This window comes from Streptomyces sp. C36, from assembly GCF_040932295.1.
GTDB classification, from domain to species: Bacteria; Actinomycetota; Actinomycetes; order Streptomycetales; family Streptomycetaceae; genus Streptomyces; species Streptomyces triculaminicus.
Map to the genome: position 1 here is coordinate 395,108 of NZ_JBFQGI010000002.1, position 55,442 is coordinate 450,549.

The 55,442-nt window shown below is 73.7% G+C and carries 53 protein-coding genes and 3 tRNA genes (1 of these 56 cut by a window edge); 32 read left to right on the plus strand and 24 right to left on the minus strand.

Features of this window, described 5'->3' with window-relative positions:
• From dusB to AB4K12_RS07335, 3 genes are all read left to right on the plus strand, one after another.
• Positions 1-336, plus strand: the final stretch of a protein-coding gene (gene dusB, locus AB4K12_RS07325; protein WP_368433428.1) for a tRNA dihydrouridine synthase DusB. 795 nt of this gene lie to the left of the window's left edge; 336 of the gene's 1,131 nt are visible here — the last part of the coding sequence; its start codon lies beyond the left edge, outside the window; its stop codon occupies positions 334-336.
• A gap of 384 nt (positions 337-720) precedes the next feature.
• On the plus strand, positions 721-3,438 hold the full coding sequence (gene ppdK / locus AB4K12_RS07330) for a pyruvate, phosphate dikinase (protein ID WP_086571153.1): 2,718 nt from the start codon (positions 721-723) through the stop codon (positions 3,436-3,438).
• A gap of 444 nt (positions 3,439-3,882) precedes the next feature.
• Complete coding sequence (locus tag AB4K12_RS07335) at positions 3,883-4,914, plus strand: ArsR/SmtB family transcription factor (protein ID WP_368433429.1); 1,032 nt, start codon at positions 3,883-3,885, stop codon at positions 4,912-4,914.
• 12 nt (positions 4,915-4,926) lie between these two features.
• Here AB4K12_RS07335 and AB4K12_RS07340 read toward each other — a convergent pair whose 3' ends face one another.
• The gene (locus tag AB4K12_RS07340; RefSeq protein WP_368433430.1) at positions 4,927-6,792 is read right to left on the minus strand and encodes an APC family permease; all 1,866 of its coding nucleotides are present in this window, start codon (positions 6,790-6,792) and stop codon (positions 4,927-4,929) included.
• Positions 6,793-7,061: 269 nt separating this feature from the next.
• On the opposite strand from AB4K12_RS07340, the gene AB4K12_RS07345 reads away from it, so the two are divergent.
• Positions 7,062-7,643 (plus strand): hypothetical protein, encoded by a 582-nt coding sequence (locus AB4K12_RS07345; RefSeq protein ID WP_368433431.1) that lies wholly within the window; start codon positions 7,062-7,064, stop codon positions 7,641-7,643.
• A 25-nt stretch (positions 7,644-7,668) separates the two neighbouring features.
• Here AB4K12_RS07345 and AB4K12_RS07350 read toward each other — a convergent pair whose 3' ends face one another.
• Positions 7,669-8,583, minus strand: a complete 915-nt coding sequence (locus AB4K12_RS07350; RefSeq protein WP_368433432.1) for an oxidoreductase — start codon at positions 8,581-8,583, stop codon at positions 7,669-7,671.
• A 117-nt stretch (positions 8,584-8,700) separates the two neighbouring features.
• On the opposite strand from AB4K12_RS07350, the gene AB4K12_RS07355 reads away from it, so the two are divergent.
• From AB4K12_RS07355 to AB4K12_RS07365, 3 genes are all read left to right on the plus strand, one after another.
• Positions 8,701-9,369, plus strand: coding sequence for a maleylpyruvate isomerase N-terminal domain-containing protein (locus AB4K12_RS07355; RefSeq protein ID WP_368433433.1), 669 nt, complete (start codon positions 8,701-8,703; stop codon positions 9,367-9,369).
• Between the two features lie 96 nt (positions 9,370-9,465).
• Positions 9,466-10,248, plus strand: a complete 783-nt coding sequence (locus AB4K12_RS07360; RefSeq protein ID WP_368433835.1) for a sulfite exporter TauE/SafE family protein — start codon at positions 9,466-9,468, stop codon at positions 10,246-10,248.
• 164 nt (positions 10,249-10,412) lie between these two features.
• Positions 10,413-11,348, plus strand: a complete 936-nt coding sequence (locus AB4K12_RS07365; RefSeq protein WP_368433434.1) for a serine protease — start codon at positions 10,413-10,415, stop codon at positions 11,346-11,348.
• Positions 11,349-11,394: 46 nt separating this feature from the next.
• On the opposite strand, the gene AB4K12_RS07370 is transcribed toward AB4K12_RS07365, so the two are convergent.
• The gene (locus tag AB4K12_RS07370) at positions 11,395-12,093 is read right to left on the minus strand and encodes a vancomycin high temperature exclusion protein (protein WP_368433435.1); all 699 of its coding nucleotides are present in this window, start codon (positions 12,091-12,093) and stop codon (positions 11,395-11,397) included.
• Positions 12,094-12,197: 104 nt separating this feature from the next.
• On the opposite strand from AB4K12_RS07370, the gene AB4K12_RS07375 reads away from it, so the two are divergent.
• The 5 genes from AB4K12_RS07375 to AB4K12_RS07395 all read left to right on the plus strand — a co-directional run bounded on the left by AB4K12_RS07375 (position 12,198) and on the right by AB4K12_RS07395 (position 18,721).
• Positions 12,198-13,538, plus strand: a complete 1,341-nt coding sequence (locus AB4K12_RS07375; RefSeq protein WP_368433436.1) for a deoxyguanosinetriphosphate triphosphohydrolase — start codon at positions 12,198-12,200, stop codon at positions 13,536-13,538.
• 158 nt (positions 13,539-13,696) lie between these two features.
• Positions 13,697-14,962 carry an NAD(P)/FAD-dependent oxidoreductase gene (locus AB4K12_RS07380; RefSeq protein ID WP_368433437.1) on the plus strand — a complete coding sequence of 422 codons (1,266 nt, stop codon included), beginning with the start codon at positions 13,697-13,699 and terminating at the stop codon, positions 14,960-14,962.
• Positions 14,959-15,453 carry a GNAT family N-acetyltransferase gene (locus AB4K12_RS07385; protein ID WP_368433438.1) on the plus strand — a complete coding sequence of 165 codons (495 nt, stop codon included), beginning with the start codon at positions 14,959-14,961 and terminating at the stop codon, positions 15,451-15,453. The genes AB4K12_RS07380 and AB4K12_RS07385 overlap by 4 nt, the downstream gene beginning before the upstream one ends.
• A 9-nt stretch (positions 15,454-15,462) precedes the next feature.
• Positions 15,463-17,373: a DNA primase gene (gene dnaG, locus AB4K12_RS07390; protein ID WP_368433439.1), complete on the plus strand. Its 1,911-nt coding sequence runs from the start codon at positions 15,463-15,465 to the stop codon at positions 17,371-17,373.
• Positions 17,374-17,596: 223 nt separating this feature from the next.
• Positions 17,597-18,721 (plus strand): RNA polymerase sigma factor, encoded by a 1,125-nt coding sequence (locus AB4K12_RS07395; RefSeq protein ID WP_368433836.1) that lies wholly within the window; start codon positions 17,597-17,599, stop codon positions 18,719-18,721.
• A 52-nt stretch (positions 18,722-18,773) separates the two neighbouring features.
• Here the strand turns inward: AB4K12_RS07395 and AB4K12_RS07400 are convergent, their stop codons facing one another.
• A complete protein-coding gene (locus tag AB4K12_RS07400; RefSeq protein WP_368433440.1) occupies positions 18,774-20,210 on the minus strand; it encodes an FGGY family carbohydrate kinase in 1,437 nt (478 codons plus the stop codon).
• Between the two features lie 42 nt (positions 20,211-20,252).
• Positions 20,253-20,540: a YtxH domain-containing protein gene (locus tag AB4K12_RS07405; protein ID WP_368433441.1), complete on the minus strand. Its 288-nt coding sequence runs from the start codon at positions 20,538-20,540 to the stop codon at positions 20,253-20,255.
• Positions 20,541-20,763: 223 nt separating this feature from the next.
• On the opposite strand from AB4K12_RS07405, the gene AB4K12_RS07410 reads away from it, so the two are divergent.
• The 3 genes from AB4K12_RS07410 to AB4K12_RS07420 all read left to right on the plus strand — a co-directional run bounded on the left by AB4K12_RS07410 (position 20,764) and on the right by AB4K12_RS07420 (position 21,164).
• Positions 20,764-20,836: transfer RNA gene (locus tag AB4K12_RS07410), tRNA-Asn, on the plus strand.
• Positions 20,837-20,841: 5 nt separating this feature from the next.
• Positions 20,842-20,914 (plus strand) — tRNA-Asn (locus tag AB4K12_RS07415).
• 176 nt (positions 20,915-21,090) lie between these two features.
• Positions 21,091-21,164: transfer RNA gene (locus tag AB4K12_RS07420), tRNA-Ile, on the plus strand.
• Between the two features lie 97 nt (positions 21,165-21,261).
• Here AB4K12_RS07420 and AB4K12_RS07425 read toward each other — a convergent pair.
• Genes AB4K12_RS07425 through AB4K12_RS07440 form a run of 4 tightly spaced genes read right to left on the minus strand, consistent with a single transcriptional unit; the run spans position 21,262 to position 26,178 of the window.
• On the minus strand, positions 21,262-22,731 hold the full coding sequence (locus AB4K12_RS07425; protein ID WP_368433442.1) for an ABC transporter ATP-binding protein: 1,470 nt from the start codon (positions 22,729-22,731) through the stop codon (positions 21,262-21,264).
• Positions 22,728-23,615: an ABC transporter permease gene (locus AB4K12_RS07430; protein WP_368433443.1), complete on the minus strand. Its 888-nt coding sequence runs from the start codon at positions 23,613-23,615 to the stop codon at positions 22,728-22,730. The genes AB4K12_RS07425 and AB4K12_RS07430 overlap by 4 nt, the downstream gene beginning before the upstream one ends.
• The gene (locus AB4K12_RS07435) at positions 23,612-24,628 is read right to left on the minus strand and encodes an ABC transporter permease (RefSeq protein WP_368433444.1); all 1,017 of its coding nucleotides are present in this window, start codon (positions 24,626-24,628) and stop codon (positions 23,612-23,614) included. The genes AB4K12_RS07430 and AB4K12_RS07435 overlap by 4 nt, the downstream gene beginning before the upstream one ends.
• Positions 24,625-26,178 carry an ABC transporter substrate-binding protein gene (locus AB4K12_RS07440; protein ID WP_368433445.1) on the minus strand — a complete coding sequence of 518 codons (1,554 nt, stop codon included), beginning with the start codon at positions 26,176-26,178 and terminating at the stop codon, positions 24,625-24,627. The genes AB4K12_RS07435 and AB4K12_RS07440 overlap by 4 nt, the downstream gene beginning before the upstream one ends.
• 274 nt (positions 26,179-26,452) lie before the next feature.
• Between AB4K12_RS07440 and AB4K12_RS07445 the strand changes: the two genes are divergently transcribed.
• The 8 genes from AB4K12_RS07445 (at position 26,453) to AB4K12_RS07480 (ending at position 33,987) form a co-directional block, all read left to right on the plus strand.
• Positions 26,453-27,445 (plus strand): TauD/TfdA family dioxygenase, encoded by a 993-nt coding sequence (locus AB4K12_RS07445; protein ID WP_368433446.1) that lies wholly within the window; start codon positions 26,453-26,455, stop codon positions 27,443-27,445.
• A gap of 28 nt (positions 27,446-27,473) precedes the next feature.
• On the plus strand, positions 27,474-28,499 hold the full coding sequence (locus tag AB4K12_RS07450; protein WP_368433447.1) for an ornithine cyclodeaminase family protein: 1,026 nt from the start codon (positions 27,474-27,476) through the stop codon (positions 28,497-28,499).
• Positions 28,496-29,878: a Y4yA family PLP-dependent enzyme gene (locus tag AB4K12_RS07455; RefSeq protein WP_368433448.1), complete on the plus strand. Its 1,383-nt coding sequence runs from the start codon at positions 28,496-28,498 to the stop codon at positions 29,876-29,878. Before AB4K12_RS07450 ends, AB4K12_RS07455 begins: the two co-directional genes overlap by 4 nt.
• Before the next feature lie 42 nt (positions 29,879-29,920).
• Positions 29,921-30,946, plus strand: coding sequence for a cysteine synthase family protein (locus AB4K12_RS07460; protein ID WP_368433449.1), 1,026 nt, complete (start codon positions 29,921-29,923; stop codon positions 30,944-30,946).
• Positions 30,947-30,954: 8 nt separating this feature from the next.
• The gene (locus tag AB4K12_RS07465) at positions 30,955-32,391 is read left to right on the plus strand and encodes an MATE family efflux transporter (protein ID WP_368433450.1); all 1,437 of its coding nucleotides are present in this window, start codon (positions 30,955-30,957) and stop codon (positions 32,389-32,391) included.
• Between the two features lie 79 nt (positions 32,392-32,470).
• Positions 32,471-32,878 (plus strand): thioredoxin family protein, encoded by a 408-nt coding sequence (locus tag AB4K12_RS07470; protein ID WP_368433451.1) that lies wholly within the window; start codon positions 32,471-32,473, stop codon positions 32,876-32,878.
• Positions 32,871-33,482: a histidine phosphatase family protein gene (locus AB4K12_RS07475; RefSeq protein ID WP_368433452.1), complete on the plus strand. Its 612-nt coding sequence runs from the start codon at positions 32,871-32,873 to the stop codon at positions 33,480-33,482. Before AB4K12_RS07470 ends, AB4K12_RS07475 begins: the two co-directional genes overlap by 8 nt.
• Before the next feature lie 79 nt (positions 33,483-33,561).
• On the plus strand, positions 33,562-33,987 hold the full coding sequence (locus AB4K12_RS07480) for an OsmC family protein (RefSeq protein ID WP_368433453.1): 426 nt from the start codon (positions 33,562-33,564) through the stop codon (positions 33,985-33,987).
• A gap of 36 nt (positions 33,988-34,023) precedes the next feature.
• Here the strand turns inward: AB4K12_RS07480 and AB4K12_RS07485 are convergent, their stop codons facing one another.
• Both AB4K12_RS07485 and AB4K12_RS07490 read right to left on the minus strand, forming a co-directional pair.
• Positions 34,024-34,599 carry a class F sortase gene (locus AB4K12_RS07485; protein WP_368433454.1) on the minus strand — a complete coding sequence of 192 codons (576 nt, stop codon included), beginning with the start codon at positions 34,597-34,599 and terminating at the stop codon, positions 34,024-34,026.
• A gap of 105 nt (positions 34,600-34,704) precedes the next feature.
• Positions 34,705-35,301, minus strand: coding sequence for a hypothetical protein (locus AB4K12_RS07490; protein ID WP_368433455.1), 597 nt, complete (start codon positions 35,299-35,301; stop codon positions 34,705-34,707).
• A gap of 183 nt (positions 35,302-35,484) precedes the next feature.
• Between AB4K12_RS07490 and AB4K12_RS07495 the strand changes: the two genes are divergently transcribed.
• Positions 35,485-36,000: an isochorismatase family protein gene (locus AB4K12_RS07495; protein ID WP_368433456.1), complete on the plus strand. Its 516-nt coding sequence runs from the start codon at positions 35,485-35,487 to the stop codon at positions 35,998-36,000.
• Between the two features lie 15 nt (positions 36,001-36,015).
• Here AB4K12_RS07495 and AB4K12_RS07500 read toward each other — a convergent pair whose 3' ends face one another.
• The gene (locus tag AB4K12_RS07500) at positions 36,016-36,465 is read right to left on the minus strand and encodes a MarR family winged helix-turn-helix transcriptional regulator (RefSeq protein WP_368433457.1); all 450 of its coding nucleotides are present in this window, start codon (positions 36,463-36,465) and stop codon (positions 36,016-36,018) included.
• 89 nt (positions 36,466-36,554) lie between these two features.
• On the opposite strand from AB4K12_RS07500, the gene AB4K12_RS07505 reads away from it, so the two are divergent.
• Together AB4K12_RS07505 and AB4K12_RS07510 are read left to right on the plus strand one after the other, a co-directional pair.
• Positions 36,555-37,586 (plus strand): NADP-dependent oxidoreductase, encoded by a 1,032-nt coding sequence (locus AB4K12_RS07505; RefSeq protein ID WP_368433458.1) that lies wholly within the window; start codon positions 36,555-36,557, stop codon positions 37,584-37,586.
• 81 nt (positions 37,587-37,667) lie between these two features.
• Positions 37,668-38,465 carry an EI24 domain-containing protein gene (locus AB4K12_RS07510; RefSeq protein ID WP_368433459.1) on the plus strand — a complete coding sequence of 266 codons (798 nt, stop codon included), beginning with the start codon at positions 37,668-37,670 and terminating at the stop codon, positions 38,463-38,465.
• Positions 38,466-38,472: 7 nt separating this feature from the next.
• Here the strand turns inward: AB4K12_RS07510 and AB4K12_RS07515 are convergent, their stop codons facing one another.
• Positions 38,473-39,192, minus strand: coding sequence for a carbon-nitrogen hydrolase family protein (locus AB4K12_RS07515; protein WP_368433460.1), 720 nt, complete (start codon positions 39,190-39,192; stop codon positions 38,473-38,475).
• Between the two features lie 4 nt (positions 39,193-39,196).
• The gene (locus AB4K12_RS07520) at positions 39,197-40,510 is read right to left on the minus strand and encodes a pyroglutamyl peptidase (RefSeq protein ID WP_368433461.1); all 1,314 of its coding nucleotides are present in this window, start codon (positions 40,508-40,510) and stop codon (positions 39,197-39,199) included.
• An 89-nt stretch (positions 40,511-40,599) separates the two neighbouring features.
• Between AB4K12_RS07520 and AB4K12_RS07525 the strand changes: the two genes are divergently transcribed.
• A complete protein-coding gene (locus tag AB4K12_RS07525; RefSeq protein WP_368433462.1) occupies positions 40,600-41,403 on the plus strand; it encodes an MgtC/SapB family protein in 804 nt (267 codons plus the stop codon).
• Between the two features lie 242 nt (positions 41,404-41,645).
• Here AB4K12_RS07525 and AB4K12_RS07530 read toward each other — a convergent pair whose 3' ends face one another.
• Positions 41,646-42,533, minus strand: a complete 888-nt coding sequence (locus AB4K12_RS07530) for an SGNH/GDSL hydrolase family protein (RefSeq protein ID WP_368433463.1) — start codon at positions 42,531-42,533, stop codon at positions 41,646-41,648.
• Between the two features lie 315 nt (positions 42,534-42,848).
• On the opposite strand from AB4K12_RS07530, the gene AB4K12_RS07535 reads away from it, so the two are divergent.
• Positions 42,849-43,343, plus strand: a complete 495-nt coding sequence (locus tag AB4K12_RS07535) for a DUF3145 domain-containing protein (RefSeq protein ID WP_362251044.1) — start codon at positions 42,849-42,851, stop codon at positions 43,341-43,343.
• 63 nt (positions 43,344-43,406) lie between these two features.
• On the plus strand, positions 43,407-44,303 hold the full coding sequence (locus AB4K12_RS07540; protein ID WP_368433464.1) for an NAD(P)-dependent oxidoreductase: 897 nt from the start codon (positions 43,407-43,409) through the stop codon (positions 44,301-44,303).
• 89 nt (positions 44,304-44,392) lie between these two features.
• On the opposite strand, the gene fabF is transcribed toward AB4K12_RS07540, so the two are convergent.
• The 5 genes from fabF to AB4K12_RS07565 all read right to left on the minus strand — a co-directional run bounded on the left by fabF (position 44,393) and on the right by AB4K12_RS07565 (position 49,314).
• Positions 44,393-45,655 (minus strand): beta-ketoacyl-ACP synthase II, encoded by a 1,263-nt coding sequence (gene fabF / locus AB4K12_RS07545; RefSeq protein WP_368433465.1) that lies wholly within the window; start codon positions 45,653-45,655, stop codon positions 44,393-44,395.
• A 65-nt stretch (positions 45,656-45,720) separates the two neighbouring features.
• Complete coding sequence (locus AB4K12_RS07550) at positions 45,721-45,969, minus strand: acyl carrier protein (protein ID WP_368433466.1); 249 nt, start codon at positions 45,967-45,969, stop codon at positions 45,721-45,723.
• 99 nt (positions 45,970-46,068) lie between these two features.
• A complete protein-coding gene (locus tag AB4K12_RS07555) occupies positions 46,069-47,073 on the minus strand; it encodes a ketoacyl-ACP synthase III (RefSeq protein ID WP_086568849.1) in 1,005 nt (334 codons plus the stop codon).
• Between the two features lie 13 nt (positions 47,074-47,086).
• Positions 47,087-48,040 (minus strand): ACP S-malonyltransferase, encoded by a 954-nt coding sequence (locus AB4K12_RS07560; protein WP_368433467.1) that lies wholly within the window; start codon positions 48,038-48,040, stop codon positions 47,087-47,089.
• Between the two features lie 98 nt (positions 48,041-48,138).
• Positions 48,139-49,314, minus strand: a complete 1,176-nt coding sequence (locus AB4K12_RS07565; RefSeq protein WP_086568900.1) for a CdaR family transcriptional regulator — start codon at positions 49,312-49,314, stop codon at positions 48,139-48,141.
• 83 nt (positions 49,315-49,397) lie between these two features.
• Between AB4K12_RS07565 and AB4K12_RS07570 the strand changes: the two genes are divergently transcribed.
• Positions 49,398-50,069 (plus strand): pirin family protein, encoded by a 672-nt coding sequence (locus AB4K12_RS07570; protein WP_368433468.1) that lies wholly within the window; start codon positions 49,398-49,400, stop codon positions 50,067-50,069.
• On the opposite strand, the gene AB4K12_RS07575 is transcribed toward AB4K12_RS07570, so the two are convergent.
• Positions 50,070-50,888 carry a serine hydrolase domain-containing protein gene (locus tag AB4K12_RS07575; RefSeq protein WP_368433469.1) on the minus strand — a complete coding sequence of 273 codons (819 nt, stop codon included), beginning with the start codon at positions 50,886-50,888 and terminating at the stop codon, positions 50,070-50,072.
• A 118-nt stretch (positions 50,889-51,006) separates the two neighbouring features.
• Here AB4K12_RS07575 and AB4K12_RS07580 point away from each other — a divergent pair, with 118 nt between their 5' ends.
• Both AB4K12_RS07580 and AB4K12_RS07585 read left to right on the plus strand, forming a co-directional pair.
• Positions 51,007-51,456 carry a MerR family transcriptional regulator gene (locus AB4K12_RS07580; RefSeq protein WP_368433837.1) on the plus strand — a complete coding sequence of 150 codons (450 nt, stop codon included), beginning with the start codon at positions 51,007-51,009 and terminating at the stop codon, positions 51,454-51,456.
• A 5-nt stretch (positions 51,457-51,461) separates the two neighbouring features.
• Positions 51,462-52,478 carry an aldo/keto reductase gene (locus AB4K12_RS07585; protein ID WP_368433470.1) on the plus strand — a complete coding sequence of 339 codons (1,017 nt, stop codon included), beginning with the start codon at positions 51,462-51,464 and terminating at the stop codon, positions 52,476-52,478.
• A 25-nt stretch (positions 52,479-52,503) separates the two neighbouring features.
• Here AB4K12_RS07585 and AB4K12_RS07590 read toward each other — a convergent pair whose 3' ends face one another.
• From AB4K12_RS07590 to AB4K12_RS07600, 3 genes are all read right to left on the minus strand, one after another.
• Complete coding sequence (locus AB4K12_RS07590) at positions 52,504-53,175, minus strand: response regulator transcription factor (protein WP_086568858.1); 672 nt, start codon at positions 53,173-53,175, stop codon at positions 52,504-52,506.
• A complete protein-coding gene (locus tag AB4K12_RS07595; protein WP_368433471.1) occupies positions 53,172-54,452 on the minus strand; it encodes a sensor histidine kinase in 1,281 nt (426 codons plus the stop codon). Before AB4K12_RS07595 ends, AB4K12_RS07590 begins: the two co-directional genes overlap by 4 nt.
• Before the next feature lie 88 nt (positions 54,453-54,540).
• Complete coding sequence (locus AB4K12_RS07600) at positions 54,541-55,401, minus strand: DUF4429 domain-containing protein (RefSeq protein ID WP_368433472.1); 861 nt, start codon at positions 55,399-55,401, stop codon at positions 54,541-54,543.
• Positions 55,402-55,442 lie beyond the last annotated feature (41 nt).

Below are 55,442 nucleotides of genomic sequence, written 5' to 3' on the forward strand. Positions count from 1 at the left end.
GGCGTGATGCTGCGCCACGCCGAGCTGCTGGGGCAGTGGCTCGAGAACGAGCAGCGCGGCGTCATCGACTTCCGCAAGCACGTCGCCTGGTACACCAAGGGCTTCTCCGTCGGCTCGGAGCTCCGTAAGAAGCTGGCGATCGCCTCATCTCTGGACGAACTGGACGCTCTTTTGAGCGAGCTCGACCTGGATCAGGCCTGGCCGACGGGTGCCGACGGCCCCCGCGGCCGTACGTCCGGCCGCGACCGGGTGGTGCTTCCGGACGGATGGCTGAACGACCCGTACGACTGCGCCGTCGTGGGTGCGGACGCCGAACTCGATACTTCGGGCGGGTGAAACGCCGTCGAACACGGCGTGATTCTCGCCACCTCTGATAGGGGTCTCGCTCAGATGAGCGCCTGAATCGGGGGTGCACCTTTCCAAGGGGTGGCACTGCGTGCCACCCCTTTTGGTTTCAACCTTTGATGGCAGAGGGTGGAGTTTTTCGACGGGCCGTGATCGGGCGATTATTTTCGGTCATGTTGAGTTCAAGGCCTGAAGGAAGGGGGGTGAGACCTCATTTGAGCGCGCAACTTTCGATCTGCTGGCGGACGGGTGGTTGCGCCCCCAAGTTGGCGGAGTAGACCTCCTCAGATGCCTTCGATCTGGGTACGCTCCCCGCCGTCAGGGCAGTCCTCCCCCCTCAGCGTCCCGGGAGGCCCGAGTGAGGAGTCGATTCCCGTGCCGGTATCCGAAGATCGCCAGAAGTTCGTCTACGACTTCACCGAGGGCAACAAGGACCTCAAGGACCTGCTCGGCGGTAAGGGCGCCAACCTCGCCGAGATGACCAACCTCGGACTGCCCGTGCCTCCCGGCTTCACCATCACCACCGAGGCCTGCAAGGTCTACCTCGAGGGCGGCACGGAGCCGTCGTCGATGCGCGACGAGGTCACCGCCCACCTCGAGGCCCTCGAGCGGCACATGGGCAAGAAGCTCGGCCAGGCCGACGACCCGCTGCTCGTCTCGGTGCGCTCGGGCGCCAAGTTCTCCATGCCCGGCATGATGGACACCGTCCTGAACATCGGCCTGTCCGACGAGTCCGTGACCGGCCTCGCGGCCCAGGCCGGCGACGAGCGGTTCGCCTGGGACTCCTACCGCCGCCTCATCCAGATGTTCGGCAGGACCGTGCTGGGCGTCGACGGCGACCTCTTCGAGGAGGCGCTGGAGGAGGCCAAGCGGGCCAAGGGCGTCACCACCGACGTCGACCTCGACGCCGGCGACCTCAAGCACCTGGTGGAGGAGTTCAAGGCCATCGTCTCCAAGGAGACCGGCCGCGACTTCCCGCAGGCCCCCCGCGAGCAGATGGACCTCGCCATAAGGGCGGTCTTCGACTCCTGGAACGGCGACCGCGCCAAGCTCTACCGCCGCCAGGAGCGCATCCCCGGCGACCTCGGCACGGCCGTCAACATCTGCTCGATGGTCTTCGGCAACCTCGGCCCCGACTCCGGCACCGGCGTCGCCTTCACCCGCGACCCCGCCAGCGGCCACCAGGGCGTCTACGGCGACTACCTGCAGAACGCGCAGGGCGAGGACGTCGTCGCCGGCATCCGCAACACCATGCAGCTCGCCGAGCTCGAGCAGCTCGACAAGGCCTCGTACGACCAGCTGATGCAGATCATGGAGACGCTGGAGACGCACTACAAGGACCTGTGCGACATCGAGTTCACCATCGAGCGCGGCAAGCTGTGGATGCTGCAGACCCGCGTGGGCAAGCGCACCGCCGGCGCCGCGTTCCGCATCGCCACCCAGCTGGTGGACCAGGGCCTGATCGACGAGGCCGAGGCGCTGCAGCGCGTCACCGGCGCCCAGCTCGCCCAGCTGATGTTCCCGCGCTTCGACGAGAAGGCGCAGACGGAGCTGCTGGGCCGGGGCATCGCCGCCTCGCCGGGCGCCGCGGTCGGCAAGGCCGTCTTCGACTCGTACACCGCGGTGAAGTGGTCGCGCTCGGGCGAGAAGGTCATCCTGATCCGCCGCGAGACCAACCCCGACGACCTCGACGGCATGATCGCCTCCGAGGGCATCCTGACCTCGCGCGGCGGCAAGACCTCGCACGCGGCCGTCGTCGCGCGCGGCATGGGCAAGACCTGTGTCTGCGGCGCCGAGGAGCTGGAGGTCGACACCAAGCAGCGCCGGATGACCGCCCCCGGCGGCGTGGTCATCCAGGAGGGCGACGTCGTCTCCATCGACGGCTCCACCGGCAAGGTCTACCTGGGCGAGGTCCCGGTCGTGCCGTCCCCGGTCGTGGAGTACTTCGAGGGCCGCATGCACGCCGGCGCCGACGACGCGGACGAGCTGGTCCAGGCCGTGCACCGGATGATGGCCTACGCCGACCGCACCCGCCGTCTGCGCGTGCGGGCCAACGCCGACAACGCCGAGGACGCCGCGCGCGCCCGCCGCTTCGGCGCCCAGGGCATCGGCCTGTGCCGCACCGAGCACATGTTCCTCGGTGAGCGGCGCGAGATGGTCGAGCGCCTGATCCTGGCCGACACCGACGCCGAGCGCGAGGAGGCACTCGGTGCCCTTCTCCCGCTGCAGAAGGCCGACTTCGTCGAGCTGTTCGAGGCCATGGACGGGCTGCCGGTCACGGTCCGCCTCCTCGACCCGCCGCTGCACGAGTTCCTGCCCGACATCACCGAGCTGTCGGTCCGGGTCGCGCTGGCCGAGGCCCGCGAGGACGCCAACGAGAACGACCTGCGACTGCTGCAGGCCGTGCACAAGCTGCACGAGCAGAACCCGATGCTGGGCCTGCGCGGCGTGCGTCTGGGCCTGGTCATCCCCGGCCTGTTCGCCATGCAGGTGCGGGCGATCGCCGAGGCCGCGGCCGAGCGGATCGGCCGCCAGGGCGACCCGCGCGCGGAGATCATGATCCCGCTGGTGGGCACCGTCCAGGAGCTGGAGATCGTCCGCGAGGAGGCCGAGCGCGTCATCGCCGACGTCGAGGCCGCCAGCGGCACCGACCTCACGCTGCCGCTCGGCACGATGATCGAGCTGCCGCGCGCCGCCCTGACGGCGGACCAGATCGCCGAGGCCGCCGAGTTCTTCTCGTTCGGTACGAACGACCTGACCCAGACCGTGTGGGGCTTCTCCCGCGACGACGTCGAGGCCAGCTTCTTCACCGCGTACCTGGAGAAGGGCATCTTCGGGGTCAGCCCGTTCGAGACCATCGACCGGGACGGCGTGGGCTCGCTGGTCCGCGCGGCCGCCAAGGCCGGCCGGGCCACCCGCCCCGACCTCAAGCTCGGCGTGTGCGGCGAGCACGGCGGCGACCCGGAGTCGGTGCACTTCTTCCACGAGGTGGGCCTGGACTACGTCTCCTGCTCGCCCTTCCGCATCCCGGTCGCCCGCCTGGAGGCGGGCCGCGCGGCGGCTCTGAACGGCTCGTCGAGCGACAGCCGCTGAGCCGGGACCAAGCTCCGGAGCCGTATGGGATGACCTCGACCCTCAGACCCTGACGGCTCCGGCAGGAGAGGAGGGACGGCGTCCGCGCGGACGCCGTCCCTTCCTCGTTCCGGAACCCGAGATCGTTAACCTGCCCGTAACCTGATGGGCATGGCGAAGGGGCGGCGCCCGTGCGGGAGCGCCGCCCCTCTTTACTCCCCCACCGGGAGTTGTTGCCGCCCGCATCGGCTCGGGCGGCAACTCGCATACCCAGCGGCCGCTTTTTCGCTCGCCACCCCCCACGGGAACGAGCGGGGCGGCCCTGAGTGCGTGAATAGCATTTCGCTTCTGCGATGTTCGCCGCGAGTCCTTTCAACTGTGGCCAAAAGGGCGTGGTAACAGCTCGTATCGGTGTGCATACTCAGTGAGCGGGGGGTGGTCGCGGATGTCTCATGTGGGGGTTTGGTGCTGCGTGTCCATTTCACTGGACTCGATCTGGCCCGGTTGCGCCTGGCCGGAGACCCGGACGTGCTCTGGGAAACCGTATTGAGCCTGCACCGGCTTCGGGACAAACAAGGCGAGTCGATCTTCGGGGATTGGCGGTCGGAAACCCGGGCTCGGTTGAATGGTGAAACGCGGCTACTGGCGCCGCTGGTTCCGTCCCGTGGATATTTCCCGGACTTCCTGACACCGCCCGAAGGGTTAGACGGACTGGAGTCCGGCATAGCGGCGCTGCGGGCCACCCCGGCCGACCGGGTGCACGACGAACTGAGCCGACTGCCCACCGTCCGGACCCTGCCGGCTTGGATACGATCGCTGGCCGACGGCGACGCCCGGGCGTTCGGGAAGCTGATCAGCGCCCTCCACACCTATCACCAGGCCGCCATCGCCCCGTACTGGGACCACATCCAGGCACAGATCGAGGCGGACCGCGCCGTGCGCGGCCGGGCGCTGCTGGACGGCGGGGCGGACGCGCTGCTGTCCTCGCTGCCGCCCACCATGCGCTGGCGGGCCCCGGTGCTGGAGGTCGACTACCCCGTGGACCGCGACATGTACCTCGGCGGCCGCGGACTGCTGCTCCTGCCCTCGTTCTTCTGCCGGCGCACGCCCGTGACCCTGCAGAACACCGAGCTGACGCCCGTCCTGGTCTACCCCGCGCGGGCCATGTCCGAGACGGCGCCCGCCGTCCCGGCCGCCCCGCGCTCGCTGGGCAAGCTCGTCGGGCACACCCGCTCGGCGGTCCTGGGCTCCATCGGCGGCGGCTGCACCACCAGCGAACTCGCCCGCAGGGTCGGGGTGTCGGCCGCCTCGGCCAGCCAGCACGCGGGCGTGCTGCGCGAGGCCGGGCTGGTGCTGACCCTGCGCAACGGCAGCGCGGTGATGCACACCCTCACGCCGCTGGGCGCGGCGCTGCTGCGCGGCGGGCACCGCGGTCCGCAGTCGCGGGGCAGGGTCCCGTCGTCGATGCCGGAGCGCTCGACGCCCGCCACGATGTAGCGCCGGGCCCGCTCAGGCCCCGATCCGGAACCGGAGCCGACAGATCACCGCGTCGGTGTCCCGCCGCACGGCGTGGGCGACGACCGCGCCCCGCTGGTTCTGCAGCAGCCGCTGCCAGAGGCGGGCGGGCTCCACCTCGGGGATGAGCACGGTCACCCTGGTGTCGGGATGCCGGCCGGACAGCTCGCGGACCAGCTCCACGATCGGGCGGCCCAGGGAGCGCGTGGGCGCGGGCAGCTCGACCAGGTCGACGCCGGGGCGCCACAGCTCCCAGTCGCGGCGCAGCGACTCCGCCGCGCGCCGGCCCTCCGCGTCGGGGTGGGTGACGGTCACCGCCAGCACCTCGTCGCCGAGCGAGACGGCGGCCGTCAGTGCCTTGCTGGTCAGCCGGGACAGCGAGGAGACCGGGACGACCACCAGGGAGCGGCAGCGGCGCGGGGCCTCGGGCACCCGGCCCAGCTCCAGGCGCTCGCCGATCCGCCCGTACGCCCGGTGGACGGCCTCGAAGACCGCCACCAGCAGCGGCAGCGCGACCACGATCAGCCAGGCGCCCTCGGTGAACTTCGTCGCGGTGACCACGACGGCCGAGACGCCGGTGAGGACCGCCCCGAAGCCGTTGAGCAGGGCCTTGCCCCGCCGGCCGGCCGACCGGTCCTGCCGCCAGTGCCGGACCATGCCGACCTGGCAGAGGGTGAAGCCGACGAACACCCCGATGGCGAAGAGCGGTACGAGGGTGTTGACGTCGCCGCCGGAGAAGACGAGCAGCAGCGCGGAGACGGCGGCCAGGGCCAGCACGCCGTGCCGGTGGACCTGGCGGTCGGCCTTGAGGCCGAAGACGTGCGGCAGGTAGTTGTCGCGGGCCAGCAGGCCCATGAGGACCGGCAGACCGCCGAAGGAGGTGTTGGCGGCGAGCGCGAGCAGGACCACGGTCGCGAACTGCACGACGTAGAACGCCCCGTTGTGGCCGAGCGAGGCGTCGGCGAGCTGGGCGAGGACGGTGACACCCTCGACCGGCTGCAGGTGGAAGCGGCCGATGAGCACGGACAGGCCGATCAGCATGACGCCCAGCAGCGCTCCCAGCGCGACCTCCGTGCGCTGGGCCCGGCGGGTGGCCGGGGCGCGGAAGGCCGGCACGGCGTTGGCGACGGCCTCGACGCCGGTGAGGGCCGAGCAGCCGGCGGCGAAGGCCTTGAGCAGGAGCAGCGCGCCGACGGCGGTGGCGTCGCCGGACAGCGCGGACGCGTGGCCGGCGGCCGCCTCGGTGCTCGCGGGGGCGTCCCGCAGCAGGCCGGCCACGATCACCGTCAGGATCGAGCCGACGAAGACGACGGTGGGCAGCAGGAACGCCCGGGCGGAGTCCACGATGCCGCGCAGGTTCACGCCGGTGACCAGGGCCAGCACGCCCAGGCAGATCCACAGCCGGTGCTCGTGGAGGGAGGGGAAGGCGGAGGTGAGGGCGGCGACGCCGGCGGTGACGGAGACGGCCACGTTGAGCACGTAGTCCAGGACCAGGGAGGCCGCGGTGACCAGGCCGGTGCGCCGGCCCAGGTGCCGCTTGGCGACCGCGTACGAGCCGCCGCCGTCCGGGAAGGCCGCGATGACCTGCCGGTAGGAGGCGACGAGGACGGCCAGCAGGGCGGCGATCGCGAGCGTGACCGGCAGGGTGAAGCCGAGGCCGTGCGCCCCGGCCGCGGCCAGCACGAGGACGATCGCCTCGGGCCCGTACGCCACCGACGCCATCGCGTCGAGCGACAGGGCCGCCAGGCCCTGGGTGGCGGTGAGCCGGTGCCGGTCCTCGGCGGAGGGCCGCGCGGCGCCGGTATCGGGCGGCTCTTCCCCGGCGCTCGCCGCGTGCTCCGAATTGGCCAGCATGGACATCTTTTGTCGTACCTCCGTTGAGTCGGAGGCTCAGCGTGCGCCCGCGCCGGCGGGAGCGTGTCGTTCCTTGGCGGCGTCTTGGCGGTTTTCGGCTGATCTCATACGGGGTCTTAACGCTCTTGAACGCTTCCGGCGGAGGGCGCGTCAGTACGGCGCAAGGATTGGCCAAAACCACGTCAGCGGGCCGTCAACGCAACCGACTTCGGGCGGAGGACGGCCCTAGCGTCAGCGGTATGGGACGGCGACCGACATTACGGACGCGTGCGCGCGTGCGCGAGGGACGCGAGGGATACGGCCGGGGTCCGGGGGAGCGGGCGCCGGCCCGGGGCGTGCTCGCGTGGGACCGCACCTGGCGGCGCGAGGCACGCTCGGCCTGGCGGTGCGGGCTGGCCCTCGGTGGCGTGCTCCTCCTCGCCGACCTGGCCCGGGGCAGCCTCGACGCGGCCCGCGGCATCTGCTGGGCGGCGATCGGCGCCGCGCTCGTCGCCGTGCTCAGGCCCGTGCGGGTCACGGCCGGCGCCGACTGGCTGGCCGCCCGCGGCCTCCTGCGCGAGCACCGCGTCCGTACCGACCTGCTCACCCAGGTGCGGCGGGCGGACGGCATCGCCCCCCGCCTCGTCCTGCGCGACGTCGGCGGCAACCGCGTGGAGCTCGACCCCGGCGTCCTCGCCGCGAATCCCCTGCTCTGGCACCACCTCGAGACGGGTGCGCGCCGCGCCCGCGAGAGGGGGCTGCTGCGGGAGGGCGCGGTGGCGATGGCCGCGCTGGCCGAGCGCATCGACGGCGAAGGGGCGCGCGCGGTGCTGCGGGCGTCGGGCCTGGAGCCGGGCGAGAGGCCGGCCCGGGGCTAGGGCGTGCCGATGGGTCGGACACGCCCTAGTACGTCACGCCCGTCATCCGCTCCGACGCCGCCCACAGACCCGCGGCCGCCCGGTCGTCGCGCGTCCAGGAGGCGCGCGGCGAGGGGGCGGGGGAGCCGCGCCAGAAGGGGATGCGGGGCCCGAAGAAGTCGTCCTGCCGGACCCCCGGCGCCGTGGCGGCGTAGAGCGAGGGCAGGGCGCCGTCCTCCGCGCTCTGTGCGACGAGCCGGTTGAGCAGCTCCGCCGCCCGCTCGGACCACGGCCGCTCCGCCATGCGCGGCCCGGCCGTCTGCAGGTTGGTGGCCGCGTAGCCGGGGTGCGCGGCCAGGGAGACGACGTGCGAGCCCTCGGCGGTCAGGCGCCGGGCCAGCTCGTGGGTGAAGAGGAGGTTGGCGCTCTTGGAGCGGCCGTAGGCGGTCCAGCGCCGGTAGCGGTGGTCCATCTGCACATCCCGGGGGTCGACCGTGCCCAGGTAGTGCAGCCCGCTGGAGACCGTCACCACCCGTGCCCCGGGCCCGGCCTCGCGCAGCCTGGGCAGCAGCAGGCCGGTCAGCGCGAAGTGCCCCAGGTGGTTGGTGCCCAGCTGCATCTCGAAGCCGTCGATCGTCCTGCGGTGCGGCAGCGCCATCACCCCGGCGTTGTTGACCAGCAGGTCCAGCCGGTCCTCCTTCAGGCCGGCGGCGAAGGCCCGTACCGACGACAGGTCCGCGAGGTCCAGCTCGGCCAGTCGCACGTCCGCTCCGGGCACCTGGGCCCGCATCAGCTCCTCCGCGGCCTCGCCGCGCGTGGCGTCGCGGCAGGCGAGCACCACCCGCGCCCCGCGCCGGGCGAGCTCCCTGGCGGTGACGAACCCGATCCCGCTGTTCGCCCCGGTCACCACGGCGGTACGGCCGCTCTGATCGGGGATGTCGCTCGCGTTCCAGCCGTTCATGTCCGCTGTGCTCCTCGCCACGAGTGGGTCGCCGTCCCTCGCGCCCCAGGCTATGGGGCCCCAGGCCACGAGAATATGTTCGAGCGGCCTGCCGGGGGGCGTTGGTAGCGTCGCGGCATGTCGCGTACTGATGAAGTATCCGGATCGACGAGCGGCCCGCGGGTGCCGGTCACACCCGAGGACATCGAGGACGTGGTGCGGCAGGCCGTTGCCGTGCTGCGCCAGGCCCCGCCGGAGAAGTGGGCGGAGAAGGCCGGCTCGCTGGAGTGGGACTGCTGGGAGACGGTCGAGCACGTGGCGGACGACCTGTTCTGCTACGCCACCCAACTCGCGCCGCGCAGCGGACCCGTGGACGGGTACGTGCCGTTCCTGATGACCCGGCAGCGGGAGGGCGGCCCGAAGGAGACCCTGCACGCCGAGCGGGACGCGGGCGTGGAGGGGCTGGTGCAGGTGCTGGAGGCGAGCGCCGGGCTGCTGGTGGCCATGGTGCGGACGAGGCCGCCGGAGGCGCGGGCGCACCACTCCTACGGCGTCTCCGACCCCGAGGGCTTCGCAGCCATGGGAGTGATCGAGACGCTGGTGCACCTGCACGACATCGCTGGCGGCCTCGGCGTGGAGTGGCGGCCCGACGCCGGGCTCTGCGAGCGGGTGCTGCGCCGGCTCTTCCGCGACGTTCCCGTCGGCGACGACCCCTGGCGGACGCTGCTGTGGGCCACCGGCCGGCTGGAGCTGCCCGGGCTCGGGCGGCGCGAGTCCTGGCGCTGGAACGCCACGACCCTGGACTAGGCCGCCGGGCCCATGCCAATCACCCCGCCGTCAGGGGTGATTGGCCGGACCGTGCCGGACCGGGAGGTCCGCCGTGCGCGTACGATCGCGCCGGTGATCCCCGACATATCGCTGACCACGCTGGCCGTGCTGTGCCTCACCGCGGCGGCGGCCGGATGGATCGACGCCGTGGTGGGCGGCGGCGGTCTGCTGCAGCTGCCCGCCCTGCTGGTGGGGCTGCCGCACATGGCGCCCGCGCACGTCCTCGGGACCAACAAGGCCGTCGCCATCTGGGGGACGTCCGCGGCCGCCGTCGCCTACGCCCGCAAGGCGCCCGTGGACGTCCGCACCGCCGCGCGGATCGGGCTGGCGGCGCTGGGCGGCTCGCTGGCCGGGGCCTTCTTCGCCGCGGGCATCGACAGCGCCGTGCTGCGGCCCCTGATCATGGCCGTCCTGCTCGCGGTGCTCGCGTTCGTGCTGCTGCGGCCGACGTTCGGCACCACGGTCGTCGACCCGGCCCCGCCCACCGGGCGTCGCGTGCTCGCCGCGATCCTCGTCGCGGGCCTGGGCATCGGCTTCTACGACGGGCTGATCGGCCCCGGGACCGGTACCTTCCTCGTCCTCGCGCTGGCCGGGATCCTCCATATGAACCTGGTGACGGCCTCCGGCACGGCGAAGATCGTCAACGTCTGCACCAATGTGGGCGCCCTGGTCACGTTCACGGCGCAGGGCGCCGTGCTGTGGCAGGTGGCGGCCCCGATGGCCGTCTTCAACCTCGCCGGCGGCGCGCTGGGCGCCCGGATGGCCCTCAAGCGCGGGAGCGGCTTCGTGCGGGGCGTGCTGGTCGTGGTGGTCCTGGCGCTGGTGTGCAAGCTGGCCTACGACCAGTGGGGCGGGTGAGCCGGCAGGGTCCCGCGGTAAGCGGAAGCCCGCCGCGGCAGGCGTACTACCGGCGTACTACCGACTATGGGCACTACCGACCATGCGCAAAATGACCATGCGGAATACAGCCCGGTGCGTGGCGTTCACGCCGGATGCGGTTAGCCTGTCGCTACCTTCCTGACGTGGTGGGGGTGCTCGTGCGTTTCTCCCGGTGGAGCCGGGCCCGGTGGGTCCGGGCGCTGTTCGCGGGGCTTTATGTCGTCGCGCTCGCGGCGGCCGTGCCCGAAGGGGCCGGCGGTCACGGCCGCGACGACGGCTGGTCCAGCGAGGAGGCGCGGCGGTTCTGGGGGCCCGCGCGGATGTCCGCGGCCACCAAGGCCGCCGCGGACGGCGACAAGGACGGCGCCCAGCCGATCACCGGCAGCGCCCGCCACTTCGACGGGGTGCCGACGGTGGGGGTGCTCTTCTACGTCGGTGAGGACATGCGGGACCACCACTGCACCGCCAGCGTGGTGCACAGCCCCAAGGGCAATCTGATCATCTCCGCCGGCCACTGCGGCTTCGGCGACGACGCCGCCTTCGTGCCGGGCTACCGCCAGGGCGAGTCCAAGCAGCCGTACGGGGTGTGGGCGGTGGACCGTTCCTTCGTCGACCCGCGGCGCGAGGACACCGGCGACGGCTCCGACCTGGACTTCGCCTTCGCCACCGTCAAGGCCGACGGCCGGGGCCGCCAGCTCGAGCGCGTCACCGGCGCCAACCGCCTGGTCCGCACGCCCGGCTACGTCAACCGGGTCACCGTCATCGGCTACCCCAGCTCCGAGAGCGACCCCGCCGACCGGGCCATCCGCTGCACGGCCATGACCTCCCAGCTGCCCGGCCACCGGCAGATGACGATGCGCTGCGACGGCTTCTACTCCGGCACCTCGGGCAGTCCCTGGCTCGCCGACTTCGACGAGAAGACCAGGACCGGCGACCTCATCGGCGTCCTGGGCGGCCTCAACGGCGGCGGTCCCGACGGCGAGGAGAGCGACAGGGTCTCGTACAGCCCCATGAACGACGACGAGATCTTCAAGCTCTACGTCGACGCCATAAACGGACGCGAGCCCCGGCGCGACTGAGTCGCCCGGCCCCGCCCGCCGCCGCTGTTCCGCCGCCGCTCCGCCGCTACTTCCGCGCGTCCGCCAGGGCGCGCTCGACGCCCGGCTCGTGCGGGCCCAGGAACGCCGGGCTGGGCCGCACCAGCGCGTCCAGCGCCGCCTTGCCCGCGGCGAACACCTCGCGCGTACCGCCCGCGTACCACGTCGCGTCGTGCCGGGCGGCCACCCCGACGCCGTACGCGTCGATGCCCGCGGCCCCGCACAGGGCCACCGCGCGGCGTATGTGGAAGTCCTGGCTGATCAGGACCGCCTGCTTCACGCCGAAGATCCGCTCGGCGCGGGCGCAGGAGTCCCAGGTGTCGAAGCCGGCGAAGTCGCTGACGATCCGGTCGTCCGGCACACCGTGCCGGACGAGGTACGTGCGCATCGCGTCCGGCTCGTCGTAGTCCCTGCGGCTGTTGTCGCCGGTCACCAGTACCACGCGCACCTTGCCGTCGCGGTAGAGCTCCGCCGCCGCGTCCAGACGGTGCGCCAGATACGGGGAGGGCCTGCCCTCCCAGAGCCCCGCACCGAAGACCATCGCCACCGGCGCGGAGGGCACCTCGCCGATGTCCCGCACCCGGGGCGTCCCCGAGACGAACACCCATGTGGCGGGCAGCAGCCCCAGCACACACGCCGTCATGACGGCCCACACCAGGTGCCGTCTGCCGCTTCGTGTGGTGGGCAGCCGCAGGCGCGCCCTTCGCACCCGACCCACGATGTCCATTGGGACCTCCCCCGTTCGCGATGGATCAACGCAGGGTACGTCCGGCCGGTTCCCGCCCCCGAGGCGCGTCGCTGCTGTCACACCCTGCGGCTACCGTCGGGAGTATGAACGGCAGCACAGCGGGGACCGCGTCAGAGCAGAACGGCATCGCAGGCTACGAGGAGGCGGACCTGGAGCGCTGGGCGCCCGAGCCCGACAAGCGGCCCGGACGCACCGCCTTCCAGCGCGACCGGGCGCGGGTGCTGCACTCCGCCTCGCTGCGCCGCCTGGCCGGCAAGACCCAGGTCGTCACGCCCGGCGTGAGCTCCCAGGCCTGGGACGCCAGCCCCCGCACCCGCCTGACCCATTCGCTGGAGTGCGCGCAGGTCGGCCGCGAGCTGGGGGCGGCGCTCGGCTGTGACCCCGACCTCGTCGAGACCGCCTGTCTGGCCCACGACCTCGGCCACCCGCCCTTCGGGCACAACGGCGAGCAGGCCCTCGACGAAGTCGCCGGGCCCTGCGGCGGCTTCGAAGGCAACGCCCAGTCGCTGCGCCTGCTCACCCGGCTCGAACCCAAGCGCTTCGTGCCCGACCCGGCCACGGGGGAGCTGGTCAGCGTCGGCCTGAACCTCACCCGCGCCGCCCTGGACGCCGCGACCAAGTACCCGTGGACCCGCGGCGGCCACCCCACCGACCCGGCCTCCCGCAAGTTCGGCGTCTACGCCGACGACGCCCCCGTCTTCGCGTGGCTGCGCAGGGGCGCCCCCGGCCACCGCCAGAGCTTCGAGGCACAGGTCATGGACTGGGCCGACGACGTGGCCTACTCCGTGCACGACGTCGAGGACGGCCTGCACGCCGGCCACCTCGACCCGGGCGTCCTGCTCGCCGAGCCCGAGCGCCGCGAAGTCTTCGCCGTCGCCGCCGGCCGCTACGCCCCCGGCGCCGCCCACGACGAGCTCGCCGAGGCCCTCGACCGCCTCCTCGAGCAGGAGTGGTGGCCGCACGGCTACGACGGCACGGCGGTCGCCCAGGCCCGGCTCAAGGACGCCACCAGCCAGCTCATCGGCCGCTTCTGCCTCGCCGCCGAGGGGGCCACCCGGGCCGCCTGGGGGCCCGGACGGCTCACCCGCTACCGGGCCGAGCTGGTCGTTCCGCGCGCCACGCGCCTGGAGTGCGCCGTGCTCAAGGCCGTCGCCGACCGCTACGTCATGCAGCGCGAGGACCAGGAGAAGCTGCGCGCCGAACAGCGCGTGGTCATCGCCGAGCTCGGCGCCGCGCTGGCCGCCCGGGCCCCCGAGGGCCTCGACCCGCAGTTCCGCACGCTGTTCGCCGAGGCTGCCGACGACACGGGCCGGATGCGGGTGGTCGTCGACCAGATCGCCGCGCTGACCGACGGCTCCGCCCGCGGCCTGCACGCCCGGCTCGTAGGAGCCCGCAGCGAACTGCCCACCGTGCCGGGGGAGTAACCCCGTACGGCCCTTGCGGGCCGCACCCCGCCCGGGGTACTCCCTCTACCGGCGCCACGCGGGGTGCGGGACTCTCGGCAGTGGCTCTTCCCGTCCGGGGACGACAACCGCGGACGCGCCGGGCGACCGGCGCACCGCGCGCAGCGAGGAGGCAACAAGTGGTGGACGCGAACCAGACGTTCGTCATCGTCGGAGGGGGCCTGGCCGGAGCGAAGGCGGCCGAGACCCTCCGGTCCGAGGGCTTCACCGGCCGGGTGATCCTCATCTGCGACGAACGCGAGCACCCGTACGAGCGCCCGCCGCTCTCCAAGGGCTATCTGACGGGCCGCGACGCCCGCGACAGCGTCTTCGTGCACAAGCCCGACTGGTACGCCAAGGCCGACGTCGAGCTCCACCTCGGCCAGCCCGCCGTCCACCTCGACCGGGCGGGCAGGACCGTACGCCTGGGCGACGGCACCGTCGTCCACTACGACAAGCTTCTGCTGGCCACCGGCTCCGAGCCCCGCCGCCTGGACATCCCCGGCACCGGCCTGGCGGGCGTCCACCACCTGCGCCGCCTCGCGCACGCCGAGCGGCTGCGCGGCGTGCTGTCCTCCCTCGGCCGCGACAACGGCCACCTCGTCATCGCCGGCGCGGGCTGGATCGGCCTGGAGGTGGCCGCCGCCGCCCGCGGCTACGGCGCCGAGGTGACCGTCGTCGAACCCGAGCCGACCCCGCTGCACACCGTCCTGGGCCCCGAGCTGGGCCAGCTCTTCACCGACCTGCACAGCGAGCGCGGCGTCCGCTTCCACTTCGGCGCCCGCCTCACCGAGATCATCGGCCACGACGGCATGGTCCTGGCCGCCCGCACCGACGACGGCGAGGAGCACCCCGCCCACGACGTCCTCGCCGCGATCGGCGCCGCCCCGCGCACCGCCCTGGCCGAGGCGGCGGGCCTGGCGCTGGTCGACCGCGCCGACGGCGGCGGCATCGCCGTCGACGCCTCGCTGCGCACCTCCGACCCCGACATCTACGCCGCCGGCGACGTCGCGGCCGCCGAGCACCCCTGGCTCGGCACCCGGCTGCGCGTCGAGCACTGGGCCAACGCCCTCCACGAGGGCCCGGCCGCCGCCCGCGCGATGCTCGGCCGGGAGGTCTCCTACGACCGGGTGCCCTACTTCTTCTCCGACCAGTACGACCTGGGCATGGAGTACTCGGGCTACGCGCCGCCGGGCTCGTACGACCAGGTGGTGTGCCGGGGGGACGTGGGCAAGCGGGAGTTCGTCGCCTTCTGGCTGTCCGAGGGGCGCGTGCTCGCCGGGATGAACGTCAATGTGTGGGACGTCACCCCCGCCATCCAGCGGCTCATCCGCGTCGGCGCCCGCCCCGACCCGGACGCCCTGGCCGACCCGTCCGTCCCGCTGACCGAGCTGGCGGCGGGGTGAGCGCGATCCGCACCGCCCTGGTGCCCGTCGCGGAGGTCTTCGCGCTGCGCCACGCCGTCCTGCGCCCCGGCCTGCCCCCCGAGGCGGCGGCCTTCCCCGAGGACGCCGCCCCCGGCACGTTCCACGTCGCCGCCTACGACGAGCGGGGAGCGGTGCGCGGCTGCGTCACGTTCCTGCCCGAGCCGTTGCCCGGCACGGGCGAGCCGGCGTACCGCTTCCGCGGCATGGCCAGCGACCCGGCCGTGCGCGGCCTCGGCTACGGCGTCGCGGTCCTGCGCGCGGGCCTGGCCGAGGCCGCCTCCCGGGGTGCCGGCCTGGTGTGGTGCAACGGCCGCACCGGCGCCCGCGGCTTCTACGAACGGCACGGCTTCGAGGCGCGGGGCGAGGAGTTCACGGTGGAGGGCGTGGGCCCGCACCTCGTGTTCACGATCAAGCTCGCCCCGAGCGCGGGGGAGGGCGCGGGGGACGGGAGTGTCACCGGGTCACCGTAGAATTCACGCGTGGCAGGCAGGATCAACGATGACGACGTGAAGGCGGTCCGGGACGCGGTCCCGATCGACGCCGTCGTGTCCGAGTACCTCCAGCTGCGCAACGCCGGCGGAGGCAACCTCAAGGGCCTGTGCCCCTTCCACGACGAGAAGTCCCCGTCCTTCCAGGTCAGCCCCGCCAAGGGGCTCTTCTACTGCTTCGGCTGCCAGGAGGGCGGGGACACCGTCGACTTCATCATGAAGATCGACCATCTCTCCTTCGCCGAGACCATCGAGCGCCTCGCCTCCCAGGCCGGCATCACGCTGCGCTACGAGGAGGGCGGCTACACCCCCGGCCGCCAGCAGGGCGAACGCATCCGCCTGGTCGAGGCCCACAAGATCGCCGCGCGGTTCTACGCCGACCAGCTCTCGAGCCCCGAGGCCGAGATCGGCCGGAAGTTCCTCGCCGGCCGCGGCTTCGACCAGGCCGCCGCCGAGCACTTCGGCGTCGGCTACAGCCCCGCCGGCTGGGACCACCTCACCCGCTTCCTGCGCGGCAAGGGCTTCAGCGACAAGGAGCTGCTGCTCTCCGGGCTCGCCCAGGACAGCCGCAGCGGCAAGCCCATCGACCGCTTCCGCGGCCGCCTGATGTGGCCCATCCGCGACATCACCGGCGAGGTCATCGGCTTCGGCGCCCGCAAGCTGCGCGACGACGACAACGGCCCCAAGTACCTCAACACCCCCGAGACGGCGATCTACAAGAAGTCGCACGTCCTCTACGGCATCGACCTCGCCAAGAAGGACATCGCCAAGACCAACCGGGCCGTGGTCGTCGAGGGCTACACCGACGTCATGGCCTGCCACCTCGCGGGCGTCACCACCGCCATCGCCACCTGCGGCACCGCCTTCGCCGGCGACCACATCAAGATCCTGCGGCGGCTGCTGATGGACAACGCCGCCTCCGAGGTCGTCTTCACCTTCGACGGCGACGCCGCCGGCCAGAAGGCCGCCCTGCGCGCCTTCGAGGACGACCAGAAGTTCGCCGCCGAGACCTCCATCGCCATCACCCCCGGCGGCATGGACCCCTGCGACCTGCGCCTGGCCGAGGGCGACGCCGCCGTGGCCGCGCTCGTCGAGTCCCGCACCCCGCTGTTCGCCTTCGCCATCCGCCAGGTCGTCGCCCGGCACAACCTGGACACCGCCGAGGGTCGCGCCGCGGCCCTCGAGGCCGCCGCGCCCATCGTGGCGAACATCAAGAACAGCGCCATCCAGCACGAGTACGCCGTCCAGCTCGCCGGCATGCTCGGCATTCTCGACAGCCAGTTCGTCGTCCGCCGCGTCGGGCAGCTGGCCCGCTGGGCCCGCGAGCGCGGCCAGCGGCCGGACCAGGCGCGCTCCCCGCAGCGCACGGCCCCCGCCGCCGCCCAGGCCGCCCCGCAGGCCCGGCCCGGCCCCGCGCTCAACCTGCGCAGCCCCGCCCAGCTCACCGAGCGCGAGCTGCTCAAGCTCGCCCTGCAGCACCCCGCGCTGGTCGCCCCCGCCTTCGACGCCTACGGCGAGGACGAGTTCACCGCCGCCCCCTACGTGCTCGTACGCCGCGCCATCGAGCAGGCCGGCGGCGTCACCCAGGCCGTCACCCAGGCCGACGCCGGCTACCTCGCCAAGGTCCGCGACGCCGCCCCCGACGACACCGTCCGCTCGCTGGTCACCGAGCTCGCCGTCGAGGCGGTCCGCGCCAAGACCGTGGACGAGGCCTACGCCGGGGTGCAGCTGGTCCAGGTCCGGCTGCGCGCGGTGGAACGCCGCGTGCAGGACGTCCAGGCGAGCATGGTCCGCCTGGGCAGCCAGGCCGACCCCGACCACCTGGCGGCCGTGGCCAACGAGCTGTGGGTGCTGGAGCAGTACGGCCGTGCCCTGAAGGACCGCGGCGCGGCCGCGCTGTAACCGCCCGGTCACCGTCCGGGCTCAGAAAGTGCCCGCACGCCCCTCGTGGCGGGCCCGCGTCGTGCCCCACACTGGTGGGCGGTGCCCGCTTCCTCGGAGCGCGGCGGTCCGGCCGGCCGGACCCGGACCCCTCCGCGACCGTGCGCGGGATCCCCGGCACGGGAGGCGGCCGGCCGCGTAGCGCTTCGAATGCTCCGCCGCATGTTCTGCCGCCTCAGCAGCGATCACCCTGGAGGTCGCCCCCGTGCAGACCCGGACCCCGACCCTGCCTCAGGCCCAGGCCGATCCGGCACCGACCGTGCCGCAGCAGGCCGAGCCTCCCGCGTCCGAGACCCTGGCCCTCGCGGAGGAGCCGGCCCCGGATCCCGCTCCCGGACCCGACCGGGAGACCGCTCCCGGCCCCGCCCCGGAGCCGGCCGCGCGGGCCGACACCAGCGGGCCGTCCTCCGACCTCTTCCGCCAGTACCTCCGCGAGATCGGCCGCATCCCGCTGCTGTCGGCCGCCGAGGAGGTGGAGCTGGCCCGCCGCGTCGAAGCGGGCCTGTTCGCCGAGGAGAAGCTGAGCACCACTCCCGACCTCGACACCCAGCTCGCCCTCGACCTCGACCGCCTGGTCGTGCTCGGCCGGATGGCCAAGCGCCGCCTGATCGAGGCCAACCTGCGGCTCGTCGTCTCCGTCGCCAAGCGCTACATCGGCCGCGGCCTGACCATGCTCGACCTCGTCCAGGAGGGCAACCTGGGCCTGATCAGGGCCGTCGAGAAGTTCGACTACGCCCGGGGCTACAAGTTCTCCACCTACGCGACCTGGTGGATCCGCCAGGCCATGTCCCGGGCGCTGGCCGACCAGGCCCGCACGATCCGCGTCCCCGTGCACGTCGTGGAGCTGATCAACCGTGTGGTGCGGGTGCAGCGGCGCATGCTGCAGGAGCGGGGCTACGAACCCACCCCCGAGGAGGTCGCCGCCCAGCTCGACCTCTCCGGGGAACGGGTCAGCGAGGTGCTGCGCCTGGCCCAGGAACCGGTGTCGCTGCACGCCCCCGTGGGCGAGGAGGACGACGTCGCGCTGGGCGACCTCATCGAGGACGGCGACGCCACCTCACCCGTGGAGTCGGCCGCCTTCCTGCTGCTGCGCGAGCACCTAGAGGCCGTGCTCTCCACGCTCGGCGAGCGCGAACGCAAGGTCGTCCAGCTGCGCTACGGCCTGGCCGACGGCCGGCCGCGCACGCTGGAGGAGATCGGACGGATCTTCGGGGTCACCCGCGAGCGCATCCGCCAGATCGAGTCCAAGACCCTCAACAAGCTGCGCGACCACGCCTTCGCCGACCAGCTGCGCGGCTACCTGGACTGACGCGCACCCGGCCTGACGCGCGGGGACCGACGCGGCCCCGGACCGGCACGCGTCAGACGGCGTCGAAGGCCCCCGGATGGGTCTGCTCGCGCACGGCCGCGTACTGCTGCCGCACCGCCTGCCCCACCGGCAGGTCGTCGGCGGCCGGCTCGAAGACCTGGCTGGCGGCCGAGGGCCACAGCGGAGGCTGCTGCGGGGACAGCACGCCCTGCTGGACGCCCAGCGCCCAGGCGGCCTGCCGGGCCGCGCCCAGCGCCGCGTAGTCCGCCGGCTGCGGCACGACCACCTGCACGCCGAACAGCGACGGCGCGATCGCCTGCACGGCCGGCAGCTCCGCAGCCGCGCCCAGCAGGAAGACCCGGCGCACCTCGACGCCGCGCCCGCGCAGCACGTCCAGCGCGTCCGTGAGCCCGCACAGCATGCCCTCGAAGGCCGCCCGGGCCAGGTGCTCGCGCTTCATGCTCTCGCGGCGCAGACCGGTCAGCGTGCCGGCGGCCTGCGGCAGGTGCGGGGTCCGCTCGCCCTCCAGGTAGGGCAGCAGCACCATGCCGTACGAACCGGGCGAGGACAGCAGGGCCAGCTCGGACAGGCCGTGCAGGTCCGTGCCGAGCAGCTCGGCGGTGCCGCGCAGCACACGCACCGCGTTGAGGGTGTGCACCACGGGCAGGTGCATGCCGGTCGCGTCGGCGAAGGAGGTGATGGTGCCGGTGGAGTCCGCCAGCGCGGAGTGGTGCACGGCGAAGACCGAGCCGGAGGCGCCCAGCGAGACGACCGCGTCGCCCGGGCCCACGCCCAGGCCGAAGGCCGCCGCCATCGTCTCGCCCGTGCCCGCCGAGATCAGCAGCCCCTCGGGGGTGTGACCGGCCGGCTCGGCGGGGGCCAGCACGTCCGGCAGCGCCGCCTGGCGGCCCAGCGCCAGCTCCACCAGGTCCGGCCGCCAGCTGCCGGTCGCCGCGGACCAGAAGCCCGTACCGGAGGCGTCGCCGCGGTCCGTCGTACGGCGCAGCGGGCGGCCCAGCAGCTGCCAGACCAGCCAGTCGTGCGGCTGCAGCACCGCCGCCACGCGCGCGGCGGACTCGGGTTCGTTACGGGCCAGCCAGCGCAGCTTGGCCACCGCCTGGGCCGCCTGTGGCACCGCCCCGACGGCCTCGGCCCACGCGGCCCGGCCGCCCAGCGCGTCGGCCAGCTCGGTGGCCGACGCCTGGACGCGCTTGTCGTTGCCGAGCAGGGCGGGGCGCACGAGCACGCCGCCGGCGTCGAGCGTGAGGAGTCCGTGCTGCTGGGCGGAGACGCCGATGGCCTGGACGCCCTCCAGCAGGCCGCCCGTGGCGGCGTCGCCGAGCGAGATCAGCCACGCCTGGGGATCGCCTTCCGGGACCGACGGGGGATGGGGCGCGTACCCCTGCCGGAGCACGGTGCCCGTGTCCGCGTCACAGACGACGATGCGCGTGCTCTCCGAAGAACTGTCCAACCCGGCGACTATGCCCATGCCGAGATGATGCCAAACCCCGGGCGCCATTGGGGCATCCGGTCAGGTGTTGCTCGTGCCCCAGTCGTCCTCGTCGCCGCCGCGCTGCTCGCGCAGGGAGCGGATCCGGCCGGCGACCGAGCCCGGCAGCCGGTCCCCGATCCGGCCGGCGGCCTTGCCCGCGATCGCCCGGCCGTTCACGGCGGCGGTCTCGACGGTGTTGCGCACGGCGGGGTTCTGCGCGACCCGCTGCGCTCCCTTGCGCAGCGCCTCGTACCGTTCGCGCCCGGCCCGCGCGCCGAGCACGTAGCCGACAGCCGCGCCGGTGATGAACGTCAGCCGGTAGCGCATGGCGCCCCTTCCTTCCGCTTCCCCGGGACTTCTCCCGGGACCTTCGGGGGTTCGTCTCGGATCCGCTGTGCCCGCCGCCTACCCGGCCGGACCGATGGTCACTCCCGGGGCAGGGGGATACCGATTGGCGGAGCACCCCCCTGCTTGCGCTAATCTATGTCTCGCAGCGAGCGCACGCCGCCCGGGAGACCGGTCAGAGGTGCATTCGAGGCAAACGCGACAATCCCCTGTAGCTCAATTGGCAGAGCAGCCGACTGTTAATCGGCAGGTTACTGGTTCGAGTCCAGTCGGGGGAGCGCGGTCCCCTGTAGCTCAATTGGCAGAGCAGCCGACTGTTAATCGGCAGGTTACTGGTTCGAGTCCAGTCGGGGGAGCAGTGAGAGAGGACCCCTCGGGGTCCTTTTTTCATTCCGGAGGGAACCGAACCGCCGTGATCGAAGTCCTCATGGTCAGACCGATCACACGATACGGCCCCTCCGGGGCAGCAGATCGTATGAGCGGCTATGCTGCGGCAGACGGCGCGCACAGATGTGCGCGACGCGCCGTGAACGGGGCGGTAGCTCAGCCGGTTAGAGCAGCGGACTCATAATCCGTCGGCCGTGGGTTCGAGTCCCACCCGCCCCACTTCACGTTGCAGGTGCAGAAACGATGCGACCTGCGGTTTCCACGCCCCGACCGGCTCCGACCGGGCGGGGCGTCGTGCTGTCCGGGGGCGCGCGACCTAGCGGCGCGCCGGGAGCAGACGGCCGGTGGGCCCGCTCGCGGTGACGCGGCCCGCTGCCAGGATGTGGACGGTGTCGGTGTAGGCGGCGACGAGGTCGAGCTCGTGGCTGACCAGGACGAGCGTCAGCCGGCGGGTGGCCCGCAGCCCGGTGAGGAGGTCCAGCACGGCCGTGGCGGTGCCGGGGTCGAGCGCGGAGGTCACCTCGTCGCACAGCAGGACGTCGGGGGCGCAGGCCAGGGCGCGGGCGATGGAGACGCGTTGGCGTTGCCCGCCGGAGAGCTCGTGGGGCCGGCGGCGGGCGACACCGGCGGGCAGGCCGACGTCGCCCAGGAGTTCCGCGACCCGTCCGGCGACGTCCGCCTTCGCCGTGGTCCGGTGCAGGCGGAGGGGCCGGGCGAGGGCGGCGCCGACGGTCCGGGCGGGGTTGAGCGTGCCGAGGGGGTTCTGCGGGACCAGTTGAACGCGGCGCCCGCCGCCGCGGCCGCGCTCGCGGGCCAGGGCGGGCAGCGGCCTGCCGTCGAGGGTGAGGGTGCCGGCGTCCGGCCGCCGCAGTCCGGCGAGAACGCGCAGCAGCGTGGTCTTGCCGGAGCCGGACGGGCCGACGACGCCGGCGGCGCTGCCGGGGGCCGCCGCGAAGTCGACTCCGGCCAGCGCCCGGTGCGCGTGCCCGCGCCGGGTGAACGTCACCTCGAGCCCGTGGGCGGCCAGCCCGGCCCCCGGCGCGGCACCGGGGCCGGACCCGGCGCGGTCCGGGCGGCCCGTGGGCACGGCCGGCCGGGGCGCCGGGCGCACGGCCGGGGTGAGCTCCACGACCTCGTCGGCGCAGCGGCCGACCAGGTCCGGGTCGTGGCAGGCGAGGACGACCGCCATGTCGCGGGTGGTGGCCAGGGACCGCAGGAGGTCGGCGATCTCGTCGCGCAGGGCCGTATCGAGCCCCGCCGTGGGTTCGTCGAGCAGGAGGACGTCGGGGCGGCGGGCCAGGGCACGGGCCAGGGCGACCCTGCGCTGCTGGCCGCCGGAGAGGGCGCCCGGGCGGCGGTCGATCAGCCCGTCGTCCAGGGGCAGGCGGCATTCGGCGAGCAGATTCCGTACGGCCCGCGGGGACGGGTCGGCGGCGGTCTCCGCGACGAGCCGGCGTACGCGCATGCGGGGGTCGAGGGCGGAGCCGGGGTCCTGGCCGACGTAGGCGACGCGGTGGCGGCGCAGGTGCCGCAGCCGGTCCGGGGGGAGGGCGAGGACGTCGTGGCCCAGGACGTCGATCCGTCCCGCCGCGACGTGGGCGCCGGCGGGCAGGTCGCCGACGAGGGCGCGCAGCAGCGTGGTCTTGCCGGAGCCGGAGGGGCCGGTGAGGGCCGTGATCCGGCCGCGCCGGAGGGCGATACGGGCCCCGGCGAGCAGCACCGGCCCGTCGGGCAGCCGGATCTCGAGGCCGGTGACGCTCACCACAGTGGGGGAGTTGTCGGTCATGGCCGGGGGAGGTCCCTTCGCCGGGGATGGGGTCGTCGGGTCCGTGCCGTCGCCCGTGCCGGGCGGGCGCCGGGGGTGAGGGCGTCGGCGGCGAGGTTGACGCTCACGGCCAGCAGGCCGATGGCGAGGCTGGGCGCGACGACGGCCCAGGGGTTGAGGAGGGCGCCGGGGGCGTTCTCGCGGATCATCAGGGCCCAGTCGGCGGCCGGGGGCCGGGGGCCGAGCTGGAGGAAGCCGGCCATGGAGATGACGTAGACGGCGGCGACGAAGCGCAGGCCGAACAGGGCCAGGACGGTGGCGCGCAGGTTGGGCAGGATCTCGCGCAGCGCCAGGTACCACAGCCGCTCCCCGCTCGCGGTGGCCGCCTCGACGAAGCCGGACGCGGCGAGGGGCGCCGCCGCGCCGGCGACGACGCGTACCGCGTACGGCACCCCGAGCGCGACGGCGGCGGCCATGACGGCGAGGCGTCCGCCGCCGGGCCAGGCCAGGGCGAGCAGCATCACGCCCAGCACCGGCGGCAGCAGCATGGCCCCGTCGGCGCCGCGCTCGACGAGCCGGCCCAGGGTGGGGGTGAGGACGGCGAAGCAGCCCAGCACGGCGGCCAGGGCGGTGACGGTGACGGCGACGGCCAGGGCGCCGCCGATGAGCGGGCCGCCGCCGTCGAGCATCCGGCTCAGTACGTCGCGGCCGAGCTGGTCGCCGCCGAGGGGGGCGCCGGGGCCGGGCGGGGAGTAGGGGGCGGTGACGGGCGTGTCGACGGGGTGCGGGGCGAGCAGCGGGCCGGTCAGGGCGAGCAGCGTCAGCAGGAGTGCGGGCGCCACCGCGAGGAGCACGCGGGCCGACGGGCGCCGGGGGCGGGGGACGGTGAAGGGGACGGCGCTCATGGGCGGGCTCCCAGGGCGCGGGCGCGGACGAGGTCGGCGCCCAGCAGGACGAGGCTGATGACGGCTCCGGTGCAGGCGACGACCCCGGCGATGACGGGGGTGTCGCGGTCGGCGACGGCTCCGGCCAGGACGGTGCCGAGGCCGGGGTAGTGGAAGAGGGTCTCCACGACGACCGCCCCGCCCAGCAGCATGCCGGTGGAGGTGGCGGCGCCGGTGGCGATGGCGGGCCAGGCGCCGGGCAGGGCGTGGCGCAGCAGGACGCGGCGGGCGGACAGGCCGTCCAGGTGGGCGGCCGTCACATGGGGGGCGTCGGCCTGGTCGGCCAGGGCGCCGCGGATGATCCGGGCGTTCCAGCCGATCTGGGGGACGGCGAGGGCCAGGACGGGCATGACCAGCATGGTCCAGGAGGCGGGGGAGCCGTCGGGGGCGGTGAGGGTGACGGCGGGCAGCAGGCCGGTCCACAGGGACAGGACGAGCAACAGGCCGACGGCGACCACGAATTCGGGCAGGGCCAGGGCGATGCCGGAGGCGAAGCCGATGATCCGGTCCACGGCGCCGCCGGGGCGGGTGGCCGCCCGGCAGCCCAGGGCGAGCGCGGTGGCGAGGGTGACGGCGAAGGCGGTGGCGCCGAGGAGCAGGGTGTTGGGGAAGGGGGCGGAGAGCAGGCCGGTGACGTCCTCCCCGCGCGCGGAGGTGCCCAGGTCGCCGGTGGGCAGTGCGGTCATCCAGTCCCCGAAGCGCTCCCAGGCGGGCCGGTCCAGGCCGAGCAGGTGGCGCCGGGCCGCGATGCCGGCCGCGCTCTCGCCGTGTTCGGAGGTGGCCGACGCCGCGTCGCCGGGGAGCAGTTCGACGGCGCAGAAGACGACGGCGAGCAGCACGCCCAGCATCAGGGCGCGCTGGGCGAGCGCCAGGGCGAGGCGGGCGGCGGCCGTCGCGGCGCGGCGCGGGGCCGAGGCCGGCACGGGTGGGGGTGCGGGTGCGGCCTCGGCCCGTCGTATCGGCGCCTGGCTCAACGCGCGAGCCAGACGTTCTCGAGCTGGACCCGTCCGTAGCCGGGCAGCCTGGGCATCGCGCGCACCGTGGGGCCGGCGAGGTCGATGCCGTCGGCCATGCCCCACAGCAGGTAGCCGGACTTCTCGTGCTCGATCCGCTGGAGCTCGCGCAGCGCGGTGGCGCGGGCCGTCCTGTCGGCGGTGCCGACGACCTTGCGGTACGTGTCGTCGAAGCGCGGCTCCGACCAGCCGGCCTCGTTCTGCCCGGCGCCGGTGACCATGGTCTTGGAGGCGAAGAACACCACGGAGTCGTTGGTGCCCCAGTAGTTGGTGTAGAGCTCGCCCTTGAGCCAGGTCCTGTCGTAGAAGGCGCCGGACTCCTGCTTGACGACCTTGACCTTGATGCCGGCCTCGCGGGCCTGGTGGGCGAAGAGGGTCGCGGACTCGGCCAGGCCGGGGACGTCCTCGGTGGTGACGAGCTCGTAGGTCCGGGAGAGGTCGAAGTCCGCCTCCCGGAGCAGCTCGCCGGCCCGCTCGAGGTCCCGCCGGCGCTGCGGGACGTCCTTGGCGTAGGCGGGGTCGCCGGTGCCCAGGATGTCGTTGGCGACGGTTCCGTAGCCGGAGAGGACCTGCTTGACCATGGCCTCGCGGTCGACGACGAGCTTCATGGCCTCGCGGACCCGGACGTCGGCGAAGGGCCCGTCGGCGGTGCGCATCACGATGGGCATGGCCATGTCGTCGGGGCGGCGTACGAGCTGGATGTCCTTGCGCGAGGCGGCGGTACGGGCCGCGACGGCGCCCACGTTGGAGGCGAGGTCGATCTGGCCGCCCAGAAGGGCGTTGGCCATGGCCTGGGGGTTCTCGAACATGGTGACCTCGACGGCGTCGAGGTGGACCCGCCCGCCGTACCAGGTGTCGTTGCGCAGCAGACGGGCGTTGCCGTCGCGGTACCAGTCGAGCCGGAACGGTCCCGCGCCGGGGGCCTTGGCGACCTCCTTGTCGGGGGTGTCCTTCTTGAGGACGAACGTGGACAGGCGGGTGAGCAGGGGCAGTTCGGCGTTGGCGGCGTCGGAGACCAGGACGACGGTGTCCCTGCCGTCGGCGGTGATGTTCTCCGCCCTGATGCCCGGGAGCCGGCCGGCTCCCGCGGGGGTGCCGCGCAGTCTGCGCAGCGACCAGACCACGTCGTCGGAGGTGACGGGGGAGCCGTCGTGGAAGGCGGCGCCCTTGGCGAGGGTGAAGCGCCAGGTCTTCAGGTCGTCGGAGGACTTCCAGCCGGAGGCGAGGCGGCCGACGGTGTTGTCCTTGGCGCCGGGTGCGGTGAGCGTGTCGTGGACGAGGGCGATGATGAGGTAGTCGCTCTCGTTGCCCTGAACTCCGTGCGGATCGCGGGTGGTCGCGGAGGCGCGGCCGAGCGCGCCGACGCGCAGCGTGCCGCCCTTGCGGGGCGTGCCGGCGGTGGAGTCCGCCGGTGAGGAGGCCGTGTTGGTGCCGCCGCCGCAGGCGGAGAGCAGCGCGGCCGCGCCGATGCTCCCCCCGGCGAGCAGTGCCTGACGCCTTGTCCGATTCACGTCGCCCTCGTTCCTGTGAAGTTGTCGTTACTTAGGGTTGGCTACCCTAAATCTTGTTCTGATCGCAACTATGTGTGCGCTATGAAGCGAAAGCCGAGGGCTCGTCAACCTCCGCTTCTCGCCCGCAAGTTGGGCGGAATCGGGTGAAGCTGACTACCTGTAAGTAAGGTTTGCCTTGCCTAAGTTCGGTGGTACGTTCCTCGTCGACCGCTGACGTGCACGCCGCGTTTCCGCCAGAGCTCCGCCCCGCCCAACGGAAACGGATGACCTTGCCATGAGCACGGGAGTTGCACCTGTCCGCCTGCTCGACGCCGCCTCGGCGGCCGAACTCCACCGCGTCGCCGCCCGCGTCCTCGCCGAATGCGGCCCCTCCGCCACGTCCCCCCGGCTCCTGCGCCGCGTCGCCGCGTCGGCGGCGGCCCTGCCGCAGGCGATCCGGCACCACCTGCGGCCCGTCGACACCGACGACGGCCTGTTCGTCCTGCGCGGCCTGGGCGTCGACGACGCCGGCCTGGGCCCCACGCCGGCGAGCTGGGCCACCGCCGGGGACGCCGGCGCCGTCCACGGCGTCGTGATGCTGCTGCTCGCCACCGCCATGGGCGACCCGCTCGCCTGGGAGGGCCAGCAGGACGGACGCTTCGTCCACGACATCGTCCCCTCGCCGGGTCACGAGAAGAAGCAGACCGGCGCCGGCAGCGACGTCCTGCTCAGCCCGCACACCGAGGACGCCTTCCACCCCGGCCGCGCCCATGTGCTGCTGCTCGGCTGCCTGCGCAACCCCGACCGCGTCGCCACCACCGCCGCGAGCGTCCGCAAGGCGCGGCTGGACGACGCCGACATCGCCCGCCTCTCGCGCGCCGAGTTGCCGATCCTCCCCGACGACGCCTACTTCACGGCCCGGGACTTCGACGGGCGGCCGCCGGAGGTCCCCGCCCTGTGGCGGTCCGCGGACGGCCTCACCCTGCGCTTCGACCCCGCCTACACCCCACTCGAGAACGCCACCCCCGCCTACCGGGCCGCGTACGGGCGGCTGGAGGCCGAACTCGCCCGCGTCTCCGTCGCGGTGAGCCTGTGCCCCGGCGAGGTCCTCGTCGTCGACAACGACCTCGTCGTACACGGCCGCGTCCCCTTCACGGCCCGCTACGACGGCACCGACCGCTGGCTCAAGCGCGCGTCCGTACGCGTCCCCGGGCGCGCCACCCGCCCGCCGGCCGAGGCCGCCGAGCACGGCTACGGCCAGGCCGTCCTCCAGGCCCGCGCCGCCTGATCATCCACCGGCACCCGAGGAGTCCGACATGACCGCGACCCACGCCGACCCCTGGATACCCGGCCCGTCCGACGACGACACGACCCTGCGCCTGCTGACCACCAGCGACCTCGCGGGCATCGACATCACCCTCGCCGACGTCGTCGCCACGGTCGAGGACGCCTACCGCACCCTGGCCGCCGGCCGGTCGGACAACCCGCGCAAACTCACCGTCGCACCGCCCGACGGCCACTCCGTCGCGTACGCGATGCTCGGCCGCGACGGCTCCCGCGACGTCGTCGCCGTCAAGACCTCGTACAAGCACGGCCTGCACAAGGGCCGCGAGGAGCAGCACTACTACACCTGCCTCACGCTCTACGACGACGTCACCGGCCTGCCCGTGGCGATGATGGACTGCGGCCGTGTCGGCTCCCTGCGCACCCCGGCCGTCTCCGCCCTGCTCGCCCGCGAGCTCGCCGCCCCCGGGGCGCGCGGCGCACTGGTCATCGGCACCGGCACCCAAGGACGGCTGGCCCTGCCGTTCCTGCTGACCACGCTGCCCGGCCTCGAGCGGCTGATGCTCTTCGGCACCCACCCCGACGGCATCGAGGCCGTCCGCACCCGGCTGCGGGCCCACTTCCCCGGGCGGGACGTCGAGGTCGTCACCGACGCACGGGCCGCGGCGGCGGAGGCCGACGTCGTCGTCGCCACCGCCGGCGCCCACACCCCCGCCGCCGTCGAGGCCGAGGACCTCGGGCCGGGCGCCCTGGCGATCCTGGTCGGCCACGGCCTGGCCCCCTCCGCCCTGCACCGGGCCGACCGCGTCGTGGCCACCAGCGAGGCCCAGATGAGGGTCACCGGCACCGACATGGCCGACGCCGACGGCGTGCTCCCCGCCGTCGACGCCGAGTTCCCCCCGGTCCTCGCCGGCACGGCGACCGGCCGCACCGCGCCGGGCCAGCGGATCTTCGCCTACAACAGCGGGCTGGTCGTCACCGACATCGCCCTCGGCCACCGCTTCGCCCGGCTCGCCGTCGAGCAGGGCCGGGGAACGCGGGTGCCGCTGTGGCGATGAACGGCGCCCCCCTCGCGCCCCCCGCCCTGCCCACCCTCCCCGCGCACCCGGACCCCGGCACGGACGCGATCCTCGACAGCGGCCTCCTCCACGAACTGGCCCACGCCTTCGGCGGGCCCTTCCACTTCCTGCTCCCGCGGCGCTTCGACGCCAACCTCGCCGCGTTCCGCGCCGCGCTGCGGGACGCCGGGGTGGACGGGCGCGTGTACTACGCGAAGAAGGCCAACAAGGCCGCCGCCTGGATCGAACGCTGCGCCGCCGCCGGCGCCGGGGTGGACGTCGCGAGCCTCGGCGAACTCCGCGAGGCCCTCGCCCACGGAGTACGCGGCGAGAACCTCGTGGTCACCGGCCCCGCCAAGCACGACGAACTGCTGCGCATCGCCGTACTCCAGGGCGCCCTGACCGCCGTCGACTCCCTCGGCGAACTCGACCGCGTCGTCGCCCTGGCCCGGGAAGTCCCGGCCCGCCCGGCCCGGCTGCTGCTGCGCCGGCTCCCCCCGCGGCAGCCGCACAGCCGCTTCGGCATGGACGGGCCCGAGCTCGAGGAGGCGCTGGCGCGGTGCGTACGGGCCGGCGACGCCGTCCGGACGGAGGGCTTCGGCTTCCACCTGTCCGGCTACGCCGTCCAGCCCCGCGCCGACCTCGCCGGACACCTCCTCGGCCTCTGCCGCAGGGCCCGCGCCCTGGGACTGCCCGCCGACAGGATCAGCATCGGCGGAGGCTTCGCCGTCGACTACGCGGCGGCCCGGGACTGGCACGCCTTCCTGGCGGCACAGCGCCCCGAGCACTACCACGCCCGCAAGGCGTTCCCGGCCGACGGCTTCTACCCGTACCACTCGCCCGTCGCCGGAGCCGACGCGCTCCGGGCCGTCCTGGCCGCCGTGCCCGAGGGCGGCCGGGACGACCTCGGCACCCGGCTGCGCCGGACCGGCACCCTCCTGCTGCTGGAGCCCGGCCGCGCGCTGCTGGACCGGGCCGGCGCGTCCGTCTTCCGCGTCCAGGGCGTCAAGGACCGCGACGGCTACGCCGTCGTCACCGTCGACGGGACCAGCCTGAGCCTGTCCGAGCAGTGGTTCGGCAGCGAGTTCCTCCCCGACCCCGTGCTGGTGACCCCCTCCGGCCGGGCCCGCGGCCCGGGCGTCCACCCCGCGTGCGTGGGCGGCGCGACCTGCCTGGAGCCGGACCTGCTCACCTGGCGCAAGATCCCCTTCCCCGCCCGCCCCTCGCCCGGCGACCTGCTGGTCTACCCCAACACGGCGGGATACCAGATGGACTCCAACGAGTCGCCGTTCCACGACCTGCCGCTGCCGCCCAAGGTCGTCCTCGACACCGTCGAAGGACGGCCGCGCTGGCGCCTGGACCGCCGCCCCGCCCGCTGAACTCCTCCCCGCCCGCCGACGCCCCTCACAGGAGCTCCTCCCATGAACGAGGCACCGACGCGCCCCGCCGTGGTCTCCCGGGTGTCCGACCTCATCGGATGCACCCCCCTCCTCGAGCTGTGCCGCACCGGGAACGGCAGCCGCCTGCTGCTGAAGCTGGAGATGTACAACCCCACCGGCACCGCCAAGATCCGCATGGCCCGCCAGATGATCCTCGACGCCGAGGCCCGCGGCGCGCTGCGCCCCGGCGGCCGCGTCATCGAGTCCACCTCCGGCAACACCGGACTCGGCCTCGCCGTCATCGCCGCCGAGCGCGGCTACGCCTTCACCGCCGTCGTCGACCGCCACGCCTGCCCGGACAAGCTGCGCGGCATGAAGGCGCTCGGCACCGAACTCGTCCATGTGGCCGACGACGGCACGGACGACCTCGCCACCGCGGCCCGCGAGGAACTCGCCGAGGAGATGGCCCGCGGCCAGGACAACACCGTCTTCACCGAGCAGCACAACAACCCCAGCAACGCCGTCGGCTACCACCCGCTCGCCCATGAGCTCCACCAGGCCCTGGGCGGCCGCATCGACGTCCTCATCGGCGCCGTCGGCACCGGCGGCGCCCTGTGCGGCACCACCCGCGCCCTGCGCGCACTCGTCCCCGGCGTACGGACCGTCGGCGTCGAGCCCAAGGGCTCCATCGCCTTCGGCGGCCCCGCCCACCCCTACCACCAGTCCGGCACCGGCACCCCCGAAGGCGCCCCGATCGGCGCCCTGGTCGACTTCGACCTGATCGACGAGGGCGTGAAGGTGGGCGACGTCGAGGCCTTCGCGACCGCCCGCGTCGTGGCCCGCACCGGCCTGCTCATCGGCGGATCCGCCGGCGGCGTGGTGTACGAGGCCCTGCACCGGTTGCCGTCCCTGCCGCCGGACACCACGATGGTCGCGCTCGTCAACGACGGCGGGGAGAAATACATGGACACCGTCTTCGACGACGAGTGGATGCACCGCCGGAACCTCGTCGACCCCGCCGTGGAGCGCGAGATCGACGAGACCCTGACCAAGCTCCGCGCGAAGTGACGCCCCCGATGCGGCCGACCACCCTCCTGCGCGACAGCCGTGCCCTCGCCGCCCTCGCCGTCCCGCTGGTGCTCACCCAGCTGGCCCAGGTGGCCCTGACCACCACCGACACGGTGATGATGGGCCTGCTGGGCACCCGGGACCTGGCGGCGGGCGGCCTGGCCCTCGTCCTCTTCAACCAGCTGCGCACCATGGGCGTGGGGCTGGTGACCGCCGTGGGCAACCGCGTCGCGGCCGCCGCCGCCCGGGCCGAGACCCCCGGCGGCGACACCGCCCGGACCCGCGAGGACGTCCGGGGAATCGTCCGCGCGAGCATGGCGGTGGCCACGCTCGCCGGCCTCGCCGGAGCCGCCCTGATGCTCCTCGTCGGCCAGGGACTCACCGGGCTCGGCCAGGAGGCGGCCGTCGCCGGCCGCGCCCGGACGATGCTGCTGGCGCTGGCCCCCGGCCTGCTGCCGTGCCTGTGGTTCCAGGCGATCCGTCAGTTCACCGTCGGCATGCGCCGTCCGCAGGCGCTCCTGCGCATCACCCTCGCCTCCGTCGCCGTCAACGCGGGCCTCGACTGGCTGCTCGTCCACGGCACCTGGGGCCTGCCCGAGCTGGGCCTTCCCGGCATCGGCGTGGCCACCTCCGCCGTCCACCTCCTGTCCTTCCTCGCCCTGTACGCGTCGGCGAAGCGGGACACCGTCCTCGCCCCGCTGCTGAGCCTCGAGACGCTCAAGGCCGACGGCGCCACCGTGCGCGAACTCCTGCGCCTGGGCGTCCCCATCGCCGCGACCTACGGCTCGGAGGCCGGATTCTTCTCGGTCACCGCCCTGATGGCCGGCTCCTTCGGCAGTGCCGCCCTGGCCGCCCACACCGCCGTCAACCAGCTCGTCTACATCGTCTTCCAGGTCGCCGTCGGCCTCTCCCACGCGGCCTCCGTCAACGTCAGCCGCGAACTCGCCCTCGGCCGCCCCGAGGCCGCCCGGCGCCTGAAGAACACCGCCCTCGCCTGCGGTGCCACCGTCATGGCCGCCGTCGCCGTCGTCTACCTCACCCTGCCCCACCTGGTGCTGCGCCCGTTCCTGGACGCGGGCGACGCGGGCGGCGACGACCGGGCCATGACGATCGCGACCGGGCTGCTGCCGGTCGTCGCCGTGCTGCAGTTCTTCGACTGCGCCCAGAACATCGGCGTCGGCCTCCTGCGCGGCCTCGACGACACCAGGAGCGGCTTCCGCATCACCCTCGTCGGCTACTGGGCCGTAGGACTGCCCGCCGCATGGCTCCTCGCGTACCCGGCGGACCTGCGGACCCTCGGCGTCTGGCTCGGCCTCCTCGCCGGCCTCGCCACCACCGCCGTCCTCCTCCTGCGCCGCTACGGCACGGGCCTGCGCGCCCGCGTCCGCGCCATGGACCGGGAGGCCGTCGCCACCGCGCGACCGGCGGGCTCGCGTACGGAATAGTGGGCCGCGCCGCCTCGTTACCGGTAACGTCCCCGAGCCACACTGGACGACCGAGACAACCGGAAGCGGGTAGGCGCTGATGAGCAGCAGCACGGTGGAGCTGACCAAGGACAACTTCGACGAGGTCGTGTCGGGCAGCGGGTTCGTGCTCATCGACTTCTGGGCGGAGTGGTGCGGGCCGTGCCGGCAGTTCGGGCCCGTGTTCGAGCGGGCGGCGCAGAAGCACGACGACCTGGTGTTCGCCAAGGTCGACACCGAGTCCCAGCCGGAGCTCGCGGCGGCCTTCGAGATCACCTCGATCCCCATGCTGATGATCGTGCGGGACAACATCGCCGTCTACGCCCAGCCCGGCGCGCTGCCCGAGCCCGCGCTGGAGGACGTCATCCGGCAGGCCCGCGCGCTCGACATGGACGAGGTCAAGGCCTCCGTGGTGCAGGCGCAGGAGAAGGCCCAGGGCGAGGCGCAGGCGCCGGGCACCGATGCGTGAGCTGCTGCTGATCCGGCACGGCGAGACCGAGTGGAGCCGCGACGGCCGGCACACCAGCTACAGCGACCTGGCGCTGACCGAGCGCGGTGAACGCGAGGCGGAGGCGCTGCGGCCGTGGCTGGCGGAGCGGGACATCGCCGAGGTCCTCGTCAGCCCCATGGCCCGCGCCGCGCGAACGGCCGAGCTGGCCGGCCTGAAGAACCCCGAGACCGTGGACGACCTGCACGAATGGGACTACGGCGGGTACGAGGGCATCACCACCGCCGAGATCCGGCGCGAGCGGCCCGGCTGGTTCCTCTTCGAGGACGGGGTGGCGCCCGGCCCGCCGGGGCACCCCGGGGAGAGCCCCGCCCAGGTGGGCGAGCGCGCGGACCGGGTGCTCGCGAGCATCGGGCCCCGGCTGGGGGAGGACGGTGGAGGCGACATCGTCCTGGTCGCCCACGCCCACTTCCTGCGGGTGCTGACGGCTCGTAGGCTCGGGCTTCCGCCGTCGGCCGGGGCGCTGTTCCGGCTCGACACCGGGACCGTCAGCCGGATCGGCACCGAGCACGGCAGGCCCGCGCTGGTCGCTTGGAACGGGCGTGTCGGAGCCGGGGGCCGGTAGGCGGGCGCAGGATGATCGGGACGTTGTCCCGATGGTGTGATGACCGTTCGTCGTGGGATCTTTCGTGGGAGGAAACAGCGTGGCCACCAATCGCATCGCGACCACCGTCTGGGAGGGCGAGCTGCTCAAGGGCAGCGGCGTCGTCTCCTTCGACTCGTCCGGCATCGGCGAGCAGCCCGTCTCCTGGCCCTCCCGTGCCGAGCAGGCGAACGGCAAGACCAGCCCCGAGGAGCTCATCGCCGCCGCGCACTCCAGCTGCTTCTCGATGGCCCTCTCTCACGGCCTGACCGGCGCCGGCACCCCGCCCACCCGGCTGGAGACCAAGGCCGAGGTGACGTTCCAGCCCGGCGAGGGCATCACCGGCATCCACCTCACCGTCCGTGGCACGGTGCCCGGCCTGGACGAGGAGGGCTTCGTCGCGGCCGCCGAGGACGCCAAGAAGAACTGCCCGGTCAGCCAGGCGCTCACCGGTACGACGATCACGCTGGACGCCGGGCTCGCCTGAGCCCGGCACGGCGTTCCGGGCGGGGGCCGGCGGCCCTCAGGGCCTCAGCGTCGCGTAGACGATCAGGTTCTCCGCCCGGTCCCCGTCGCCGGCGTGGTGCTCGCCCGCGCAGGTGACCAGGCGCAGCGCCCTCTCCTTCGTCTCCCCGTAGACCCTGCGGTCCGGGAAGGCGCCCCTGGCGGCCTTCTCGGTGCCGGTCACCGCGAAGTGCAGCACCTGGCCGTCCCCGCGCCGGATGTCGATGACGCTGCCCTCGCCGACCTTGTCCAGGTCGTGGAAGACGGCCTTGCCGCCGTGTACGTCGCTGTGGCCCACGATGACGGCGGCGCCCGGGGCGCCGGGCTGGGCGCTGCCGGTGTACCAGCCGGCGGTCATGCCCTTCTCCGGCGGCGGAACCCGCACGGCACCGTCCTCGCCCCGGGTCAGCCGGATCAGCGGGCTGTCCACGCCGATGGACGGGATGGACACCCGCGACGGCTCCTCGGCCCGGGCGGGCCCGCCGATGGGCTTGTCGGTCCCGCCGCCCGGCGCGCAGGCGGCCAGCAGCGCGGCCGCCACGGCCGACAGCAGGCCGAGGACGGGCAGGAGGGTTCGACGGGACGCACGGGACATGGCCTCCAACCTAGGGACCGGCCCCGCGCCCCCGCCTCGGCCGATCGGCCAGTTCGCCTCCCCCTGTGGTGCGAGACGGCCTCGCGGCCGGGCGGCCGTGGCGCCCTACGGGACCAGCCGCTGGAAGAGCCCCCAGGTGAACTCGGCCACGTACCCGCCGCGCGCCCCGGTGGCGTCGGGGGCCGTGAAGGCCAGCCGCCAGCGGGTGGGGGCCGTGCCCTCCATGGGGCGGGCCGGTGCGAAGGCCCGCGCGACCTCGTCCACCGTGCACGACCAGGGCAGCAGCTCCTCGACCGTCCGCGGCACGGCGGCGGGCGCGCCGGGGGCGCGGACCAGCCACTCGTTCCAGACCGCCCCGCCGGGCGCGGCCAGCACCTCGAAGCGCAGGTCCGGCCAGAGCGGCACCGGCCAGGTCGTCGCCTCGAAGGCGAGGTCGCCCACCCGGCGCTCGCCGACGGTCTCGGGCGGGCCGAGGACGGAGCGGTAGCGCGTTCCCGCGCCACGGCGGCGCGGGGAGTGCAGCATGGCCTGCCAGCGGCGGTTGGCCTCGCGTATCTCGGCGCGTCCCACGCCCAGTTCGCGCAGGGCGTCCTCGACCAGGCCGGGCTGGTGGTCGGCCATCCGGCGCAGCAGGACGAGCTGGAACTCCAGCGGGCCGAAGGCGGGGGTGCCGCCGGGTACGGGGTCGTGCTCCGGTCTCATGCGGGCCATCGTCGCGCACCCGGGCGTCCCGGCGCGCGACCGACCGGAGATCCGCCGGGAGTTGTGCCGCCGGCCGCGGCGTGCCGGGCGAAGCCCTTCCTTCGCGCAAGCTTTACCTCCCGGCAGTCCTGAGCAGGCCCGGAGGCCGCCCACGCCGTGGTCGCGGCCGGTACGGTCTGGGCCATGACGGAAATCGACGCCCAGCGCACCGCACTCGTCCTCGTCGATCTCATGGAACGCGTCGTGGCGCTGCCGCTCGCTCCGCGATCGGGAGACGAAGTGGCCGCCGCGGCGGCGGAGTTGGCGCGCGCCTTCCGCAAGGCGGGCGCGCCGGTCGTGCTGGTACGGGTGGAGCGGCCCGGCCTCGCCGAGCAGCCGCCCGGCAGCGGACTGCTCGCGGGGCTGGCCGAGCCGGGCGACATCGAGATCGTCAAGCGGTCCGTGGGCGCGTTCCACGGCACGGAGCTCGACGCGCGGCTGCGGGAGCGCGAGGTGCGCACGCTCGTCCTGGCCGGCATCGCGACCAATCTCGGCGTGGAGTCGACGGCCCGGGCCGCCGTCGACCACGGCTACGAGGTGGTCTTCGTGGAGGACGCCATGAGCGCCCTGACGGCCGAGGAGCACCGTGCCTCGGTGGCGCTGGACATGCCGCGCCTGGGGACCGTGGTGACGGCCGGCGCGCTGGTCCTGCCGGAGTAGATCAGCCGGAGTGGATCAGGGGGTCTCGCCCAGCATCCGCCGCAGCAGGTCGCGCAGCGTCGTGCGCTCCTCGGTGGAGAGCCCGGCCAGCGGCTCGCGGGCGAAGTTCAGCGACGCGCGCAGCCGGCCGGCGGTCTCCCGGCCGTCCTCGGTGGCGGCGGCGAGCTTGACGCGGCGGTCGTCCGGGTCGGGGCGGCGCTCGACCAGGCCGCGGCCCTCCAGCCGGTCGACGATCCCCGTGACGTTCGACGGCTCGCACTTGAGTTTCTGGGCGATGCGCCGCATGGGCATCGGCTCGCGCGAGAGCAGGGCGAGGACGCGCGCCTGGGCGCCGGTGAGGGAGTGCTTGGCGGCGGCCTCCTCGTATTCCTCGTGGTAGCGCGCCACGACCGTGCCGACCAGTTCGACCACCTCGAGGGTCAGGGCGTCGGTGTGCGGCGTGGTCCGCGGCGTCTGAGGAGTCATACGGAACAGGCTACTCGCTTGCTTGACAATGTGAAATATCGAGGCGCATGGTTGTTTCAGTTCATGAAGCATTAGGAAGGGTTGGTTCCATGTCCGTCTCAGCCGCCGCCACCCCCGCCACCAGCCGTGAGTGGCACCTGGTCGCCCGCCCGCAGGGCTGGCCCAAGCCCGAGGACTTCGCCCTGCGCGAGGCCCCGGTCCTCCAGCCGGGCGAGGGGCAGCTCCTGGTCCGCAACACCCACATGTCGGTCGACCCGTACATGCGCGGACGGATGAACGACGTCAAGTCCTACATTCCCCCCTTCCGGCTCGACCGGCCCATGGACGGCGGCGCGGTCGGCGAGGTCGTCGCCTCCGGCGTGGAGGGCTTCGCGCCCGGCGACCACGTACTGCACGGGCTCGGGTGGCGCGAGTACGCCCTGGTCGAGGCCCGGCACGCCGTGAAGGTCGACCCCGAGGCCGCCCCGCTGTCCGCCTACCTCGGCGTGCTGGGCATGCCCGGCATGACCGCCTACGCGGGCCTGGTCGACGTGGCCTCCTTCAAGGAGGGCGACGCCGTCTTCGTCTCCGGTGCCGCCGGTGCCGTCGGCAGCCAGGTCGGCCAGATCGCCCGGCTGAAGGGCGCCTCGCGCGTCATCGGCAGCGCGGGCTCGGACGAGAAGGTGCGCCTGCTCGTCGAGGAGTACGGCTTCGACGCCGCCTTCAACTACAAGAACGGCCCCGTCCTCGAGCAGCTGAAGAAGGCCGCCCCCGACGGCATCGACGTCTACTTCGAGAACGTCGGCGGCGAGCACCTCGAGGCCGCGATCTCGGTCCTGAACCCGCACGGCCGGATCGCCCTGTGCGGCCTGATCTCGCAGTACAACGCGACCGAGCCGGTCCCGGGCCCGAACAACTTCGCCCTCGTCCTCGGCAAGCGGCTGCGCATCCAGGGCATGATCGTCAACGACCACGAGGCGCTGCGCCCGCGGTTCGTCGAGGAGGTCGGCGGCTGGCTGCGCTCCGGCGAGCTGAAGTACCGCGAGACGGTCGTGCACGGCGTCGACAACGCGGTGGACGCCTTCCTGGGCCTGCTGCGCGGCGAGAACACCGGCAAGATGATCGTCAGCTTCGGCGACTGAGCGACCCCGGGACGGTCTCGCGACCGTCCCGGGACGCGGGCGCGACGATCACCTTCCGCCGAGCCGCTACGCTTTCCCGCCATGCGAGATCTTGTTGCGGGCATGACGTACCTGGCCCAGGGCCAGCGCTGGGTGGGGCGTAACCGCCGGCAGTGGGGGTTCGGGCTGCTGCCCGGGCTGATCACGCTGGTCGGCTACGCGACGGCGGCCGTCGTGCTCGCCTTCTGGGCGGACGACTTCGTCGCCTGGGCCACGCCCTTCGCCGACGACTGGGGCTCGCCCTGGGTCGGGCTCTTCCGCGGCGCCCTGATGACGGTGTTCTTCGGGGCCGTGCTGATGCTGTCGACGATCACGTTCACCGCCGTGACCCTGCTGGTCGGACAGCCCTTCTACGAGGCGCTGTCCGAGCGGGTCGACCTGGCCGAGGGCGGCAGCGCCGCCGAGTCCGGGCTGCCGCTGTGGCGGGAGCTGTGGATCTCGGCCCGCGAGAGCCTCGCCGTGCTCGTGCGGGTCGCCGTGTGGGGCGTACTGCTGTTCGCGCTCGGCTTCGTGCCCGTCATCGGGCAGACCGTCATTCCCGTCCTCGGCTTCCTGGTCTCCGGGTTCTTCCTCGCGGAGGAGCTCACCGCCGTCGCGCTGCAGCGGCGCGGGGTGCCGCTGCGGGAGCGGCTGCGGCTGCTGCGCTCGCGCAAGCTGCTGACGCTGGGCTTCGGGGTGCCGCTGGCGCTGCTGTTCCTGGTGCCGTTCGTGGCCGTCTTCGTGATGCCGGGCGCGGTGGCCGGGGCCACGCTGCTGGTGCGGAACCTGATGGGGGAGGAGACGCCCGAGCCGGCCGGGGAGCCGGAGCAGGGCGTTCCGCAGCCCCCCGCCCACTGGTAGGGGCCGGCTACACCTCGGCCGTCACCAGCGCCGCCCCCTCCTCCGGACCTTCGGCCACGGCGCTTCCGTCCGGCCCCCAGACCCCGCTGCCGCCACAGGTGTCGTACGGGCCGCAGGGCCCCACGTGGTTGGCCAGCAGGACGTGCAGGCCGTGGTCCTTCGCCAACGCCGGGAAGATCTCCCGGCGTTCGGCCTGTCCGGGGCCCCTGCCGTACAGGGAGCTCGCCAGCAGCACCCGGCAGCCGTCCGCCGCCGCGCGGGCGGCCACGTCCGGGAAGTGGGCGTCGTAGCAGATGGCGAGGCCGAAGGACACGCCGTCCAGGGTGAACCGCCCGTCCGCCGTGCCCGCCGCGAAGCCGGCCGCCAGCTCGTTCGGCGTCAGGTGCACCTTGTCGTAACGGGTCAGCGGCGCGCCGTCCGGGCCGTACACGAACGAGGAGATCGAGGGCCCGTCCGGCAGCCGGCCCGCGCAGTTCACCACCGCCGCGACGCCCGCCGCCCGGCAGGCCTCGCGGAGCGGGGCGAGCCGGGCGTCGTCCGGGGCCATGGTCAGCCGGTCGGGGTCGGCGGCCGTCGCCTCGAGCTCGTAGCCGGTGACGGCCAGTTCGGCGAAGACGACGAGTGCCGCGCCCCGCCCGCCGGCCTCGGCGACGAGCGAGGCCATGGCCTCGACGTTGGCCGCGATGCCGAGCGGGCGGGTGGGGAACTGCGCTGTTGCGATGATCATCAGGTCATGATGGCCGGTCGGCGCCGCCCATCGCCACCGCCAGCACCGACCGGATCTGCGCGGTGATCGCCAGCCGGTCGCGTACGAACGCCGGGTCGGTGACCCGCCCGGTCGCGGGGTCGGTGTTGCCGGCGCCGAAGTTGAGCACGGGCGTGTGCAGGTGGCCGCCCGGCACGCGCAGCCGCACCGCGTCGCGCAGCAGGGTCGCGCGGTAGGCGATCTCGTTGGAGAGGTAGTCGCCCCCGCCGCCCGCGCGGGCCGTCGAGCCCGGCGTCGGACCGTCCGCCCGGTCCACCTCCTCCGTGCCGCCCGCCGGGATCTCGGTGACGGCGGTGTTGTCGTGCACCGGGAAGGGGCCGGTGTGCGCGGCCGTGATCGCGGCGTACGGCAGCGAGGTCGTCGTCCACTGCGGCTGCGGGGTCACCGTGGGCACCCCCGGCGGCACGGGCACGGTCTCCGTACGGGAGACGTTCGCGTTGTCGGGGTAGCCGCCACGCCAGGCGCCGTTGGTGCGCTCGACGTCGAAGCGGCCGGGCCGGCCCTGGCTGATGGTCGTGAACAGGTCCACCCGACGGGGCCCCGGCCGGAAGTGGGGCAGCAGGGTGCGCTCGACGGTGCCGTCGGCGAAGTCGGCCCAGCGCACCGGGAAGACGACCGCCTCCACGCGTGCCGGGCCCGCGGGAGTGTCGACGACGGTGCCGTCCAGCGCGAGCGCCGCCGCGCCCGAGGGGTTGGAGCGGCGGGCGTCGGAGTCGAGCTGGAACGGGTCGAAGCCGGTGATCAGCACGCGCTTGACCTTCGTCCCCGCCGGCAGCTCGATGGAGTCCTGGCCGCGCGAGGAGCGCTCCACCGCGGCCAGCAGGGCGGCGCGGCCCCGCTCGTCGAGGGCGAACGCCGGCCGCCACTCGCGCAGCGCGCGCGTCATGCCCAGCCTCGCCCAGTACAGCGGTCGGTCGTCGTCCCTGCTCAGGTCCCCGCCGTCCGGACCCCGGCCCTGCGCGCGGTCCACGGCGCGCCGCCACAGCCGCCGCCCCTCCGCCGTCGCCAGCCGCTCGGCCCGCGCGAGGTCCGACGTGCCGGCCAGGGCGCGGGCGAAGCCGGGCGCCACGTCGTCGAAGCCGCTGCGCCGCAGGATCTCCTGCGGCACGGCGCCGGTGAGCCGCTGTTCCTCGACCGTGAGGGCGGGGGCGGCGGGAGTGGCGGGAGTGGCGCCGGCCGGGGTGGGCAGGGCGAGCGGGAGGCAGGCGAGGAGGACGGCGCCCAGGGCGCCCAGCGGGACGGTCCGGACCCGCCGCCGGGTTATCTCTGTGGGTCTCATGAGACGGAAGGAAATCACCGGGCCGCGATCGGCGGTAGAGGGCTGCCAACTCTCTTCGTAGAGAGGTGATTTCAGGCCACAATGGCGAGATGGTCATAGTGCAGCTCTTCGTCGATCCGCTCATATCCGCCGGCCGGTCCGTCGCTGCCGAACTGTTCGACCCCGGAGCGGGCCAAGGAGCCCGTCAGATGGCCGAGTTGGCCCTCGCCCTGCTGCTCTCCTCGCTCATCGGCCTCGAGCGCGAGCTGCAGCAGAAGAGCGCGGGACTGCGCACCCACACCCTGGTGGGCGTGGGCAGCGCGCTGTTCATGGAGGTCTCGATCCACGGCTTCGGCGCCCTGGGGGACCTGACGGGCACCCGCCTGGACGGCTCGCGGGTGGCCGCGCAGATCGTCTCGGGCATCGGATTCATCGGCGGCGGCCTCATCTTCGTCCGCCGCGACGCGGTGCGCGGCCTGACGACGGCCGCGACCATCTGGCTGACCTGCGCCGTCGGCATGGCCTGCGGCGGCGGGCTGCCGCTGCTCGGCGGCGCCGCGACCGTCGTGCACTTCCTGGTGGTGCGCGGCTTCCCGGTGTTCACCCGGCGGCTGGCGGTGGTGCCGGCCACCGAACGGGTCGAGCTGCGGCTGTCCTACCGCACCCGCAGGGGGGTCCTGGGCAGGGTGCTGGAGCTGTGCACCAAGAGCGGCTTCCGGGTCACGGACGTTCACGTCGACGCCGAGGCGGTCGTGCCGGACGGGACGGACAAGGGGAAGGGCAAGGCCAAGGAGGCGGGTGTGGTGCTGAGCCTGGAGGGCAAGGGCTCCGCGCACCCGCTGGTGGAGGAGCTGACGGACTGGGACGGCGTCCTCGGCGTCGGCCTGCGCGCCCACCGCGACAGCACCGAATGAAGGTCGCCGTCCCCGGTGCGGGTGAACTCGCTTAGGAGATGGGCGGGTTCATCGGATAGCGTGCGGGCAGAGGGCGGCCGCGGCTTCCGCGCCCGCCTTCGGCCACGGCCCGCGCCGGTTCGCGCGGGCCCGCGCGGCACCGGCCGTCCGGGGCGAGGGTACGGAGGCCGGGGCCGCGCCCCGTGGGCGAGGGGTGGGGCCACCTGACAGGCCCCGCCCCTTTCCCGCCCCGTTCCCGTCCGTCAGGCGCCCGGCTGCCGCACGGCCGTGATCGTCCGGTAGGCGAGGCCCGCCAGCTCCCCCTGGCCCTGCTTGCTGGGGTGGAACCAGTCCCACTTGCTCAGCTGCTGCCCGGTGAAGTCGTAGCTGTTGACCGCGCCGTCGTAGCGGCACAGCACGTCGCGCGAGCAGACGTCCTTCAGCACGGCGTTGTACTCGCCGACGCGCTTGACCACCTGGGCCCGTCGGCCCTGCGCCTCCTCGTCCATCAGCTCGGCGTCGCGCAGCATGGACGGGCAGATCGAGCCCAGCTTCCAGACCTGACGGCCCAGCATGTTCTTGCGGCCCTCGGACCACAGCCGCTGGAGGTCGGGGATGCCGGCGACGTAGACCTGCGAGGTGGGCAGGGCCGTGCGCAGCTGCTTGAGGGAGGACTCGAAGTCGGCACGGAAGGAGTCCACGGGCGTCATATCGGCCACATTCGCGCGGCAGGCGTCATTGGCGCCCAGGAGCACGGTCACCAGCTGCGGCTTGTGGGCGACGGCCGCGCGCATCTGGCCGGGCAGGTCCGCCATCCGGGCGCCGGTTCGGGCGTGGTTCCAGCTGCTGGTCTGCGGCGATGTCAGCAGGCGGCGGGCGAGGCTGTCGACGGCGGTGCCGGTGGCCCAGGAGACCTCGGGGCAGTCCTCGAACACCGAGCAGGCGTCGAAGCCACGGGTGATGGAGTCGCCCAGGGAGGCGATCGAGGTGGGGCGGGGGTTCCACGCCGGGCGGGTGGGGCTCGGCTTCGCGACGGCGGCCTTGCTCTCGGCGTCGCCGTCGTCGCAGCCCGTGACCAGCAGCGCGGCCGCGAGCAGCGCCACCGCCGCCCGTACCGCCGCGGGCGGCTTCCACCTCGTGCTGGCGCCCATCGTCGTTCCCCCTCCGGCCGGGTGATATCTGTCCGGGACCGACGGTACGTCACCCCCGGCGCGCCGCCGCACGGTAGCTTTTCCCCGGGTGATCGGGTCCGCCCGGCATCTTTCGTACTGCGGCGCCACCGCACCACAACACGTCACATCCTGTCCCTTTTCAGGAGAAATGCTCCCGATGGTGTTTACTGTTGGTAACCTCGCGGGCTGGTGCGGGAGTGGCCATTGGGGCAGACTGTCTGCTGCTCCGGGCGGGACCGGTACGGGTGCGAGGCCGCTGGGGAAGGCGAACCTCGAACCGCACGGGAGGTCCCGGTGACGACACGTGGAGTTCTGTACGTCCACTCCGCGCCGCGCGCGCTGTGCCCGCACGTCGAATGGGCCGTGGCGGGCGTCCTCGGGGTGCGCGTCACCCTCGACTGGGTCCGCCAGCCGGCGGCCGCCGGCACCTGGCGCTCGGAATTCTCCTGGCAGGGCAGACCCGGCACCGCCTCCCAGCTCGCCTCCGCGCTGCGCGGCTGGCACCTGCTCCGCTTCGAGGTGACCGCCGAGCCCAGTGCCACCGCCGAGGGCGAGCGCTACAGCTCCACCCCCGACCTGGGCATCTTCCACGCCGTCACCGGCGTCCACGGCGACATCCTCGTCCCCGAGGACCGGCTGCGGGCCGCGCTCGCACGCGCCGGCCGGGGCGAGAGCGACCTCCAGGAAGAGGTCGCCAAACTCCTCGGCAAGCCCTGGGACGACGAACTCGAACCCTTCCGCTACGCCGGCGAGGGCGCGCCCGTGCGCTGGCTGCACCAGGTGGTCTGACCCGGCCGGCGCGACGGCCGGGCGCCTTGTGCTGGAGTGCACTCCACCACCTAGCGTGCAGCCATGTCCGACACCACGTCAGCAGCCGTCCTCGGTACCGGAATCATGGGTGCGCCCATGGCCCGCAACCTCGCCCGCGCCGGCCTGTCCGTACGCGCCTGGAACCGCAGCCGCGCCAAGGCCGAGCCCCTCGCCGCACACGGCGTGACCGTCACCGATACTCCCGCCGAGGCCGTCCGGGACGCCGACGTCGTCCTGACCATGCTCCACGACGGGCCCGCCGCCCTCGAGGTGATGCGCGCCGCCGCCCCCGGCCTGCGCCCCGGCACGCTGTGGGCGCAGGCCTCCACCGCCGGCCTCGAGGGGCTCGGGGAACTGGCGGGCTTCGCCCGCGAGCACGACCTCGTCCTGGTCGACGCTCCGGTGCTCGGCACCAGGCAGCCCGCCGAAGAGGGGCAGCTCACGGTGCTGGCCGCCGGGCCGGAGGCCGTGCGCGGCCGCCTCGCCCCCGTCTTCGACGCCATCGGCGCCCGTACGGTCTGGGTCGGCGACGACGGCACCGCCGGTGCCGCCACCCGCCTCAAACTCGTCCTCAACAGCTGGGTGCTCACCGTCACCCACGGCACCGCGGAGGCGCTGGCCCTGGCCGAGGGGCTGGGCGTGGACCCCGCGGGCTTCCTCGACGCGGTGGCGGGCGGGCCGCTGGACATGGGCTATCTCCGGGCCAAGACCGCCCTGCTGCTCGAGGGCGCCCTCACACCGCCGAGCTTCGCGACCGCGACGGCCGAGAAGGACGCGCGGCTGATCGTCGCGGCAGGGGAGTCGGCCGGGGTCCGGCTGGACGTCGCGGCGGCGGGAGCGGAGCGGTTCCGCCGGGCGATCGCGCAGGGGCACGGCGAGGAGGACATGATCGCGTCGTATTTCGCCAGCTTCGACGGCCGGGGGACCGAGGAGCACTGAGACCGGCCGGGCGCCAGGACGCGGAAGGGCCCGGCCCGGTCACCGAAGTGACCGGACCGGGCCCTCTTTCGCCGGGGGTGCGCCGGGGATCAGACCGTGCGCAGGGCGAGCACCACGTTGTGGCCGCCGAAGCCGAACGAGTTGTTGATCGCCGCGATGGAACCCTCGGGGAGGGCGCGCGGCTCGTCGCGGACGATGTCCGCGTCGATGTCCTCGTCCAGCTCGTCGACGTTGATCGTCGGCGGGGCCGTGCGGTGGTGCAGGGCGAGGACGGTGGCGACCGTCTCGATGCCGCCGGCGCCGCCGAGCAGGTGGCCCGTCATCGACTTGGTCGCGGACACCGCGACGTGGTCGAGGTCGTCGCCCAGGATCTTGCGCAGCGCCTTGATCTCGGCCGCGTCACCCTGCGGGGTGGAGGTGGCGTGGGCGTTGAGGTGCACGACCTCCGCCGGCTTGAGGTCGCTGGTGTCGAGCAGGTTCTGCAGCGCGGCCGCGATGCCGCGGCCGGTGGGCTCGGGCTGGGCGATGTGGTGGCTGTCCGCGGACAGGCCCTGGCCCAGCACCTCGCAGTAGACCCGGGCGCCGCGCCGGGCGGCGTGCTCGGCCGACTCCAGGATCACGATGCCGGCGCCCTCGCCGAGGACGAAGCCGTCGCGGGCCTTGTCGTAGGGGCGGGAGGCCTTGGTGGGCTCGTCGTTGTTCTTGGACATCGCCATCATGCTGGCGAAGGCCGCGACGGGCAGCGGGTGGATGGCCGCCTCGGTGCCGCCGGCGACGACGATGTCGGCACGGCCGGAGCGGATCATCTCGTAGGCGTAGCCGATGGCCTCGGCGCCCGACGCGCAGGCGCTGACCGGGGTGTGCACGCCCGCCTGGGCGTTCACCTCCAGGCCGACGTTGGCGGAGGGGCTGTTGGGCATCAGCATCGGCACGGTGTGCGGGGAGACGCGGCGGGCGCCCTTCTCCCGGAGCACGTCGTACTGGTCGAGCAGGGTGGTCACGCCGCCGATGCCGGAGGCCACGACGGTGCCCAGGCGCTCGGGGGTGACGGAGGGGTCCTCGCCGGCCTTGGCGGTGAAGCCCGCGTCGGCCCACGCCTCGCGCGCGGCGATCAGCGCCAGCTGGGCCGAACGGTCCAGCCTGCGCAGCATCGGGCGGGGCAGGACGTCGGCGGGGTCGACGGCCACGCGGGCCGCGATGCGGACGGGCAGCTCGGCGAACCGCTCACCCTCCAGGGGTTTGACGCCGGAACGCCCGGCGAGCAGCCCTTCCCAGGTCGTTGCGCTGTCGCCACCCAGCGGTGTGGTTGCGCCGATACCGGTGACGACCACGGTGCGATTGGTCGGATTCACAGGAATTGTCTCCACGTGTAGAGGTGCTGGAACCGCCACCCGCCGGGGTGGCGACGAACGCTTGATCAGGCCTGGTGCTTCAGGATGTAGTCGGCAGCGTCGCCGACGGTCTTGAGGCCCTTGACGTCCTCGTCGGGGATCTTCACGTCGAAGCGCTCCTCGGCGGCGACGACGACCTCGACCATGGACAGCGAGTCGACGTCCAGGTCGTCGGTGAAGGACTTGTCCAGCTGGACGTCCTCGACGGGGATGCCGGCGATCTCGTTGACGATCTCGGCGAGGCCCTTGAGGATCTCTTCCTGGGTGGCGGCCATGTGGCGCTCCTTCTATCGATAGTGCGGTGTGCTGCTAAGGAAACTGCTGAGGCGTCGAGCCCGCCGGCGCCTGTGAGGGGCCGGAACCGTGGATCTCGCCTAGGGGAGGGTAACGACCGTGGCGGCGTACACGAGACCCGCCCCGAAGCCGATGAGGAGCGCGGTGTCCCCGCTCTTCGCCGCTCCGGTCGCCAGGAGGCGCTCCATGGCCAGAGGGATGGAGGCCGCCGAGGTGTTGCCGGTGGTCTCCACGTCGCGGGCGACCGTCACGCTGTCGGGCAGCTTGAGGGTCTTGACCATCGAATCGATGATCCGCATGTTCGCCTGGTGCGGGATGAAGACGTCCAGGTCCTCGGGTGCGACCCCGGCCTCGTCCAGCGCCCGCTGGGCGATCTTCGCCATTTCGAAGACGGCCCAGCGGAACACCGCCTGACCCTCCTGGGTGATGGCGGGGAAGCGGACGTCGGTCTCCTCGCGGTAGACGTCCCAGGCCACGGTCTGCTTGATGGTCTCGGCCTTGTCGCCCTCCGAGCCCCACACCACGGGGCCGATCGCCGGCTCCTTGGAGGGGCCCACGACCACGGCGCCCGCGCCGTCGCCGAACAGGAAGGCCGTCGCACGGTCCTCCAGGTCGGTCAGGTCGGACAGCCGCTCGACGCCGATGACCAGGACGTACTCCGCGGAGCCGCCGGTCACCATGTCCTTGGCCATGGTCAGGCCGTAGCCGAAGCCCGCGCAGCCGGCCGAGATGTCGAAGGCGGCGGGCCTGCCCGCACCCACCTTGTGGGCGATCTCGGTCGCGACGGCCGGGGTCTGCTTGAAGTGCGAGACCGTCGAGACGATCACGGCGTCGATCTGCTCGGGGGCGATGCCGGAGTCGGCGATCGCCTTGCCGGCGGCCTCCAGCGACATGGCGGTCACGGTCTCGTCCGGGCCGGCCCAGTGACGGGTGGCGATGCCCGAGCGCGAGCGGATCCACTCGTCCGAGGAGTCGATGTGCTTGAGGATCTCCTCGTTCGGCACCACCCGGACGGGACGGTAGCCGCCCACGCCCATGATGCGCGCGTATGCGGCGCCCTTGGCGGGCTTGATCTTCGCGGTCATGCTCTCGGGCTCCTTATTCGGCCGTGGACCCGGCGACGCCGGCGTGCTCGGCGATGAGCGCGCGGGCGGCCTCGAGGTCGTCCGGGGTCTTGAGCGCGAGCGTCTTCACACCGGGCAGGGCGCGCTTGGCCAGGCCCACCAGCGTGCCGCCGGGAGCCACCTCGATGATCGCGGTGGCGCCCAGCTCCTTGAAGGTCTCCATGCACAGGTCCCAGCGGACCGGGTTGGCCACCTGGCCCACCAGACGCTCGACGACCTCCCGGCCGCTCGCGACGACGTGTCCGTCCTTGTTGGAGACATAACGCGTGTGCGGATCGGCGGCTTCCACCTGGGCGACCGCGTCCTGAAGGACGGAGACGGCCGGCGCCATGTGGTGGGTGTGGAACGCGCCCGCCACCTTCAGCGCGACGACGCGGCGGGTGCCCTCGGGCTTGTCCGCCTCCAGCGCCGCCAGCTGCTCGGCGGTACCGGCGGCCACGATCTGGCCCGCGCCGTTGACGTTGGCGGGGGTCAGGCCCAGCTTCTCCAGGTGCGGGAGCACGACGTCGGGCTCACCGCCCAGCAGCGCGGACATGCCGGTCTCGGTGATCGCGGCGGCCTCGGCCATGGCCAGGCCGCGCTTGCGCACGAGCTCCATGGCGGCCCGCTCGGACAGCACACCGGTCAGCGCGGCGGCGGCGAGCTCGCCGACGCTGTGGCCGGCCGCGGCGCCCACGAGGCGGGCGAAGTCGTCCGGGGAGGCGAACAGCTGCCCGGCGGAGACCAGGGCGGACGCGACGAGCAGTGGCTGGGCCACGGAGGTGTCACGGATCTCGTCGGCGTCGGCGTTCGTGCCGTAGTGGACGAGGTCCAGGTCGATGGCAGCCGACCATTCCCGCAGGCGGTCTTCAACACCGGGAAGGTCGAGCCAGGGGGTCAGGAAGCCGGGCGTCTGAGCGCCCTGGCCGGGAGCGACGAGTACGAGCACCCTCACACTCTCTCTCGTGGACGGTATCGCTCACCCGTGAGGACAGGGACGAAGAACCGTCAGGGGAATTGTGGATAGTCAACAAAAGCCTACGCGTGTCATTCGGCGTCGGCCAGGCGCCCCAGGATCAGTGCGATTCGCAGCGTAAACGCTGACCGGACATCGGAGGGTGACCAGCCGGTGACGTCCGTCACACGTCGGAGGCGGTATCGCACGGTGTTGGGGTGGACGAACAACATGCGTGCCGCCCCCTCCAGGCTGCTCGCCTGCTCCAGGTAGACACTCAGCGTCTCCAGCAGGGCCGAGCCCGCCTCCTCCAGCGGTCTGTAGATCTCCTCCACCAGCTGCTCCCGCGCGGCCGGGTCACCGGCCATCGCGCGCTCGGGCAGCAGGTCGTCGGCGAGCACCGGACGGGGGGCGTCCGGCCAGGCCGCGCACGCCTTGAGCCCGGCCGCCGCGGCCTGTGCCGAGCGGGTCGCGGCCAGCAGGTCGCCCACCACCGGCCCGGCCACCACGGGGCCGGCCGCGAACGGGCCGATCAGCGCCTTGGCGGCCTGCAGCGGGTTCTCCGCGCCGCCCACGATCACCACCAGCCGGTCGCCCAGCACCCCGGTGAGGACCTGCACCTTCACATGCCGCGCGGCCCTGCGGATGGCCTCCACGGTCAGCTCGCTGTCCCCGTCGGGGGCCGTGCCCAGCACCACCGAGACGTTCGAGGGCCCGCTCCAGCCCAGCGCCGCCGCCCGCGACAGCGCCCCCTCGTCGGCCTCGCCCGACAGCACCGCGTTGACCACCAGCGACTCCAGCCGGGCGTCCCACGCGCCGCGCGCCTCGGCGGCCTGCGCGTAGACCTGGGCGGTGGCGAAGGCGATCTCCCGGGCGTACACCAGCAGCGCCTCGCGCAGCGCCGACTCGTCGCCGGGCGCGGCCACCTCGTCGATGGCCGACTCCATGACCTCGATGGTCGTGCGGACCATCTCCACGGTCTGGCGCAGCGTGATCGCCCGGGTCAGCTCGCGCGGGGCGGTGCCGAAGACGTCCGTGCTGATGGCCTGGGGCGTCTCCGGATGCCGGAACCACTCGGTGAACGCGGCGATGCCGGCCTGGGCGACGAGGCCGATCCAGGACCGGTTCTCCGGGGGCATCGCCCGGTACCACGACAGCTGGGCGTCCATCCGGGTGATGGCCGCGGCGGCCAGCGTCCCTGAGGACTTCTCCAGGTTGCGCAGGGTGGCGCTGTGCGGGTGCGGGGTGTCAGCAACTGGTTCGGGCACGGGCACAAGCCTGCCTTATTCGGGTGGGGTCCGGAGCCGCCGGGCCCCCGCAGGGTCCTTCGCGGGGCTACGGTGGGCCGGTGATGTACGTGCAACGAGCGGCCGAACGCTTCCTCGGCGGGGACCCGGCGGCCGGCATCGAGACCTGGCACGCCTTCTCGTTCTCGGGCTTCTACGACCCCGACAACGTGCGCTTCGGCCCGCTCGCGGCCTGCAACGAGGAGCGCCTCGCGGGCGGCGCCGGCTTCCCGGAGCACCCCCATCGCGATGTCGAGATCGTTACCTGGGTGGTGGAGGGCGAGCTCGCGCACGAGGACTCCACGGGGCACGTCGAAACGATTCGCCCCGGCGACGTCCAGCGACTCAGCGCCGGCTCCGGCGTGCGTCACAGCGAGCGCAACGCCGGAAGCGCCCCGCTGCGGTTCGTGCAGATGTGGCTCACGCCGTCCGAGGGCGACGAGGAACCGTCGTACGAGGTGGTGCGGGGCATCGCCGACGGCACGCCGTACGCCCTGACACGCGCCGAGGCCGTGCTGCACGTCCGGCGCCTGCGGGCCGGCGAGCGCACCGCCCTGCCGGACGCGCCCTGGCTGTACGTGCACGTGGTGCGCGGCGCCGTCCGGCTGGGCGGGGAGGTGCTGCGGGAGGGCGACGCCGCGCGCGTCCTGGACGCCGAGGACCTGACGGCCGAGGCCGCCGGTTGTGCCGCCGAGCTGCTGGCGTGGGAGATGCACGCCGAGCCGCACTTCGGCTGATCAGGCCCGGCCGAGCTCGGCCAGGACCGCGTCCGTCAGCATCGGCCACACCTCGATGGCCCAGGGGCCGAAGGCACGGTCGGCCAGCGCCACGCAGGCCGCGCCCGCCTCCGGGTCGACCCACAGGAACGTGCCCGCCTGGCCGAAGTGCCCGTAGGTGCGGGGCGAGGACGAGGTGCCCGTCCAGTGCTGCGACTTCCGGTCGCGGATCTCGAAGCCCAGGCCCCAGTCGTTGGGCCGCTGGTTGCCGTAGCCGGGCAGCACGCCGGCCAGGCCCGGGAAGGCCACCGACGTGGCCTCGGCCACCGTCTGGGGCGCCAGCAGCCGCGGGCGCTGCAGCTCCGCCACGAAGCGCGCCAGGTCCTCCACCGTCGAGACGCCGTCCTTGGCGGGCGAGCCGGGAAGGTCCGTCGACGTCATCCCCAGCGGCTCCAGCACCGCCTGCCGCAGGTACTCCGCGAAGGGGATGTCCGTCGCCTTGGCGATGTGGTCGCCCAGCGCCTCGAAGCCCGCGTTGGAGTACAGGCGGCGGGTGCCCGGCTCGGCCATCGGACGGTGCTCGTCGAAGGCCAGGCCCGAGGTGTGCGCGAGCAGGTGGCGGACCGTCGAGCCCACCGGACCCGCCGGCTCGTCCAGCTCGACCGCGCCCTCCTCGACGGCGACCAGCGCCGCGTACGCGGTCAGCGGCTTGGTCACGGACGCCAGCGCGAACCGGTGCCCGGTCGGGCCGTGCGAACCGGCCAGGGTGCCGTCGGCCCGTACGACGGCCGCCGCCGCGGTCGGGACCGGCCAGTTCTCGATCATGCGCAGGCTCTCCATGGCAAGGAGCCTAACGCGGCCGCGGATCACGCCGGATCTCGCTTGCTTCGAGTGCACTCCAACTCTCTAGCGTGGGGCACGACGCACGGTTCGCGAGGGGGAGACGGCAATGACAGTGATGGACAGCCCACCGGTGGAGCTTCAGGCGTGCCTGGAACTCGACCGGCAGCGCGGCCGCCGGCCCCAGGGCAGGGACCGGTTCACCATCAGCGAGGTCTCGGAGTACACCGGACTCACCGCGCACACCCTGCGCTGGTACGAGCGCATCGGCCTGATGCCGCACATCGACCGCTCCCACACCGGTCAGCGCCGTTACACCTGCCGCGACCTGGACTGGCTGGACTTCGTGGGCCGGCTGCGGCTGACCGGCATGCCGGTGGCCGACATGGTGCGCTACGCCGAGCTGGTCCGCCAGGGCGAGGAGACCTTCGCCGAACGCGAGCGGCTGCTGAGCGCCCACCGCGACGACGTCCGCAGGCGCATCGCCGAGCTGCGCAGCACCCTGGACGTACTGGACTACAAGATCGACATCTACTCCGACGCCCGCCGGGCGTCCGAAAGGGCATGAGGGACATGAGCAACGAGACGATCGCACGCGTCACCCTCGGCGACGGCGGCCCCGAGACCGGAGTCCAGGGACTCGGCTGCATGGGCATGAGCTTCGCCTACGGGCCCACGGACGGGACCGAGGCCAGGGCGACGCTGGAGCGGGCGCTGGAACTGGGCGTCACCCTCTTCGACACCGCCGACATGTACGGCGCCGGGGAGAACGAGAAGTTCATCGCGCCCTTCATCCGGGCCCACCGCGACGAGGTCGTCCTGGCCACCAAGTTCGCGATCGACGCCAACCCCGAGAACCCCGCGGACCGGGTCATCCGCAACGACCCGCCCTACATCCGCGAGGCCGTCGAGGCCAGCCTGCGGCGGCTGGGCGTCGACGAGATCGACCTCTACTACATGCACCGCCGCGACCCCGACGTCCCGCTCGAGGAGTCCGTCGGCGCGATGGCGGAGCTGGTGGCCCAGGGCAAGGTCAAGCACCTGGGGCTCAGCGAGGTGACCGGCAGCGAGCTGCGCCAGGCGCACGCCGTCCACCCGATCGCCGCCGTGCAGTCGGAGTGGTCGCTCTTCAGCCGGGACATCGAGGACAACGTCGTGCCCACGGTCCGCGAGCTCGGCGTCGCCCTCGTGCCCTACTCGCCGCTCGGACGCGGCTTCCTCACGGGCGCCTTCACCGACGCCGGCAAGGAGCTGTCCGGCGACGACTGGCGGCGCACCCTGCCCCGCATGACCGGCGAGAACGCCGAGGCGAACGCGGCCCTGCTCGAGCCGGTACGGGCCATCGCCGCCGCCCGCGGCGTCACGCTCGCCCAGGTCGCGCTGGCCTGGGTCCAGCAGCGGGCCCAGGTGCACGGCCTGACGGTCGTTCCGATCCCGGGCACCCGCAAGCGCAGCCGCCTGGAGGAGAACGTGGGCGCCACCCGCCTCGAGCTGACGGCGGACGAGCTGGCGGCGCTGGAGCCGGTCGCCTCCAAGGTCGCCGGGCCCCGCTACGCGGACATGTCCTTCACGTCGGCGGACCGCGACTAGCCCTTGGGCGCAGGCGCACCGGCGGTCACTCGCCCGGGGTCACCAGCCCCGACTCGTAGGCGAAGATGACCGCCTGTGCGCGGTCGCGCAGGCTCAGCTTGGACAGCACCCGCCCGATGTGCGTCTTGACCGTCTGCTCCGCCAGCACCAGCTCCGCCGCGATCTCCTGGTTCGACAGGCCCCGCGCGATCAGCTCCAGGACCTCCGTCTCACGCGGCGTCAGCCCGTTCAGCCGCACCGCCCCCTTGCGCCGGGGCGCCGGCCGGGCGGCGAAGTCGGCGATCAGACGGCGCGTCACCGAGGGCGCCAGCAGGGCCTCTCCGGCGGCCACCACCCGTACCGCCGAGATCAGGTCGGCGGGCGGCGCGTCCTTCAGCAGGAAGCCGGACGCGCCCGCGCGCAGCGCCTCGTAGACGTAGTCGTCGACGTCGAACGTCGTCAGCATCAGCACCTTCGGGCGGTGCACCACCCCCGGCGGAGGGTCCAGGAGCCGCCGCGCGGCCTCCAGCCCGTCCATCTCCGGCATGCGGACGTCCATCAGCACCACGTCCGGGTGGGCGCGCCGGCTCAGCTCGACGCCCTGCCGCCCGTCCGCGGCGTCGCCGACGACGTCGATGTCGCTCTGCGCGGCCAGCAGCGCGGCGAACCCCGCGCGCACCATGGCCTGGTCGTCGACGATGATCACTTTGATGGTCATGCGGGGGAGGATTCCTCTTCTGTGGTGAACGGGAGCCGGGCCGCCACCCGGAAGCCGCCGTCGGGCAGCGGCCCGGTGTCGAGCGTGCCGCCGACCAGCCGGACCCGCTCCCGCATGCCGACCAGGCCGTGGCCCGTGCCGCCGGTCTCCAGCGGTGCGCCGCCCGGCTCGGCCGGGGCGGCGTTGACGACCAGGAGCGTCAGGCTCCGGCGGTCCTCGCCGAGGGAGACCGAGACCCGGGTGGCCGAGCCCGGGGCGTGCCGGACGACGTTGGACAGGGCCTCCTGGGCGATGCGGTAGGCGGACAGGTCCACGGCCTGCGGCAGCGCGGCCGGCACCGGCTCCGGCATCGACAGCTCCACCGGCACCCCGGCCCGTACCGTCGCCTCGACCAGCTGCGGGATCCGCTCCACGCCCGGTTGCGGCGCCCGCTCGGGGCCGCCGGCCGGGCCGGTGCCGTCCTCGCTGCGCAGCACGCCCAGCAGGCGGCGCATCTCGGTCAGCGACTCCCGTGCGGTGGCGGCGATGGTGGTGAACTCCTCGCGGGCCGCGTCCGGCAGGTCCGTGATGCGGTAGGGGGCGCTGTCGGCCTGCACGGTGATGACGGACATGTGGTGGGCGACCACGTCGTGCAGCTCGCGGGCGATGCGGGCGCGCTCCTCCAGCAGGGTGCGGCGGGCCCGTTCGGCCTCGCTGATGGTCTCCTGCTCGGCCAGCGCCCGCCGGGCCAGGCCGCGTTCGCGCAGCAGGTGGGTCACCACGAGCAGGATGCCGCCGAGGATGACGGGGATCGGCCAGGAGCCGTTGCTGCGGCCGGGGTCGAGGCTCTCGAAGAAGATGCCGGCCGCCCCGGTCAGGGCCCAGACCGCGGCCAGGACGCGGGGCCGCTCGCGCAGGCCGAGGGCCAGCATGAACAGCAGCATGCCGATGATGCCCCCGGGCGTCCACGGCCAGGCCCAGCCCTTGGCCGCCGGCACGGCGAGCAGGGCCGCCGCGCACGCGACGTAGCCGGTGAAGGCCACCGCCCAGGCGACCAGGGGGCGGCGCACGGCGAGCAGCAGCGGCACGGTCTGCACGAGGCACAGCAGGAGCGCGAGATCGGAGTCCAGCCCGTACTCGTCGCCGAGCACCATGGTGCCGGACGGCAGGAGGATGGCGATGAACAGCGCCGCGACGACGTACGGCAGGCGGCGCACGAAGCGGCTGCGGGAGTGTCCGAGGAGCGGCTCGGCGGGGGCGAGGGCCGCGCGGACACGGCGGAGCGGTGACGAAGGCATGACGTGATCAGCGTAGGGGGACCGACCGGCGAGAACGTCACCCCGAGGTGCCGTCCCGGATGTCATACCCCGGTATCACCCCGGGACTTCACAGCTCCGCCAGCAGCTCGGCCTTCTTCGCGCTGAACTCGTCGTCCGTCAGCAGTCCCGCGTCGTGCAGCTCCCCGAGGTGGCGGATGCGCTCGGCGATGCCGCCGGGGTCGGGCCGGGCCGCGGGCACCGTCCCGGAGGGCGGCACGGGCGCCTTGGCCCGTACGGCCGCCAGCACCGCGGCCGCGAAGGGCAGCGACTCGTGGACGAGGCCGTAGCCCCTGCCGAAGACCACGGCCGCCGGGTCCTGGTCCGCGGCGCCCGGCCGCGGGCCGTCCGTGCCGCGCCGCAGCAGCCGCAGGTGTCCGCCCGGGGCCTCGGGGGAGCTCCAGTGCACCCCGGTCAGCTCCTCGACGGCGAACCGCTGGTCGCCCGCCTTCCACTTGGCGGAGGAGGCGCCGCTCCAGAACCAGCGGAAGGAGACGGCCCGGCCGTCGAAGGAGGCCTTGCCGTCGTAGCCCTTGAAGGACAGCGGCGGCACCGGAGCCGCCACCAGGTGGCGCTCGGCCGGCTCGTCCGCGTCCGGGCCGAGCTCGGCCCGTATCCGTTCGGCGTAGTACTCCGCGAGCAGCTCGCGCTCGGCGGGGAGCACCAGGCGGTACGGGTCGCAGCCCTCCTTGAGCCGGCCGCCGGCCGCGTCGGCCAGCGGGTCGGCGCCGGGTCTGGGCATGGCGCGCAGCACCACCGTGCCATGTCTTCCCGGGGTCTTCTCGACCCCGGCGAGCGCCTCGTAGGGGACGCGCCGCTCGCCGAGCGTCTGGAGCAGCTTCGGTGTGCGGATCCCCCGTTCGAAGCGGATGAGCACGGAGTCGGTGTCGAACTCCCAGACGGTGTGGAAACCGGCCAGCACATCACCCATGCCGCTCATCGTATGCGGCGCCCGTCCGCCCGTCTCCTCTC

Coding starts and splice junctions, on each gene's coding strand:
- AB4K12_RS07585 (WP_368433470.1), top strand. CDS start 51,462: ATGAGCAACGAGACGATCGCACGCGTCACCCTCGGCGACGGCGGCCCC.
- AB4K12_RS07340 (WP_368433430.1), bottom strand. CDS start 6,792: ATGTCCATGCTGGCCAATTCGGAGCACGCGGCGAGCGCCGGGGAAGAG.
- AB4K12_RS07580 (WP_368433837.1), top strand. CDS start 51,007: ATGGACAGCCCACCGGTGGAGCTTCAGGCGTGCCTGGAACTCGACCGG.
- AB4K12_RS07490 (WP_368433455.1), bottom strand. CDS start 35,301: ATGAGACCGGAGCACGACCCCGTACCCGGCGGCACCCCCGCCTTCGGC.
- AB4K12_RS07445 (WP_368433446.1), top strand. CDS start 26,453: ATGAGCACGGGAGTTGCACCTGTCCGCCTGCTCGACGCCGCCTCGGCG.
- AB4K12_RS07590 (WP_086568858.1), bottom strand. CDS start 53,175: ATGACCATCAAAGTGATCATCGTCGACGACCAGGCCATGGTGCGCGCG.
- AB4K12_RS07400 (WP_368433440.1), bottom strand. CDS start 20,210: ATGGGCATAGTCGCCGGGTTGGACAGTTCTTCGGAGAGCACGCGCATC.
- AB4K12_RS07525 (WP_368433462.1), top strand. CDS start 40,600: ATGGTCATAGTGCAGCTCTTCGTCGATCCGCTCATATCCGCCGGCCGG.
- AB4K12_RS07555 (WP_086568849.1), bottom strand. CDS start 47,073: ATGACCGCGAAGATCAAGCCCGCCAAGGGCGCCGCATACGCGCGCATC.
- AB4K12_RS07575 (WP_368433469.1), bottom strand. CDS start 50,888: ATGGAGAGCCTGCGCATGATCGAGAACTGGCCGGTCCCGACCGCGGCG.
- AB4K12_RS07500 (WP_368433457.1), bottom strand. CDS start 36,465: ATGACTCCTCAGACGCCGCGGACCACGCCGCACACCGACGCCCTGACC.
- AB4K12_RS07485 (WP_368433454.1), bottom strand. CDS start 34,599: ATGTCCCGTGCGTCCCGTCGAACCCTCCTGCCCGTCCTCGGCCTGCTG.
- AB4K12_RS07430 (WP_368433443.1), bottom strand. CDS start 23,615: ATGAGCGCCGTCCCCTTCACCGTCCCCCGCCCCCGGCGCCCGTCGGCC.
- AB4K12_RS07600 (WP_368433472.1), bottom strand. CDS start 55,401: ATGGGTGATGTGCTGGCCGGTTTCCACACCGTCTGGGAGTTCGACACC.
- AB4K12_RS07460 (WP_368433449.1), top strand. CDS start 29,921: ATGAACGAGGCACCGACGCGCCCCGCCGTGGTCTCCCGGGTGTCCGAC.
- AB4K12_RS07475 (WP_368433452.1), top strand. CDS start 32,871: ATGCGTGAGCTGCTGCTGATCCGGCACGGCGAGACCGAGTGGAGCCGC.
- AB4K12_RS07495 (WP_368433456.1), top strand. CDS start 35,485: ATGACGGAAATCGACGCCCAGCGCACCGCACTCGTCCTCGTCGATCTC.
- AB4K12_RS07355 (WP_368433433.1), top strand. CDS start 8,701: ATGTCGCGTACTGATGAAGTATCCGGATCGACGAGCGGCCCGCGGGTG.
- AB4K12_RS07570 (WP_368433468.1), top strand. CDS start 49,398: ATGTACGTGCAACGAGCGGCCGAACGCTTCCTCGGCGGGGACCCGGCG.
- AB4K12_RS07370 (WP_368433435.1), bottom strand. CDS start 12,093: ATGGACATCGTGGGTCGGGTGCGAAGGGCGCGCCTGCGGCTGCCCACC.
- AB4K12_RS07550 (WP_368433466.1), bottom strand. CDS start 45,969: ATGGCCGCCACCCAGGAAGAGATCCTCAAGGGCCTCGCCGAGATCGTC.
- AB4K12_RS07530 (WP_368433463.1), bottom strand. CDS start 42,533: ATGGGCGCCAGCACGAGGTGGAAGCCGCCCGCGGCGGTACGGGCGGCG.
- AB4K12_RS07350 (WP_368433432.1), bottom strand. CDS start 8,583: ATGAACGGCTGGAACGCGAGCGACATCCCCGATCAGAGCGGCCGTACC.
- AB4K12_RS07540 (WP_368433464.1), top strand. CDS start 43,407: ATGTCCGACACCACGTCAGCAGCCGTCCTCGGTACCGGAATCATGGGT.
- AB4K12_RS07455 (WP_368433448.1), top strand. CDS start 28,496: ATGAACGGCGCCCCCCTCGCGCCCCCCGCCCTGCCCACCCTCCCCGCG.
- AB4K12_RS07450 (WP_368433447.1), top strand. CDS start 27,474: ATGACCGCGACCCACGCCGACCCCTGGATACCCGGCCCGTCCGACGAC.
- AB4K12_RS07470 (WP_368433451.1), top strand. CDS start 32,471: ATGAGCAGCAGCACGGTGGAGCTGACCAAGGACAACTTCGACGAGGTC.
- AB4K12_RS07595 (WP_368433471.1), bottom strand. CDS start 54,452: ATGCCTTCGTCACCGCTCCGCCGTGTCCGCGCGGCCCTCGCCCCCGCC.
- AB4K12_RS07405 (WP_368433441.1), bottom strand. CDS start 20,540: ATGCGCTACCGGCTGACGTTCATCACCGGCGCGGCTGTCGGCTACGTG.
- AB4K12_RS07515 (WP_368433460.1), bottom strand. CDS start 39,192: ATGATCATCGCAACAGCGCAGTTCCCCACCCGCCCGCTCGGCATCGCG.
- AB4K12_RS07520 (WP_368433461.1), bottom strand. CDS start 40,510: ATGAGACCCACAGAGATAACCCGGCGGCGGGTCCGGACCGTCCCGCTG.
- AB4K12_RS07425 (WP_368433442.1), bottom strand. CDS start 22,731: ATGACCGACAACTCCCCCACTGTGGTGAGCGTCACCGGCCTCGAGATC.
- AB4K12_RS07505 (WP_368433458.1), top strand. CDS start 36,555: ATGTCCGTCTCAGCCGCCGCCACCCCCGCCACCAGCCGTGAGTGGCAC.
- AB4K12_RS07375 (WP_368433436.1), top strand. CDS start 12,198: ATGAACGGCAGCACAGCGGGGACCGCGTCAGAGCAGAACGGCATCGCA.
- AB4K12_RS07465 (WP_368433450.1), top strand. CDS start 30,955: ATGCGGCCGACCACCCTCCTGCGCGACAGCCGTGCCCTCGCCGCCCTC.
- AB4K12_RS07510 (WP_368433459.1), top strand. CDS start 37,668: ATGCGAGATCTTGTTGCGGGCATGACGTACCTGGCCCAGGGCCAGCGC.